The organism is Nocardioides imazamoxiresistens (genome assembly GCF_032378595.1).
GTDB lineage: Bacteria > Actinomycetota > Actinomycetes > Propionibacteriales > Nocardioidaceae > Nocardioides > Nocardioides imazamoxiresistens.
In genome coordinates this window covers 57,672-114,687 of record NZ_JAVYII010000009.1, presented here as the reverse complement: position 1 = coordinate 114,687, position 57,016 = coordinate 57,672, and the positions used below count along the sequence as shown (strand labels likewise).

The following is a 57,016-nucleotide window of genomic DNA, read 5'->3' as shown; positions in this document are numbered from 1 at the left end:
CGACGTCGGGGTTCGCCCCGGTCCCGTGGAAGATGATCGCCTTCCGCTGCGCCACGTGTGCCTCCGCAGGTGTCGAACGCCGCATGCGACCCGCTCGACGGTGGCGACCGGATCGCGATCTGTGGTGGTCGTTCTACCAGCCCGGACCCGTGCTCGAGAGCTTCCACGGCGCGCACCCCGGGAGTGAGCGGGGGTCGGGCTCGGCTAGGGTTCCACCGCGGTCGAGCAGGGGCCGTCCCGTGCTCGGACAGGTGGTCGACGTGACCTCGCCCCTCGGCCCTCCCGGTGCGCAGCCATCGGGCTCCCGCTTCTCGAGCCGCCTGCGCCCCGTCGCGGACGGCGATCCGGCGCTGCGGGCCGTCCTCGAGCGCACCCGTGCCCAGCTGGGCTCGCAGACTGCGACCGTCCTGCTGCTCGACGAGACGTCGGGCAAGCTGCACCCCGTCGCGGCCGTCGGGTTCGGGCGCCGGTGGCGCACGGCGTCGCTGGTCTCCATCGGCCAGGGGTTCGCGGGCCGGGTGGCGTCGACCCGGCGCCCGCTCAGCGTCGACCGCACCGGCGGCGACCCGGTCGTCAACCCCGTCCTGCGCGCGAGCCCCGTCGTCTCGCTCCTGGGTGTGCCGCTGCTCGACGGCGACCGGGTGGTCGGCGTGCTGCACGTCGGCTTCCACGACCGTCGCGCCTTCGACGCCGGCGAGGTGGCTCAGCTGGAGGAGGCCGGGGCCGAGCTGGTGCGCGCCCTGGCGGCCGGTGCGTTCCACGAGGCGCAGGCCGCGGCGCTGGCGCTGCAGCGCAGCCTGCTGCCGACGCTGCACGACGTCGACGGGCTCGAGCTCGCGGCGCGCTACCTGCCGGCGGACGGGGAGCTGGGCGGCGACTGGTACGACGTGATGGAGCTCCCCGACGACCGGGTCGGCATCGTGATGGGCGACGTGATGGGTCACGGGCTGCACGCGGCCGTGGTGATGGGCCGGCTGCGCAGCGCGCTGCGGGCGTACGCGCTCGACGACGAGGACCCCGCGGTCGTGCTGCACCGGCTCGACCGCATGCTCTGCCACTTCGAGGCGGGCACCACCGCGACGGTGCTCTACGTCGTGGCGCGCCCACCGTTCACGGAGCTCCGGTTCAGCTGCGCCGGCCACCTGGCGCCGGTGCGGGCGCGCACGGACGGCCACGTCCGTCGGGTCGACCTCGAGCCGGACGTCCTGCTCGGGATGGACCCGACCGCACCGCGCTCCTCCAGCACCCTCGCGCTGGCCCCCGGGGAGTCGCTGGCGATGTTCACCGACGGTCTGGTCGAGATGCGGCGCACCGGCGGGGTGGACCCCTACTGGGAGCAGCTGGAGCGCATCGAGCGGGGGTTCTCCGCCGCCGACCACCCCGAGCTGGCCTGCTCGCGGATCCTCACCGAGGCGGTCGGCGACGAGACCACCGACGACGACATCGCCCTGCTCGTGATGCGCCGCACGGCCGCCGGGTGAGGGGCCGGGCTCACAACGGCGCGACCCGGTGCGCCCACGGCGCGGCCTCCTCGACCTGCGCGGCGAGGCTGATCAGGAGCCCCTCGCCGCCGAGCGGCGCGACGAGCTGGACCCCGAGCGGCAGGCCGTCGGCGGTCCAGTGCAGCGGCAGCGAGATCGCCGGACGTCCCGTCACGTTGGCGAGCTGCGTGTAGGGCACCCAGCCGAGGTTCTTGTCGACCATGTCGTCGACGATCGGGGTGAGGCTGAGCAGCCGTGCGGTGCGGGTGCGCAGCAGCGCGTCGGCCGCGACCTTGAGCGGGCCCGGCAGGTCGAACTCGCCGACCTTCGGCGGCGGGGTGGCCAGGGTCGGGGTGAGCAGCAGGTCGTAGGACTCGAAGAACGTGGTCAGCCGCCGGGCGTGCTCGTGGCGGCGCTGGACGGCGTCGACGTAGGCCGGGCCGCTCGTCGCGTTGCCGAGCGCCGCCATGATCCGGGTGTCGCGCTCGAAGGCGTCGTCGCCGGCGCCGCTGGTGCGCTTCGCCTCCGCCACCTCCCAGGCGATGTAGACGAACCACGCGAGCAGGAACTCCCGCGCCAGCGCCGCGTCGTCGAAGGGGGCCTCGGGCAGCTCCTCGACGTGGTGGCCCAGGTCGGTGAGGGTGCGGACCGCCGACGCGACGGCCGCGTACGCCTCGGGGTGCGGGTCGGGCGTGATGGCGGAGGGCACGCGGACGCCGATCCGCAGCCGGCCGGGGTCGCGACCGACGGCTGCGGCGAACGGCCTGCCGGGCGTACCCGTCTCGAAGGGGCCCCACGGCTCCCCGCCGGCCATGACGTCGAGCAGGGCGGCGGTGTCGCGCACCGTGCGGGTGACGACGCCCTGCACGGCGGCACCGTGCATGAACTCCGAGGAGGCCGGCCCGAACGGGGTGAGGCCGCGGCCGGGCTTGAGCCCGACCAGGCCGCAGCAGGCGGCGGGGATCCGGGTCGAGCCGCCGCCGTCGTTGGCGCCCGCGGCCGGCACGATCCCGGCCGCCACCGCGGCGGCCGAGCCGCCCGAGGAGCCGCCGGGGGTGCGGGTCAGGTCCCACGGGTTGCGCGCCGGCCCCCAGACCTCGGACTCGCTGATCGCCTTGGCGCCGAACTCCGGCAGGTTGGTCTTGCCGAAGATCGCGAGCCCGGCGTCCTGCCAGCGCTGCACGACCGTCGACGTCTCGGCGACGGGCGTGGAGCGCAGGGCGCGCGAGCCCTGGGAGCTGGGCAGGCCAGCGATGTCCTGGGCCAGGTCCTTGACCAGGAACGGCACCCCGGCGAACGGACCCGTGCGCTCCGCGTCCGGCGCGCAGGGGACGTCGCGCACGACGGCGTTGATCCGCGGGTTGACCGCGTCCGCCCGGGCCCGGGCCAGCGCCAGCAGCTCGCCGGCCGAGACCTCCTTGTCGGCCACGAGCCGGGCCAGGCCGGTCGCGTCGTAGGTGCGGTACTCCTCGAAGTCCACGTGGTGCTCCGTCCGATCGAGCTCGCCGAGACCGTCGCCCGGACGGTACCGCTCGCGCCGCCCATTTCGGGGCGGCCTCTAGGAATGGGGCCATGCGCACGCTGATCGTCACCGCCCACGCCGACCCCGCGCCCGCCCCGGGCGAGCAGCCCCGCTCCGTCACCCACCGCACCGCCCGTCGCATCCAGGAGCTGCTCGGGGGCGCTGCGGAGGAGGCCCACCTCGCGCAGGAGGGCTTCGACCCGCGCTTCACGGCCGCCGACCGGGAGGCGTACCTCACTGGCGCCACCGCCGCGCCCGACGTCATCGCCGAGCAGCGGCGCCTCGACCGGGCCGACCATGTCGTGCTCGTCTTCCCGGTCTACTGGTGGTCGATGCCGGCGCTGCTCAAGGGCTGGGTCGACCGGGTCTTCGTGGCCGGCTGGGCCTTCGACATCGGCGACGACGACCGCGTGGTGCCGCGCCTCGACCGGCTCACGGCGCACCTCGTGCCGGTCTCGGGCACGCCGGCGGGATCGTTCGAGCGGCACGGGTACGCCCGTTCCTTCCGCACCCAGGTCGAGCACGGCGTCGTGGGCTACTGCGGCATGCGGTCCGGCGCGACCGCCTTCGTGCACGACTCCGAGTCCGCCGACGCCGCGGTCGTGGCCGCCGCGGTGGACGCGGCCGCCACGGCGGTCGCCGACGCGGTGCGCGGCGGTGGCATGCTCGCGAGGTGACCTCGACGCCCTCGTCCGCCCCTGCCGACTTCACGCCCCCGCCCGCCGACCTGACCCGTCCGACCCTTACGGGCTCGTTCGGGATGGCCGCCTCGACCCACTGGCTCGCCTCGGCGAGCGCGCAGTCGGTGCTCGAGCGGGGCGGCAACGCCTTCGACGCCGCCGTGTGCGCCGGCTTCGTCCTGCACGCGGTCGAGCCGCACCTGAACGGACCGGGCGGGGACCTCGTCGGCATCGTCGCCCCGGCGGGCGGGCAGCCGGTCGTGCTGTGCGGCCAGGGCCCGGCGCCGCGCGCGGCGACCATCGAGCGGTTCGCCGCGGAGGGGCTCGACGTCGTGCCCGGCAGCGGTGCGCTGGCCGCGGCCGTACCCCTCGGCGTCGACGCGCTGCTGCTCCTCCTCGAGACCCACGGCACCTGGGAGCTCGCCGACGTCCTCGCGCCCGCGATCCACTACCTGGAGCGCGGCCACGTCGCCGGGCCGCAGCTCGCGGCCGTGCTCGCGACGATGGCGCCGCACTTCGTCGAGCACTGGCCGGCCTCCGCCGAGACCTGGCTGCCCGGGGGCAGCGCGCCGCAGGCCGGCGAGCTGGTCCGCAACCCCGCGTACGCCGCCACCCTGCGCCGGCTGACCGCGCTCGGCGGCGACGACCGCGAGGCCCGGATCCGGGCCGCCCGCCACGAGCTGCGCGAGGGCTTCGTCGCCGAGGCGATCGTCGAGCACTGCGGACGCCCGCACCGCCACGCCACCGGCGGCGACCACGGCGGCCTGCTGACCCGCGAGGACCTCGCGAGCGGCGCCGCGAGCTTCGAGGACGCGCTCGGCGTGGACTTCCGGGGCGTGCGGGTGAGCAAGGCGCCGGCCTGGAGCCAGGGCCCGGTGCTCCTGCAGGCCCTCGCCGTCCTCGACTACTTCGCGGACGCCGACCTCGACCCCTCGACGGCGCGCGGCGTGCACACGGTCGCCGAGGTGCTGAAGCTGGTGCTGGCCGACCGGGACGCCTGGTACGGCGACGGCGCCGACCCCGAGGTCCTCGCCGTGCTGCTCTCGCCCGAGCACGCCCGGGCCCGGGCGCAGGAGGTGGGGGAGCGGGCGTCGCTGGAGCTGCGACCCAGCGCGGTGGCCGGGCGCGAGGCGTACCTGCCGGTCGCCGGCACGAGCGCCGTCGCCCCGGTCGGCGGCGCGACCGGTCGGGTCGTCGGCGTGGGTGAGCCGACCGTCGCCCGCAACGGCACCACCCGGGGCGACACCTGCCACGTCGACGTGGTCGATGCCGCCGGCAACCTGGTCTCCCTGACCCCGTCGGGCGGCTGGCTGCAGTCCTCGCCGACCGTCCCCGAGCTCGGCTACTGCCTCGGCACGCGCCTGCAGATGAGCTGGCTCGACCCCGCCAGCCCGTCGCGGCTCGAGCCCGGGCGGCGGCCCCGCACCACCCTGAGCCCCACCGTGCTCAGCGTCGACGGCGTGCCCGTCGGGGCCCTCGGCACGCCCGGCGGCGACCAGCAGGACCAGTGGCAGCTGCTCTACCTGCTGCGCACGATCGTCGGCGGGTACGCCCCGCAGGCCGCGATCGACGCCCCCGCGTTCCACACCACCGCCATGATCGGCTCGTTCTGGCCCCGCACCTGGGAGCCCGGTGGGCTCGTGGTCGAGGCGCGGCTCGGGGACGACGTGATCGCGGAGCTGCGGGAGCGCGGGCACGTCGTGACCGTCTCCGGCGACTGGACCCTGGGACGCCTCTCCACGACCGGGCGCGACCCGGGCACGGGCGTGTTGCACGCGGCGGCGAACCCCCGCGGGGCCCAGGGCTACGCGGTCGGCCGATGAACGCCGCCGCCGTGCCCCCCGCACCCGCCGCGCCCGCGGCCCGTGCCGACGGTCCGCGGGCCACGACGCGCACCTCCGTCGCGCTGCTGCTCGCCCTGACCTTCTCGACGGGCGTGGCCGACGCGGTCGGCTACCTGGGTCTCGACAAGGTCTTCACCGGCAACATGACCGGCAACGTCGTGATCCTCGGGATGGGCGCGGCCGGCGCCGACGACCTGCCCGTCCTCGGTCCGGTCTGCGCGCTGGTGGCCTTCATGGCCGGGGCCGTGCTCGGCGGGCGGCTCGTGCGGGGCCGCCCTGACGGGTGGGGGCGTCGCGTCAGCCTGCTGATGCTCCCCGTCGCAGCCGTCCTGGCCGCCTGCGCGGTGGCCGCGGCGCTGGTGCCCGACGTCGGGGAGGAGGGCGCCGCGACCGTCGCGGTGGCCGCCTCGGTCGCCGTCGCGATGGGGCTGCAGGCCGCCGTCGCCCGCCACGTCGCGGTCAAGGACCTCACCACCGTGGTCGTCACCTCGACCATCACGGGACTGGCCGCCGACTCGCCGCTCGGTGCGGCCGCCGACCAGCCGTGGGTACGCCGGGCGCTGGCCATCGTGCTGATCGCCGCGGGCGCGGCCGTCGGCGCGCTGCTGCTGCAGGCCGGACTGGCCTGGGGGCTCGGGGCCTCCGCCGTGCTGACGACGGTGGTCGCGCTGGTCGGCCTGCGCGCCAGCCGGGGCTGACGGTCCTCGCGAGGGGCGGGCCCGTCCATCGCGATGTCGGATGGTCCGGGCTCACGGATCGCTATTGGAAGTCCGGAGCGCGGCGGACCTAGCGTCTCCGGTGCCCGATCCGAGCGGCCCGCGGGCCGAGCACCAGGAGACGAGATGACCACCCACACCCCCACCGCGCCCTCCCCGGCGACCACTGCGGAGGACGTCTCCCACGAGGCCTCGTGGGAGGTCGCGTGGCACGGCTGGGCCGCGGAGCGCGACGAGACGATCACGGCGCCGCACGGTGTCGCGTCGGCCACCGGCACGCACTGGCTGGGTGCGGAGCCGACCGAGGTGCCCGGTCTCCCGGGCCGGTGGTGGGCCGAGGACGGGCAGGTGCGCGGCGAGACCGCCGACGTCCCGGTGCGCATCGCGCCCGGCGCCCGCCTCGCGCTCGGTGAGCGGGTGCTCACCGCTCTCGCGCCCGGGGGCGCGCTGGCCGTGCGGGTGCTCGACCCGGCCGCGCCGACGCGTACCTCCCTGACGGGTGTCGTGCGCCACGACCCCGACCCGGCGTGGGTGCTCACCGGCCGGTTCGTGCCGGCCGCCGCCGACGCCACCCTGCCGATCGAGCACGCCGACGGGCGCACCACCGACGACCCGGTCGTCGGCACGGTGGAGGTCGAGGTCGCCGGCAGCGCCGCGAGCCTCGTCGCGTTCGGTCGTCCGGGCGGGCTGCAGGTCACGTTCGGCGACGCCAGCAACGGCGACGGGCCCGAGGGCGCCGGCAGCGTCGGCTTCCGGTTCCTCTCCCTGCCCGAGCCCGCCGCCGACGGCACGGTGACGGTGGACCTCAACCGGGCGTACCTGCCGCCCTGCGTCTTCACCGACCACTACCTGTGCCCGCTGCCGCCGCCGCAGAACCGGCTGCCGGTGCGGGTGGCGGCGGGGGAGCGCTGGCCGACGTACGCCTGAGCCCGTAGGGTCGGCGGCGGTGGACGCACCTGCCGCTCGCGGCGTCGGCCATGGTGAACGCGTCGCGCACGACCCGCCCACGACCGACGTCCGACCTCGGCTGTCGCCGGCAACGCGAGCACCAGCGGTCCCCAGCCGAGAACCGGAGCAGTCGTGAGCCGTCCCAGCCTCCCCTCGTCCCTGCCGCTGACCGTGCGCGAGGTCAAGGACCTCGCCCGCTCCCTGCGCGGCGCCCTCGCCCCGCACGTACGCCTCGCCCACGGCCAGGCGCTCGACGTCCTCGCCCGCGCCGCCGGGCTGCCGGACTGGAACGCGCTGGCGGCCCGCTACGCCGGCCCCGGTCTGGGGGCGCCGATGCCGATCCTGCGCGTCTACGACAGCGGGCTCGCCCACCGCTTCTACGTCGACTGGCTCGGCTTCGACGTGGACTTCGTGCACCGCTACGACGCCGCCGCGCCGGCGTTCACCGGGATCAGCCGCGACCAGGTCGCGCTGGGGCTCAGCGAGCACCACGGCGACGGGACGCCGGGCAGCGTCGTGTGGATCCCGGTGCGCGAGCTGGCCGCCTACCGCGCCGCGCTGCTCGCCGACCCCGCCGCGCCCCTGCGACCGGGCATCGACCGCGACGCCCCCGGCGGCCCCACCATGAGCGTCCTCGACCCCTTCGGCAACGAGCTGCGCTTCTGCGAGCCCGACCTCTGAGGCCGGGCTTCTGAGGCCGGGCGTCGAGTTGCGGGTTGTGCCGCGGTTCGGGCGTCGAGTTGCGGGTTGTGTCGCGGGGTGTGGCTGGGGTGCGGATGGGTACGCGCGGGAGGGTGCGCAGGTGGTTTGACCTGCGGAAACGTTCTCCACAGATCGGTCCGCGACCCTGGTCCTCGAACGCACGTTCGGATAGAATCAGGGGTATAGATCGGGGGACCCAGCAGCACACCAGCAGCCCGTCACGGGCTGCGCTGCTGACTGTTGCGTCCGAGGCGATGCGGGCCCAACGCGCGGCCGAGGCGGCCGCGTTCTTCGCGGCTGCCGACTACGCCGATGCCCACCTCGACGTGGAGTGCGGCAGCTCGTCCAGCAACCCGGTGGTGGGTGACCCGATCGGCCCTTTGGGCATGTGGGTCGACGACGAGCAGGCCCTCGCGGCGGTGCCGGGTGGGGATCGGTGGCTGGCGTACGGCGGACCCGGCGCGCCGCTGGTGTCGGAGTTCGCTGTCCTGGAACTGGTGACCGCGATGGGTCTGTCGCAGGACGCCGGTCGCGCGCTGGTGGGTGATGCGGTCGAGGTCCGACACCGCCTCCCGCTGATCGCGGCCCGGGTCGCCGCGGGTGGGGTGCAGGTGTGGCGGGCCCGGCGGATCGCTCGCGCCACGCGGACCCTCACCTTGGAGGGTGCGGGGTTCGTGGACCGCAACCTCGCCCACGTCGCGCACTCCATCTCGGGGGCGGGGATCGACCGGCTCGTTGCCGAGGCGTCGGCACGGTTCGACCCCGAGACCACCGAAGCCGACCGTGCGGACGCGGACGCGGGCCGGTTCTTCACGATCGACTTCCGTGCCCGTGAGGCGCTCGGGGTGCACGGTCAGGTCGGCGGAACCGTGCCCGTGTCCGGTGAGCTGGACCTGGCCGACGCCCGTGACCTCGAGAAGGCCGTCGCCCGTGGTGCCGCGGAGCTGGCCGCACTCGGGTCGGGCGAGTCGCTCGACGTGCGCCGCTCCATCGCGGTCGGTGAGCTGGCCCGCAAGCAGACCGCACTCGACCTCACCGGCACAGACGACCGTGCGGAGGCCTCATCGGTGGCGGCGCGTCAGGTGGTGCTGCACGTCCACCTCTCTCAGGCGGCACTGTCGTCGATCGGGATCGACCCCCTCACCGGCGGCACCGGCATCGACCTGGCCACCGTCACCGCACCCGGCATCGCGCTGCGGACCGTGACCGCGGAGCAGGTCCGCGACTGGTGCCGCACCACCGACACGACCATCACCGTTAAGCCGGTGATCGACCTCAACGAGCGGATCGCGACCCCGAGCTACCGGATCCCCGAGCGGCTCGTCGAGCAGGTCCAGCTGCGCTACCCGACGTGTCGGTTCCCGTACTGCAACCGCCCAGCACGGGCCTCCGACCTCGACCACCGCGTCGAATGGGACGCCGACGGCCCAACAGCCAGCGACAACCTCGTCCCGCTGTGCCGGCTGCACCACCGCGCCAAGACGCACCCCTCACCGCTCGGCACCGACCCACGCGACCCACCCAACGGCCTCGGACACGATCACGAAGCTCGCTGGCGCTACCGCCCCACCCGCCCCGACGAACCACCCGACGGCTTCGTCTGGACCAGCCCACGAGGCCGCCGCTACCTCGTCACGCCAACCGGCACCATCCCGCTCGCATAGCAACCCAGACGCGCACGGCACCACCCGACATCACCCGGCACCACCCGACATCACCCGGCAGGCCCGCCGACACCACGTCGCCGGGCCTACCGGCACGCCCAGCCCCGCGCGTACCACCCCAGCCCCCGCCTTCGGGGTCGCGGCACGGAGCCTTCGACCGCACGACTGCGTGGCGGATCGTGGTCAGACGTGTGCTCAGCGATCCACCACACCACCCCAGCCCCCCGGGTCGCGGTATCTCCGATAGTCGACGACTACCGGAGGTACCGCGACTCCAGAGACCGGCGAGCGCGGCACGGAGCCTCCGCCACACCCCCTGCCCCGGGTGGGGGGAGAGCACGAGGCTCGACGCGATTCACGACCGCGCGGGCCGACGCCTCACGCCCGGGGCGTACGCCCGGTGACCAGGTACTGCGGCCGCGACTCGTGCCCCGGCGACATGCCGAAGCGGCGGTCGAGCTCGGCGACCGCGTCGAGGCGGGTGACGGTGACGTCGGTGAGGCCGGCGCCGGTGAAGAGGTCGCGGTACGCCTCGGCGTCGGCCGCCGTCGCCAGCGGCAGGTGGGCCTCGGCGTCGGCGTCGTAGGCCTCGACGAAGGCGTCGGGCCCGGCGGTCGACTCGACCTGGACCTGGCGGTCGAAGCCGCCCGGGTACCAGTTCGCGTCGACGCACACGACCGTGCCACCGGGGCGCAGCAGGCGCATCCACGCCCTCAGGGCGGTCGCGGGGTCGCGCAGCGTCCACAGCAGGTAGCGGCTCGTCACGACGTCGAGGTCCGTCCCCACGCCCTGCGGGTCCACCGCGTCGCCGCGCACGAAGGACGCGGCGGGGCGACCGGAGGCCCGTCGGCGCGCGGCGTCGGCGAGCGCCTCGGCGACCATGCCGGGCGAGCTGTCGAGACCGGTGACCTCGTGGCCCAGCTCGGCCAGGATGCTGGCGACGTACCCCGACCCCGTGCCCACGTCCAGCACCCGCACGGGCGCCGGCGGCAGCGCGCGGCCCCACACCTCGAGCCACAGCGCGTGGTCGTGCGGCGCGCGGTCGCCCGCGACCTGGCGGTGGTGGTACGCCTCCGCGCGGCCGCTCCAGTACTCGTCGAGGCGGGCCTGGATCCCGTCGGTCGCGACGTCGGTGAGGGTGGTCTCGGTGATGGTCATGCGGACTTCCTGACGTCGTGGGCGGCGGGGGAGCGGCGGAAGAGCAGGTGGATCTCGCCGTCGAGGTCGACACGGCGCACGCCGACCTCGTAGACGGGCTCGAGGACCTCGGGCACGAGGACCTCGTCGGGCGTGCCCTGCGCGACCACGCGGCCGCGCTGCAGCAGCACGAGGTGGTCGCAGTAGCGGGCGGCGAGGTTGAGGTCGTGCAGCACCACGACCACGCTGGCAGGCAGGTGCGCGACCAGGTCGAGCACCTCGTGCTGGTAGCGGATGTCGAGGTGGTTGGTCGGCTCGTCGAGCAGGAGGTGCTCCGCCTCCTGCGTGAGCGCGCGGGCGATCAGCACGCGCTGCTTCTCGCCGCCGGACAGGCCGGCGTACTCCCGCGGGGCCAGGTGCAGCGCGCCGACCCGCTCGAGCGCGGCCGTCGCGACGGCGAGGTCGGCGGCGCTCGGACGCGACGAGACGCCCTGGTGGGGCAGCCGGCCGAGCAGGACGAGGTCGGCGACCCGCATCGGCAGGTCGCCGCTGTGCTCCTGCACGACCACGGCCACCTGGCGCGCCAGCTCCTTGCGGCCGACCCGGTCGACGTCGACGCCGTCGATCTCGACGCTGCCGGTCACGGGGCGCAGGGAGCCGTAGAGCGTGCGCAGCAGCGTTGTCTTGCCGCTGCCGTTGGGCCCGACGAGACCGACGGTGCCGCCCGGCGGCACCCGGATGTCGACGCCGTCGACCACGACGACGTCGCCGTAGCGGTGGCCCAGGCCGCGTCCCTCGATCATCGGCCCGCACCGTCGACGGGCGTCTCGGCGAGGAACGCGATCAGCTGCTCCAGCCCGTCGACCGCCAGCGGCGTCGGCGGCTCGGCGAAGTTCAGCAGCAACGGCAGCATCGCGCCCGACTCGACAGCGCGCAGGGCACCGGCGCCCGGCAGCTCGGCGACCGCGTCGACGACGCCGGCGGCCTCCCCGTCGCTGTGCAGCACCAGGATCACGTCCGGGTCGCGCTCCACGATCTCCTCCGCGTTGACCTCGAAGACCCGGTCGGCGACGTCGCCGAACACGTTCTCGAGGCCCGCGGCCTCGAGCAGCGGCGCGGACATCGACCCGCGGCCGTACGCGTACGTCACGCCGCCACCGATGGTCGGGTAGAGGACCGCCGCGGTGCGCGCCTCGTCGGCGGGCACCGTCGCCTCCAGCGCCGCGACCCGCTCCTCCAGCTCGGCGACGTAGGCGTCGGCCTCGTCGGTGCGATCGAACACCTCCCCGTAGAGGCGGACCTGGTCGTAGAGGTCCTCGAAGCTCGCGTCGCCCTCGAGCGACCCGCAGAAGGCCGGCTCCTCGATCACCGGGATGTCGGAGGACGACAGCGTCTCGCGGCTCAGGTTCTCCGTCTCGCCGAGCACCAGGTCGGGGGTCTCCGCCACCACCTCCTCGCGCGAGATCTGCAGGTGGCCGCTGGCGTCGGTGCGGTCGGTCAGCAGGGGGATCTCCTCCAGCGCGGCCAGGGTCTCGTCGTCGTAGTACGCGCTGGGGTAGACGCCCGCCCGGGCCACGACGCGGTCCAGCACCCCGAGCTCGTGCAGCGTGGGCACGGCCGCGCTCTTCAGCATCACGACCCGCTCGGGCGCACCGTCGAGCTCGACGGTGCCGTCGCAGTTCTCCACCGAGATGGCGGCGTCCTGGCCGTCGGCGGCGCCGCAGGCGGCGAGGGGAAGCAGCAGGGCGACGGAGGTGGTCGCGACGGCGGTACGGCGGGCGGGGCGGCGGAGGCTCATCGGGATCCTTGTCGTCTGCGGGGTCGTCTGCGGGGTTCGGGAACGAGGGGACGGGCTCACGACGGCACCGCCTGGAAGCGGCGCACGAGGAGCAGGAGGAAGGGCGCGCCGACGAGCGCGGTGATGATCCCGATCGGGATCTCCTGCGGGGCCAGCACGGTGCGGGCCACGACGTCGGCCCAGACCAGCAGGATCGCGCCGAGCAGCGCCGCGACCGGCACGACGACGCGGTGGGCGCCGCCGACGAGCCGGCGGGCCAGGTGGGGGATGACCAGGCCGACGAACCCGATGCTCCCGGCCATCGCGACGAGCACCCCGACGACCAGCGAGACCAGCACCAGCAAGGTGGTGCGGAAGCGCTCGGGGTGCACGCCGAGGGTCAGGGCGGTCTCGTCGCCGACGACCAGCGCGTCGAGGCGCCGCCCGACGAGCACGAGGTACGCCATCGCTGCCGCGACCACCACGACGGCCACCGCGAGGGCGCCGTTCCAGGCCGCGAGGCCCAGCGAGCCGAGCAGCCAGAACATCACCGAGCGCGAGCCCTCGGCCGAGTCGGAGGCGAAGATGAGGAAGCTCGTGGCGGCGGAGAGGGCGTACCCGATCGCCACCCCGGCCATCAGCAGCCGCACGGAGGTGATCCGCCCGGAGCTGCGGGCGACCAGGAAGACCAGCAGGGAGGCCAGGAGCGCGCCGACGAAGGCGCTGCCCTGCAGGGCGTACTCGCCGAAGCCGGCGCCGAGGCCGAACAGGATCGCGCCCGCCGCGCCGCAGCTCGCCCCCGAGTTGATGCCGAGCACGTAGGGGTCGGCCAGGATGTTGCGCACCATCGCCTGCAGCACGACGCCGGCCATCGCGAGCCCGGCGCCGACGGCGGCGCCGAGCAGCACGCGCGGCGCGCGGATCTCCCAGATGATCGCGTCGTGACGACGCTCCCAGGTGACCTCGGCGGGGAGCCCGGTGAGGTGGTGCAGCAGGATCCGCGCGGAGTCGGCCGGCGAGACGGCGACGGGGCCGGCACCGACGCCGACGACGAGCGTCACCAGCAGCACGAGCGCCAGGCCGGTGGTCCACACGAACGCGCGGCGACGCTGCGAGGCGACGCCGAGCGGGTCGGGACCGGCGGGGGCGGCGGTGTCGACGACGGCGTGAAGGGCGGTCACGGGCGCGTCCCGGCCCTTCTTGCGAACAACATGCAACAACCATCTCATGGCGGGCCGCGGACTCACCCCTCCGGTCGGAGGGGCCCGCGCGGCCGCGCGGCGCCCGAGGCGACGCCGAGCAGCAGCAGTGCGCCGCCCGGCACGAGCACGGTCCACGGCGCGGTCTCCAGGTAGCGCAGCCCCTCGGCGAGCATCGCGCCCAGCTCGGCGGCGTCCGGGTCCGCGCCGAGGCCGATGAAGCTGAGGCCCGCGATCGCCACGGCGTTGAGGGGCAGCCGGGCCAGCGCGTGGAGCGCGAGCGGGCCGAGGACCCCCGGCAGGAAGTGCACCCGGGCGACGCGGAGCCGGGCGAGACCGAGGCGGGTGGCGGCGCCGACGTGGCCCGACCCGCGGCCCTCCACGACGAGCGCGCGGACGTGCACCGCGAGCGGCAGCCAGGCCACCGCGGCCGCGGCCACGCAGGCGCCCGTCAGGCCCGGGCCGATCACGGCGGCGACGACCAGCCCGACCACCGTGCTCGGGACCGTCACGAGCACGTCGAGCGCGCCGACCCGCAGGCGGCGGCACACGAGGCCGGCGCCGAGCGCGACGACGAACGCGGCGACGCTGACGACCAGGGCGAGGCCGACGGTCAGCACGGTCGCGTCGGCGACGCGGCCCCACAGGTCGTGGCCGACGGCGTCGGCGCCCAGCGGGTGGGCGGGGCCGGGGGAGGCCAGGCGCGCGGAGAGGTCGGAGGTACGCCCGTCGCGCGGCAGGCCCGAGACCACCACGAGGGCCAGCGTCCCGGCGGCCGCCAGCAGCACTCGCGGTGCGCCCCGACCCCCGGTCGTCGTGGCGGCCAGGTCGTCCCGGTCGCGGGCCCCGCCCAGCAGCAGCCGGTGCAGGAGGACCGCCACCCCGGCCCCGACCAGGCCCAGCCCGACGACCGCGAGCAGGCAGGCCTGCAGCACGGGCACGTCCTGGGTGAGGGCCGCCCGCACGGCGGTGGTGCCGACCCCGGGCACGGTGAAGACCTTCTCGACGGCCACGGCCGTGCCGAGCATCCCGATCCACACCACGGTGACCTGCCCGGCCCCGCGGGCGACGGCCCGACGTGCGAGCGCCGCGCCGATCGAGCGGGGCGCGACGCCGTTCGCCCGCCACGTCGTCACCCACTGCTCGGTCAGGGTCTGGTCGACGACCCCGGCGAGCAGCCGGGTCAGCAGTCCCGCCGCCGGGACCCCGAGGGCCAGGGCGGGCAGCACGACGCTGCTCCAGCCGTCCCACCCGGTGGGCGGCAGCAGCCGCAGGTGCACCGCGACGCCGACGACGAGGAGGCTGCCCACGATCACCTCCGGCAGCGCCGCCACGCCGACCGCGGCGATGCCGAGCGCGGGGCGTACCGGCTCGCCCGTGCGGGCCGCGCGCCGCACCGGCAGCGCCAGGGCCAGCGCGCACAGGACCAGGGCCACCAGCAGCGCCGCGGCGGCCAGCGTGGCGGAGGCGGCGACGGCCGGGGCGACCAGGTCGAGGACGGGCCGCCCGCTCACCCAGCTCTCGCCGAGGTCGCCGCGCAGCGCCGCCCCGAGCCACCGCAGCGCACCGGTGACCGGGTCGGGTGCGAGGTCCAGCTGCTCCTGCAGCGCGGCCACGGCCTCGGGGTCGCGGCCGCGGGCCCGGAAGCGCACCCGCAGCACCGTCTCGGCGGGGTCCTCGCCACGGAGCCAGGGGAGCGCGGCCACCACCAGCACGAGGCCGAGCACGGTCGCCGCCACCCGGGCCAGGGCGCTCACGGCGCGACCCCGGCGACCCCGGCGACCCGGGCCGACGCGGCCAGCATTGCGGCGAGATCGGGCGAGGGACCGGGGTCGGCCGCCCTGTCGGCCGCGGGGTCCAGCAGCACGGCGGCCGGCCCGTCGTCGACGACCACGCCGTTCGCGAGCACCACGACGCGTCGGGCCACGTGGCGCGCCGTGCGCAGGTCGTGGGTGGTCAGCACGAGCGTGGTGCCGCGGTCGTCGGCGTACGCCCGCAGCCCCGCGGCCAGCGCGGCGCGCAGCGGCACGTCGAGGGCGCTCAGCATCTCGTCGCCGAGGAGGACGCGGGGGTCGGCGGCCAGCGCCCGGGCGATCGCCACGCGCTGGCGCTGCCCGCCGGAGAGCGTGCCGGGGAGCCGGTCGGACCAGGCCGGGTCCAGGTGGGCGACATCGTTCAGCTCGGCGGTCGTGGGGGCGTCGGGCGCGAGCCGGCGGGCCTCGTCGAGGAGCTGCCCGACGGTGCGCCACGGCGTCAGCGAGCCGCCCGCGTCCTGGGGCACCGACTGCAGGAGGGGTGGGGAGACGCGGCGCCCGCGCGCGCGGGCCGCGAGGTCGCGGCCGCCGACCACGACCCGTCCCGCGACGGGCTGCTCGCGGCCCTCGGCCAGGCGCACGAGCGTCGACTTGCCCGCCCCGGAGGCGCCCAGCACGACCGTGTGCTCGCCGGGCCGCACCGCGACGGTGACGTCGCTGACGCCGGCGGGCGCGCGTCCCGGCCGGGGCCAGGTGCGGGTCACGCCGTCCCAGCGCAGCAGCCCGTCGACCCCGGCGCTCGCGGTCGCCGCGCCGACCCGGCCGACCCGGCCGGCCCGGCCGACCCGGCCGGCCCGGCCGACCCGGCCGGCCCGGCCGACCCGGTCCGGCGCGGCCGGAGAAGCGGGCGCGGGGACCACGAGACCGTCGTGCAGGTGCACGACGCGGTCGCACAGGCCGGCGGCCACGTCGGGGTCGTGCGTCACCAGCAGCAGCCCGGCCCCCCGGCGCTCGAGCGCGCGACGCACGGCGTCGACCACGGTCGCGGCCGTGACGGGGTCGAGGGCCGAGGTCGGCTCGTCGGCGACGAGGAGGTCCGGGCCGGCGAGCAGCGCCAGCGCCAGGGCCGCGCGCTGGCGCTGGCCGCCCGAGAGCAGGGTCGGGTGCCGGTCGGCCGTGGCGGCGTCCAGACCGAGCTCGTCGAGGACCTCGGCCACGGCGGCGCGGACGGCGGTGCGACCGCGGTGGGAGCGTCGTGCGGCCAGCGCGAGCTGGCGCCCGACCCGCACGTTGGGGTCGAGCGCGGTCGCGGACTCCTGGGCGAGCAGGCCCGAGCGCCCGGCCACCGTGACGGTGCCGCTGAGCCGCAGCCCGGCCGGCGCCGGGAGGCAGGCGAGCCGGGCGGTGAGGCTCTTGCCGGCCCCGGACGGACCCACCAGAGCGACCCGCTCGCCCGGAGCGACCTCCAGGTCGAGCGGGCCGAGCAGGCGGGTGCCGTCGGGGGTGGCGAGCCGGACGTCGCTCCAGCGCGCCAGCGCCTGCGTCCTCAGCGCTGCACGCTCGTGGTGTGCGTGACGACGGCGCGCTCGAACGGGTCGGCCGCGAGGTCGGTGACGCCCTCGAAGCCGAACTGGGTGGCGTCGTGCACGAGCGGCACCGCCCAGACGTCGGCGAGCACCTGCTGCTCGACCGCGACGGCGGCGGCCGCGCGCTCGTCGGGGTCGGCGAGGGTCTGGGCCGCCGCGAGCTCGGCGTCGAGGTCGGGGTCGCAGGAGCGGCTGAGGTTGTAGGTGCCCCCGCAGGAGAAGTCGGCCTGCAGGTAGCCGACCGGGTCGGCCGTGTCCTGGCCGTACGAGCGGCTCATGACGACGAGGTCGTAGGCGCCGTCGAGGTAGTCGGCCTCCATCTCGTCGTAGGGCCGGGCGACGACCTCGACCTCGAAGCCGGTGGCGCGCAGGGCGTCGGCGATCGCGGTGGCCATCTCGGGCAGCTCCGGTCGGTCGGTGAACGTGGCCAGCCGCAGCGGCCCGGCCTCCGCCACCGCGGCGGCGTCGGGGTACGCGGGCTCGTCCCGGTCCTGCGCCCACGCGGAGACCGCGGCGTTGAACAGCCCGCCGGCCGGCTCGGCACGCCCGGCGTAGATGGTGCCCGCGAGGTCGAGCTCGGCCACGGCCGCGCGCACCAGCTCGCGCTGGCCCGGGTCGGCGAGCACGGGGGAGGTCTGCGTGAGGTGCAGGCTGACGGTGCGTGGCAGCGGCACCGCCAGCAGCTGGTCGTCGTCGATCTGGTCGAGCTGCGCGGCGGGCAGCGCCTGCGCGAGGTCGACCTGCCCGGAGCGGAACGACTGCAGCCGTGCGCCCGCGTCGCCGACGAAGGTGACGTCGACACCGTCGAGCGCGGGCGTGCCCGCCCAGTAGTCCGGGTTCGCCTCGAGCGTCATGCTCGTGGACAGGTCGGTGTCGGTGATCTCGTACGGCCCGGTCCCGGTGCCCACCGGCGTCGGCCGGGCCGGGTCGGCGTACGCGTCGGGCGCGAGCACCACGAGCTCGGGCGAGGTCAGGCGCTGCACCAGGACCGGGTCGGGCTCCGCGGTCGCGACGAGCACGGCGCCGTCGCCGTCGGCCCGGGCGTCGATCGTGCCGCCCGCCAGCGCGCGGGGAGCGGGCTCGGCCGCGGCGGCCGCGTCGAGCGCGGCCACGACGGTCTCGACGGTCATCGGCGTGCCGTCGTGGAAGACGACGTCGTCGCGCAGCTCGAAGCGCCAGGTGGTCGGGTCGACCTGCTCCCAGCGGGTCGCCAGCGACGGCTCCGGCAGGCCGGCCGGGTCGAGCCGGACGAGGGTCTCGGTGGCGCCGGCGGCATAGGCGGTGGTGGCGTCGTCGGAGTACGGCGACAGCGCGGTGGTCGGTGTGAACGCGTACGCGAAGCGCAGCCGCGCCTCGTCGGATGCGTCGGTGGAGCCGGAGCCGCCGGGGGAGCAGGCGGTCAGGGCGGCCACGGCCACGAGCGCCAGGGCGCCGGCCGCGGTGGGGCGGGGGGAGCGGCGGGGGGTGCGGTGCGTCATCAGAGTCTCTTCCTCGGACAGCTGGTGAAGGCCGTCGCCACGAGGAGGAACGCGCACCCGGACCGCCACGGCGCACGCGCGCGTACCGCTGGTCCGACGTGTCGTGGAGCCCGCCCTCGAGGCATCCGACCACCCGCGAGCACGGCGCTGCGCGGGGTGCTGGCAGGTCTTCGGACTCGCGGGCGTACGCACCGGCTCGGGGGCCGGCGTGTCCCTACTGGCCGTCGCTTCCCAGGGCCTGTGGTCCCAGTGCTTCATGACGGCGGTCGTTCCCGCTCACCGCTGCGGGGCAGTCCCGGTCTCGCACCGGGTTCCCTCTTGCCTCGCCGCCGACCGGGTGCCGGGGCGAACCAGCGGCGCCACCCTAGCGCGTGGCCACCCGGCCGTCCTCGAGGTGCAGCACGCGGTCGGCCTCCGCGAGCACGACCGGGTCGTGCGACACGCAGACCACCGCGACCCCGCGCCCGGCCTCGTCGCGCACGGCGACCCGTATGGCGTCACCGCTGGCCCGGTCGAGCCCCGTCGTCGGTTCGTCCAGCAGCAGCAGGTCCGCGCCGCGCGCGAGGCCCTGGGCCAGCAGGGCCCGCTGCCGCTGACCGCCGGACAGGGAGGCGTACGGCTTGCGGGCGAGGTCCGCGACCCCCATCCGGCCCAGCGCCTCCTCCACGGCCGCGCGGGCCGTCGCGTCGAGGCGACGCCAGGGCCCGAGGCGGCCCCAGGCGCCGAGGGTCACGACGTCGCGCACCGTGATCGGCAGGCTGTCGGGCACGGCGGCCCGCTGGGGCACGAAGGCGGTCGCGGCGCCGGTGGAACGGGTGCCACCGGTCGGTACGCGGGTGCCCGCCAGCACCTCGAGGAGCGTCGACTTGCCCGCGCCGTTGGGCCCGGCGACCGCCAGCACCTCGCCCGCCCGGACGTCGACGTCGACGCCGCACAGGGCCGGGCGGAGGCCGAAGACGACGTGCACGTCGCGCAGTCGCGCGACGGTCGGCGCGACGTCGGGTGTGCGGGGGGAGGCGGCGGGGGCGTCGATCACCGGAGCACCGTAACTCAGTTTGATAATCATTCCCATTTCCGTCTAGCGTCCTCCGCCGTGACCTTCCTCCACGACGCGCTCCTCGAGCCGTTCTCGCTCGAGCTGCTCCAGCGCGCCCTGCTCGGCGGCAGCCTCGTCGCCGTCCTGTGCGGCGTCGTCGGCACCTGGGTGGTCGTGCGCGGCATGGCCTTCCTGGGGGAGGCGCTGGCGCACGGGATGCTCCCGGGCGTCGCGCTCGCCACCGTCCTCGGCTGGCCGGCGATGCTGGGCGGGGCGGTCAGCGCCGTCGCGATGAGCCTGGGCATCGGCGTCCTGCAGCGGCGCGGCCGGCTGTCCTACGACACCAGCATCGGCCTGCTGTTCGTCGCGATGCTCGCCCTCGGCGTCATCATCGTGTCGCACTCCGGCAGCTTCGCCACCGACGCGACCGCCATCCTCTTCGGCGACATCCTGGCGATCGCGCCGCTCGACCTCGTGCTCCTCGCCGGCGCCGCCGCCCTCGGGCTGCTCGTCGCCGCGCTGGCCCACCGCTCGCTCGTCGCGCTGGCCGTCGACCCGCGGATCGCGTCCGTGCTGGGCCTGGCGCCCCGCGTGGCCCAGGCGGCCCTGGTCGGCCTCGTCACGCTCGCCGTCGTCGCCTCCTACCAGGCCGTCGGCTCGCTGCTGGTCGTCGGTCTGCTGCTCGCGCCGGCCGTCGCGGCCCAGCACTGGACCGCGCGGATCCCCACGCGGATGGCCCTCGCCGCGGCGCTGGGCGTGCTGGCCGTCCTCGTCGGGCTGCTCGTCTCGTGGCACGCGGCGACCGCCGCCGGCGCGTCCGTGGCGGGCTCGGCCATCGCCATCGCGTGCGTCTCGTGGCTCCTGCGCTCGGCCCTCGACGGCATCCGCTCGTGGCGCCGACCCCACGAGCACCGGGGCGTGGTGCCGCCGAGCGCGACGACGCCCGAGCCGGTCGCCGCCACCGCCGAGCGGGCCGGCTCGCCGGCCTGAGCCGTCCTTCTCCCCGCCCCTCTTCCGCCCGCCCCCGACCGCACCGAAAGGACCTCCGTGCGCTCCCGCATCCCCAGCCTGGCCGTCGTCAGCGTCCTCGCCCTCACGCTGGCCGCCTGCTCCTCCGAGCCCGAGGAGGCGCAGGACGCCGCCGCCTCGGACGCCTCGGACACGGGCGGCGACGGCCACGGCGCCGTCGCCGGCGCCGCCGAGGTCTCCGAGCCGCAGCTCGGGCTGACCACCATCGCGCCGTCGGGCGCGGTCAGCCACCTCGACCTGCTCGACGAGAGCGTCACCGACCTCGGCGAGATCGGCGCGCCGACCGCGATGACCACCGACGGGCGCTACCTCTTCGCGCAGACCGACGCCGGTGTCGAGATCGTCGACAGCGGCCGGTGGACCTGGGACCACGTGGACCACTTCCACTACTACCGCGCCGACCCGCAGCTGCTGGGCGCCGTCGAGGGCGGCGGCACGGCCACGGTCGCGACCACGAACCTCTCCACGACCGGCGGCACCGGCCTGTTCTTCCCGGAATCCGGCGAGGCGGTGCTCCTCGACACCGAGCAGCTGTCGAAGGGCGAGATCGACGAGCGGTTCCGCCTCGACGTCGGCGCGCACGCCGGGCTGGTCGTGCCCGTCGGGTCCTTCGCGCTGGTCACGACCGGTGACGGCGAGGTGGATGCGTACACCTCCGACGGCGAGCCGACCGGCCTCACCGAGGCGTGCGTGGACCCGGCCGGCACGATCACCACCCGCGTCGGCGCGGTCCTCGGCTGCGCCGACGGCGCGCTCCTGGCCCACGTGCAGGACGAGGAGCTGGTCGTCGAGCGGGTCCCGTACCCCGACGGCACCACCGCGCCCGCGGCGAGCGACCTCGACAACCGCGAGGGCCGCCCCACCGTCGCGGCCCTGGCCGGGGAGGAGGGCATCTGGCTGCTCGACACCCGCGAGCGCTCGTGGACGCTGCTGCCCGCCCCCGAGCCGCTGGTGTCGGTGACGGCCGTCGACGACGCCGAGCAGCACCTGCTCGCGCTCACCGCGGACGGGCGCGTGCTCGTGATGGACGGCGAGGACGGTGCGGTGCTCGCCGAGACCGACCCGCTGGTCGCCACGTCGGTCGCCGGGGGCCGCGCGCCGGCGCTGCTGGCGGACCAGCAGCGGGCGTACCTGAGCGGGCCCGTCGAGCGGCGCCTGTTCGAGATCGACTTCGCCGACGGCGCCCGCGTCGCCCGCACCTTCGAGACCTTCGACGAGCCGGCGTTCACCGCCGAGACGGGACGCTGACGTGCGCCGCCCTGCCACTACCCGAGCCATCACCCGAGCCACCACCCTCGCTGCCGCGGCGCTCGTCGCCGCCGGCTCGCTGAGCGCCTGCGCGGTCGGCGGCTCCGACGACGGCCCCCTCGTCGTCGTCTCGACCAACATCCTGGGCGACGTCGTCGAGAACCTGGTCGGCGACGAGGTCGAGGTGATGACGCTGATGAAGCCGGACGCCGACCCGCACTCGTTCGAGATCTCGGCGCAGGAGGCGGCCCGGCTGCGCTCGGCCGACCTGGTGGTCTCGAACGGCCTCGGTCTGGAGGAGGGGCTGCAGCAGCACCTCGACGCCGCGGCCGACGAGGACGTGCCGACCTTCGTGGCGGGCGACGTGATCGAGGTCCTCGAGTACGCCGAGGGCGACGCGGCCGGCACCCCCGACTCCCACTTCTGGACCGACCCCGCCCGCGTCCTCGACGTCGTCGACGCGCTCGCCCCGGTGCTCGCGGACCTCGACGGCGTCGACGCCGGCGTGGTCGAGGAGCAGGCCGCCGACTACCGCGCCGAGGTGGAGCAGGTCGACGCCGAGATGACGGAGTCCTTCGCGTCCATCCCCGCCGAGCGTCGCGCCCTGGTCACCAACCACCACGTCTTCGGCTACCTCGCCGATCGCTTCGACTTCGAGGTCGTCGGCGCCGTGATCCCCGGCGGCACGACCCTGGCGGCGCCGTCCGCCTCCGACCTCGCCGACCTCGTCGGTGCCGTCGAGGAGACCGGCGTGCCCACCATCTTCGCCGAGTCGTCCTCGCCCGACCGGCTCGTCCAGGCGCTCGCCAGCGAGGCCGACGTCCACGTCGACGTCGTCGAGCTGTTCACCGAGTCGCTCACGGCACCCGACGGCGGTGCCCCCGACTACCTCACCATGATGCGCGTCAACACCGAGCGCATCACCGACGGCCTGTCCGCATGAGGGCCACCACCACCCACCAGAAGGAAGAGACCTTGCGCCACTCCCACCCCCTCCGCCTCAGCGTCACGGCGATCGCGCTCGGTGCGCTCACGACGCTGGCGGCCTGCTCCTCCGGCGAGGCCGACGAGAACGCCACGGACGTCGCCACGAGCGGCTCCACGAGCTCGCCGGCGTCGCCCGGCCCGCGCCTCGCCGTCGCCTACGAAGGCGGCATCCTCGTGCTCGACGGCGAGACCCTCGAGGTCGTCGGCGACTTCGACTCCGAGGAGTTCACCCGCCTCAACGCCGCCGGCGACGACCGCCACGTCATGGTCACCACCAGCGAGGGCTTCCAGGTCCTCGACACCGGCGCCGGCACCGAGGAGGGCGCCGCGCTGACCGACCTCGTCTTCGAGGCCGACACCGCCGGTCACGTCGTGCGCCACGGCGGCAAGACGGTGCTGTACGCCGACGGGACCAGCGACTCGACCATCTTCGAGACCGCCGACCTGACCGACGCGGTCGCCGCCGGCGAGCTGCCGGAGACCGAGACGGTCGAGGGCGTCGAGGCCCACCACGGCGTCTCCGTCGTGCTCGAGGACGGCACCTTCCTCACCACCGTCGGCAACGCCGACGGCCGCTCCGGCATCGAGGTCCGCGACGCCGCGGGCGAGGTCGTCGCCCAGAGCGACGAGTGCCCCGGCGTGCACGGCGAGGGCACCGCGCAGGGCGAGGCCGTCGTCTTCGGCTGCGAGGACGGCGCGCTCGTCTACCAGGACGGCGAGATCACCAAGCTCGACGCCCCGGACGAGCCCTACGGCCGCATGGGCAACGCCTACGTCAGCGAGACCAGCCCGCTCGTCGTCGGCGACTACAAGAACGACCCGGACGCCGAGGGCTACCTGCTGAACGCGGTGACGCTCATCGACACCGAGGCCGGGACCTACGAGGTCGTCGACCTGCCCGAGGGCGTGGGCTACACCTTCCGCGACGTCGTGCGCGGCCCCGGCGACCTCGCGTACCTCCTCGGCACCGACGGCGCCATCCACGTGATCGACCCCGCGACCGGCGAGCTGACCGACTCCTTCGAGGTCGTCGAGGCCTGGGAGGGCCCGGCCGAGTGGCAGGACCCGCACCCGGCCATCACCGTCGCCGGCGACGTCGCGTACGTGACCGAGCCCGCGAGCGACTCCGTGCACGCGGTCGACCTGACCACGGGCGAGGTGCTCGCCAGCACCGAGCTCGACGTGACGCCGAACGAGCTGGCGCCCGCCGCCGGCTGAGACCCGCCGGCACAGCCGCAGCGCCCGACCGCTCCTCCACCCGTCCGCGGGTGGGGGAGCGGTCGCGTCTTCCGCCGCCCAGCACACTGGCCGGAGGGACCGTGCGAAGGTCCCCGCCGCGACGAACCAGGAGGAACCGATGCCCGAGATGCCCTTCCCCGACGACCTGCGCGCGCTGCTGCACAAGCCGAACCCGGCGGTGGTCGCCACGCTGCGCAAGGACGGCGCCCCGGTGTCGGTGGCGACCTGGTACCTCCTCGAGGACGACGACCGGATCCTGCTGAGCATGGACAGCACGCGGGTCCGCCTGCAGCACCTGCGCCGCGACCCCCGGCTGTCGCTGACGGTCCTCGACGAGGCGTCGTGGTACGTCCACGTCTCCGTCGTCGGCCGCGCCGTCGAGCTGCGCGACGACGAGGGTCTCGAGGACATCAACCGGATCAGCCGGCACTACCGGGGCCAGGACTACCCCGACCAGGAGAGCCCGCGGGTCACCGCCGTGCTCGAGGTCGACCGCTGGCACGGCTGGAACAGCGGCAAGGGCGTCTCGGGGGAGCGCGTGGGCGACTGAGCGCCCGACCCCGCTCGACCCCGCGTGGACCGCGTCAGGCCCCGGCGCCCGCAGCGCCCACGACGCCGAGCAGGCGCAGCTTCTCGTGGGACTCGCTGCCCGGCTCGGCGGTGTAGACGAGCAGGTGGTGCGACTCGTCGGCGTCGAGGAGGACCTGGCAGGCCAGCTCGAGGCGGCCGACCACGGGGTGCTCGTAGCGCTTGAGCGGCCGGGGGCGGATCCCGACCTCGTGCTCCGCCCACCGTTCGCGGAACTCCTGGCTGCGCTCGAGGAGCAGGTCGGCGAGCCGGGCCGCGTGGGAGCCGGGGCCCCGGCGCGCGACCACCCCGCGCAGGCCGGAGGCGTACATGCGCGAGTAGAAGTGGTGGTCCTCGACCGGGTGCAGGTCCCGCGCGGCGGGATCGGTGAACCACCGGTAGCCGATGCTGCGCGCCGGCCCCGTGTACCGGGTCAGGTCACCCACGAGAGCGACCCCGAGCGGGGTCTGGCGCAGCGTCTCCCCGAGCTCGGTCACGACCTCGGCGGGGGTGTCGACGAGGCGGTCGAGGATGCGCAGCATGCCGGGGCCGACGTGGTCGCCGCTGGCGCCGCGCAGCGGCGGCCGGTGCCCGGCCAGGCGGAACAGGTGGTCGCGCTCGTCGTGGGTGAGGTGCAGGCCCTGCGCGATGGCCGCGACCATCTGCTCGGAGGGCTGGGGGCCGCGCTCCTGCTCGAGACGCGAGTAGTAGTCGGTCGACATGTGGCACAGCGCGGCCACCTCCTCGCGGCGCAGGCCGCGGGTGCGCCGGCGCACGCCCCGGGGCAGCCCGACGTCCTCGGGCTGCAGCGCCTCGCGACGTCGACGCAGGAAGCCGGCGAGACCGGGTCGGTCGATCATGCGCTCATGCTGCCCGCTCCGGGAGCCGTCATCCAGGGATCGACAGACCGTGGTCCGCGTCGTCCGGAGGTCGCAGGCTGGGGTCGTCCCCGGGAGCGGCCCGGGGACGACGACGGGCGAGCAGCCGGGCAGGAGCGCACAGTGGCACCGAGGACGTTCGAGGTGGCGGTCCCCGACCAGACGGGCAGGCGCGCCGTGGTGACGGGCGGCAGCGACGGCATCGGGCTGGGGATCGCGACGGCGCTGGCGCGGGCGGGGGCCGAGGTCGTCCTGCCCGTGCGCAACCGCGCGAAGGGGGAGGCCGCGGTCGCGCGGATCCGGGAGCAGGCGCCGAGCGCCACCGTCCGGCTCGAGGACCTCGACCTCGCCTCGCTGGCGTCGGTGGCCGCGCTGGGGGAGCGTCTCGTCACCGAGGGGCGCCCGCTCCACCTGCTCGTCAACAACGCCGGGCTGATGACGCCGCCCGAGCGCGGCACGACCGCCGACGGCTTCGAGCTGCAGCTCGGCACCAACCACCTGGGCCACTTCGCCCTGACCGCGGCGCTCCTGCCGCTGCTGCGGGAGGGACGCGGTCGCGTGACGTCGCAGACGAGCATCGCGGCCCGCAGCGGCAGCGTGCACTGGGACGACCTGCAGTGGACCGCCGACTACGACGGGATGGCGGCCTACCGGCAGTCCAAGATCGCCTGCGGCCTGTTCGCCGCCGAGCTCGCGCGCCGCAGCGCGGCGGGCGGGTGGGGCGTGACCAGCACGCTGGCCCACCCCGGCGTGGCGCCGACCAGCCTGCTGGCCGCGCGCTCGGAGGTGGGTCGCGCGGAGGACACCCGCGGGGTGCGGCTGATCCGCTGGCTCTCCGCGCGTGGCCTGACGGGTACGCCCGAGAGCGCGGCCCTGCCGGCCCTCCTGGCGGCGACCACCAGCGACCCGACCTCGCAGGGCGCCGTCGCGTTCTTCGGTCCGCAGGGCCCCGGACGCGTCGGCGGTCCGCCCGGACCGCAGCGGCTGTGGCGCCCGCTGCGCGACGACGCGGCCGCGGCCCGGCTGTGGGACGTGTCGGAGGAGCTGACGGGCGTGCGCCTCGGCTGACGCCGCGACGCCCGTGCGTACCCCTGCCACCGCCCCTTTGGGGTGAGGCGTCGGTTGTGAACGGTGTGCTTGACTCCGATCCATGCCAGCCCCCGTGCGGATCGGTCGGCGCACGATCCTGCGGGGCGGGGTCGCTGCGGGTGGTGCCGCGCTGGGCGCGGCAGCGCTGGGCGGGTGCGCCGGCCTCACGCGCCGGGTCTCCAGCACCAGCAGCGGCGGACGCGACCGCGTCACGATGCAGGTCTACGGCACCGACGTGGAGACCGAGGTGTACGCACGGCTGGGCGAGCAGTTCGCCGCCGAGCGCGGCGTCACCGTCGACCTCACCGTCGTGCCGTTCGCCGACTTCGCGACGGGCGTCGACGCGGGGCTGCTCTCGGGTACCGCGCCCGACGTCTTCCGGGTCGACTACCCGACGATGGGCCTGTACGCGGCGACCGGACAGCTGCTCGACGTCACCGACCCGCTGGCCGAGCTGGCGCAGGACGTGCGCCCGGCGCTGATGGAGGCGGTGACCTTCGGCGGCCGGCGCTACGGCATCCCCCAGCACGTCGACACCACCGCGCTGGTCTACCGCCCCGACGTCCTGCGCGACGCCGGCGTCACCTCGGTGCCCGACCGCCCCGAGGACGCCTGGTCGTGGGAGGAGTTCGGCGACGTCGCCGACCGCGTGCGCGACGCCGCGCCCGACGGCCGCTCGGCCTTCGCCGTCAACTGGCAGGCCGCCGGCGCGTTCCGGTGGCTGACCTGGCTGTTCATGGCCGGCGGCCACCTCTACGACGAGGAGCTCACCTCGGCCGCCCTCGACGACGACGCCGGGCGGCGCGCGCTGGAGTTCACGCGGTCGTTCTTCGAGAACGGGTGGGTGCCGGGCACGACGTCGACCAAGAGCCCCACCTACCCCGACGCGCAGTTCACCGCCGGGCGCCTGGGGATGCTCTTCGCGGGCAACTTCCTGGTGCCGGCCTTCGCGGAGACGATCGGCGACCGGTTCGAGTACGCGGTGACCTACCAGCCCCGCGACGAGCGGCGCGCCAGCGAGCTGGGTGGGAACGCGGTCGTCGCCACCCGCGACTCCGCCAACCCGGAGCTGGCGGCCGACCTGCTCGTCTACCTGTCCTCGCCGGAGGCGATGCAGCAGTTCTGCGAGGCCTCCGTGCTCCTGCCGACCCGCGAGTCGCTGGCGGCCGAGGACCTGGACTTCGCCGTGGGCGGCGACCTCATGGGCGTCTACGCCGACCAGGTGACGACCATCGAGGACCGCGACGTCGCCGACGTGACCACCCCGACGTTCGCCGAGGTCAACGTCGACCTGGCCAACGAGCTCGAGGAGTGCTTCCTCGGCGGTCGCTCCGCCGCGGCGACCCTGCGGGCCATCGCCGACCGCGTCGACGCGTCGGCGGCGCTCAACGACGGGGCGGCCTCGTGAGTGCCCCCGCGCTCGAGGAGCTGCCCGGCCCCGGCACCCCCGGCGCCGCGGCGCCCGAACCGCGCGGCTCGACGGGAGCACGCGGTCAGGCGCGGGTCGCCTGGGCGATGCTGGCGCCCAACCTGCTGCTGCTCGGCGTCTTCCTCGCCGGCCCGCTCGTGTGGGCGTTCCTCATGGCGTTCCAGGACAAGCGGTCCTTCGGCGGCGGCACGTGGAGCGGTCTCGACAACTTCGCGCGGCTGCTCGCCGACGACGTGTTCTGGCGCGCGCTGCTCAACACGGCGATCTTCACCGTCGCCACCGTGCCGGTCGGCGTGCTGATGGGCCTGGGGCTCGCGCTGCTGATGGACAAGGCGCTCCCGGGCCGCGGGCTGTTCCGGACCATCGTCTACCTGCCGATCGTGGTCAGCTCGCTGGTGACCTCGCTGGTCGGCCTGCTGCTCTTCGACGAGTCGGTCGGCATCGTCAACGGGGTGCTCGCCGACCTCGGGCTGGGGGCGGTGTCCTGGCAGTCCGACGGCGCGCTGGCGATGACCTCGGTCGTGGTGATGACGCTGTGGTCGCGCGTGGGGTTCTCGATGGTGGTCTACATCGCGGCCCTGCAGGACGTGGACCCGCAGGTGGTCGAGGCCGCCCGCGTCGACGGCGCCGGGCCGTGGCAGGTCACGCGTCGGGTGGTCGTGCCGCTGCTGCGCCCGACGACCTTCTTCCTGGTCCTGGTCAACCTGATCTGGTCCTTCCAGGTCTTCGACGTCGTCTACGTGATGACGAACGGCGGGCCCGGCTACTCCACGACGATGCTGGTCACCTACGCCTACGACGAGGGCTTCGGCCCGGCGCGCAACTTCGGCTACGGCGCGACCGTCGGCGTCGTGCTGTTCGTGATCACGGTGCTGCTGACGCTGCTGCAGCTGCGTCGCGGCACCCGGACGGAGGCCTGAGGTGTCGCGTCCGGTCCGCTTCCTCGTCTGCGTCCTGGTCTGCGCGGTGTTCGTGCTGCCGCTGGCGGCCATGGTCGTCATCGCCTTCACCCCGCGCGACGCGCTGCTCGACGACGGCGCCAGCCTGTGGTCGGGCCGGTGGACCCTCGACAACTTCCGCGGCCTCTTCGACCGGTTCCCGGTCGCCCGCTGGTTCGGCAACGCCCTGCTCGTCGCGGGTCTGACCACCCTGCTGTCGGTCGCGGTCAACCTGCTGGGCGGGTACGCCCTGGCGAAGCTGCGCTTCCGCGGCCGCGGGCTGGTGCTGCTCGTGGTGCTCGGCACGCTCGTGGTGCCGACGCAGGTGGTGATGATCCCGCAGTTCGAGCTCGTCGCGCGCCTGGGCCTGGTGGGGTTCTTCTGGGCGGTGATCCTGCCGTCGGCCTCGACGGCGCTGGGCCTCTTCCTGGCCCGCCAGTTCTTCGTCGGGTTCCCCGACGAGCTGGTCGAGGCGGCGCGGGTGGACGGGTGCAGCACGTTCGGTGCGTTCCGGCGGGTGGTGCTGCCGAACGCCCGGCCGCTGATCGCCGTGATGACGCTGCTGGCCTTCATGACGCAGTGGAACGACTTCCTCTGGCCGCTGATCACGCTGCGCGACCCCGACCTCTACACCCTCCCGGTCGCCCTGCGGCTGCTGCAGACCGCCTACGACAACGACTACGGCGGGATCATGGCCATGGCGCTGCTGTCGAGCCTGCCGCTGCTGGTCATGTTCGTCGTGCTGCAGCGCTACTTCGTGGCGGGACTGACCCGCTCGGGCATCCGGTGAGCGTCGCGGCACGCCGCGACCCGGCCGACCGGATGCTCTCGATCCGCACGATCTACCACGAGCCCGACGTCGAGAGCTGGCCGCGCGGGCGGGAGGTGCTCGAGCGGTTCCCCGACGCCGAGCGCGTGGTGGTGCCGAGCCACCAGGACATCCCCGGCCTCTACGGCAACGCCGGGTCCGTCGAGTCCTGGGTGCGCAACAAGCGCGAGGTCCTGGTGCTGGGGGAGAAGCGCAGCCTGCAGGCGCGGCCCAACGGCCGCTCGGCCGACTTCATCGCCCCCTCGACCTCCAACGGGTGCGCGATGGCGTGCAGCTACTGCTACGTCCCGCGCCGCAAGGGGTACGCCAACCCGGTCACCGTCTTCGTCAACATCGAGCGGATCCTCGGCTATCTCGAGCGGCACGCCGGGCGGCAGGGACCCAAGCCGGAGCCGAACCAGTGCGACCCCGTCGACTGGGTCTACGACCTCGGGGAGAACGGCGACTGCTCCGTCGACGCCCTGATCTCCGACAACGTGCGCGACCTCGTCGAGCTGTACGCCCGGCTGCCGCACGCGAAGGCCAGCTTCGCCACCAAGTTCGTCAACCGCGACCTGCTCGGGTGGGACCCGCGCGGCGGGACCCGGGTGCGCTTCTCCCTCATGCCCCGCCAGATGTCGCGCCGGCTCGACCTGCGCACCTCGCCGGTCGCGGAGCGCATCGCGGCCGTGGACGACCTCGTCGAGGCGGGCTACGAGGTCCACCTCAACTTCAGCCCCGTGGTGCTGCACGAGGGCTGGCACGACGAGTGGCGCGAGCTGCTCCGCGAGATCGCCGACGTGCTGGGCCCGGCCGCGAGGGCGCAGCTGGCCTGCGAGGTGATCATGCTGACCCACAACGCCGCGCTGCACGACGTGAACCTCGGGTGGCACCCGCGCGGCGAGGAGCTGCTGTGGCGCCCCGACCTGCAGGAGTCCAAGACCAGCCACAGCGGGCAGGAGAACGTCCGCTACCGCGCCCGGTGGAAGCGGCGCTGGCTCGACCAGCTGCTGGAGCTGATCGGGACCGAGCTGCCCGGCTGCCGGGTCCGGTACGCCTTCTGACCCCTCAGCCGGTGCTGCGCCGGGCCTGGCCCTCGGCCGGGAACCGCCCGGTGCGCACCAGCTGGTCGGCGAGGTCGCGGACCTTGGTGTTCGTCTCCTGCGAGGTGCGGGCCAGGGCGGCGAACGCCGCGTCGGCGGAGAGGTCGTAGCGGGCCATGATGAGTCCGGTGGCCTGGCCGATCAGGGTGCGGGAGTCGAGCGCGTCGTGCAGGTGCTCGAGGTCGCGGCTCGCGGCGAGGGCGACGCTGATGTGCACGGCGAAGGTGCCGAGGAGGTCGACGTCGTCGAGCGTGAAGGCGGACGGCTCGGCGCCGTAGACCTTGAGCGCACCGAGCACCTTGGCGCCCACCGACAGGGGGTGGCTGACGACGCTGCGCACGGCGAGCCGCTCGAGCGCGACGGGGGACCAGCGCGTCCAGCGGGTGTCGACGGCCAGGTCCTCGCAGTGGATGGTCGCGTCGCGGCGCATGGCCTCGTGGCAGGGGCCCTCCTCCAGCTCGTGCTGGAGGGTGTCGATCTCCTGCACGGCCTCGTGCGCGCCGGTCGCGCCGCCGGGCAGGAAGATGGCGGCGTCGGGGTCGGTGGAGGTGATGACGCTCTCGAACGCCGACCGGGTGAGCACCGAGACGGCGGCGATCTGGCAGCCGGCGACGAGGTGGCGGGCGGCGTCCGCCGCCACCTGCATGGTCTCCTGGCTGCCACGTTCGTTCTGCATGGCGAGGGCAGCGTCGGCCACGGCGCGACGCAGGGTGTCGGGGTCGTTCACGGGCACATCTTGCCGGAGGACCCGCACATCAGGCACACCCGTGCGGGCGGTGCCGCGGAGACGAGCGATGCCGGCGCCCCTGGGTCTGGAACGCCGGCATCTACGCCCGGTCCGACCCGGCGCCAGGCCGGAGGTCGCAGGTGCCCGGTATCCGCGCGCCGGGAGGTGCATGCGGCTCGGGACCGACCGGTCTCAGGCGGCGAGCCGCGTGCCGTCGCGGTGGTGCCCGGGCACGGCGTCGGCAGCGTCGGTCCCGGCCTCGGCCTCGGGCGCCGGGGCGGTCGGGAAGACCCACCGCTGGTAGGCCCAGAACCGGAAGAGCGTCCCGAGCCCCACGCCCACCAGGTTGGACGAGATGTTCTCGGCGAGCGGCGAGGTGAGCCCGAGGACGTACGTGCTCGTGGCCAGGCAGGCCAGGGCGATCAGCAGCGCGATGCCGTTAACGACGCCGAACAGCACGTACGCGGACCCCGCGCCGCGCCGGCCGCGGCCCTCGAAGGTCCACGACCGGTTGCCGACGAACGCCAGGCTCGTCGCGACGACGACGGCGATCGTCTTCGAGGTCAGCGGGCCGAGCTCGAGCAGGTGGCGGCACAGGTTGAAGGTGCCGACGTCCACGACGAACGCCAGGGCGCCGATGGTGCCGAAGCGTGCGAGCAGCCGGTGCCCGTGCCGCAGGCCGCGCGTCAGGTCGAGGCGGCGGGCCGCGTCGCCCCCGCTCACGCGGGCACCGCGGTCGCGTACACGACCAGGTTGTCGGAGTAGCCGCGCTCGGCGGAGTAGGTGCCGTCGCAGGTGATCAGTCGGAGCTGGGCGTCGGGCACGGGGCCGTACACCTCCTCGGTCGGGAAGTCGTCGCGCGGGAGGACCGCCGTGCGGTCCACCTCGAACGCGGTGGTCGTGCCGTCCTCGTGGTCGACCTCGACCCGGTCGCCGGGGCGGAGCCGGTCGAGGTCGGCGAAGACGGCGGGGCCGGTGGGGGAGTCGACGTGACCGGCGATGACGGCCGGGCCCCGGTCGCCCGGCGCGACCCCGTCCGCGAACCAGCCGGCGACCTGCCACTCGGGCGGCGCCTCCAGGGTGCCGTCGGGGAGCCGTCCGAGGGCGTCCAGCGAGGACTCGACGTCGAGCGAGGGCACGCGCACGCGGGTCGGCGGCGCCGTCCGCGAGGCGCCCTCGACGTCCAGGGTCGACCGGTCCCCCGGAGCGTCCGGGGACGCGGGGGCGCTGGAGGACCCCGCGGTGTCCCCGCCCTCCGCCGACGGGCCCGGCGCACCAGCGCAGGCGACGAGCGCGCCCAGGAGCAGTGCGACGGGTCCCGCGACCAGGGCCCGACGCAGCCGCGCCGGCGCCGGGCTCACGCGTCGCCCTCGGCCAGCGGCGCGCAGCCTCCGAGGGCGGGGTCGCCGAGCATCAGCGGCGCGAGGGCCGCCCAGGCGTCGCCGTAGTAGGTCGGGACCTCGTCGGCCAGCGCGACCGCGTCGCGGAGCGCGGTGGTGGCCCCGGCCGTGTCGCCGGCGGCCGCGAGACCGGCAGCCTGCGCGGTGGTCATCAGCGGCGAGCGGTCCGCCGTGGTCCCGCTGCCGCCGAGGTCGTAGATCGCCACCGTCTCGCCGGTGCCCAGCACGTCGACCAGGTCGGCGGCGATCTCGCGGTCGACGTCCTCGCACGACTCGGCGTGGCGCAGCAGCACGCGCGCGGCGTCGTAGCCGAACTGCACCGGCTGGCCGCCGGGTCCCTCGACGGGGTACGCCGTGCCGTCGTCCTGCACGTGGGCCCAGTCGGGCGGCAGCGCGGTGGCCTCGGTGAGCGACAGCAGCGCCGCTCGCGACCCCGCCTCGACGGCGGCCCAGCGCTCGTCGCCGGTCGCGTCGCCCAGCACGTCGGTCGTCGCCGGCGAGACGTAGCTGGCGTTGAACCAGAACGGGGCCGTGGTGGCCCACTCGCCGGCCACGACGGCCAGGCCTTCGGGCACCTCCACGGTGGCGTGGTCGAGCACCGCCTCGGCGAGGGCGACGCCGTCCTCGGTCCAGGCGGGCTCGTCGAAGCGCTCGCCGGCGAGCACGAGGGCCCGCGCCGCGTCGAGGTCGGCGTCCGTGGCCGCGGAGGGGTCCACGACCTCGCCGTCGGCCCAGCGCCAGCTCAGCAGCCCGTCGTCGCGGACGAGGTTGTCCCGCGTCCAGTCCCAGACCTCGCCGAAGGTCGAGCGGTCCCCGGCGCCGAGCGCGATGAGCAGGGCGTACGCCTGCCCCTCGCTGACGGTGTCGCCCCCCTGGTCGGTGCGCACCACGCGGCCGTCGTCGTCGACGTAGTCGTCGAGGAACTCCGCTGCCGCCGTGTCGCCGTCGACCTCCTCGACCAGCGGGGCGAACACCCCGCCGGGGCCGCCGGCGCTGCCGTCGTCGTCGTCGGAGCAGCCGGCCAGCAGGGTCCCGGCCAGCGCCAGCGAGACCAGCGGGGCGCCCGTGCGCACGGCTGCTCGGGCGCTCATCCGGTCTCCTCGAGGTGGCGGCGGGTCCGGGTGCGCAGCACGAGCGCGCCCCCGAGGGCCACGGCGAGCGCCGTGCCCGCGGCGGGCGCGAGGAGCGCGGACGCGTCCCCGCCGGCACCGGTGCCGGTGCCGGTCGGGGCGGCCAGACCGCCGGCGCCCGTGTCGACGCCGCCCTGCGGCATGGGCCCGCTGCCGGCGCTGTCCTGGATCGCCTGCAGCTCGAGGCCGCCGGCGTCGTCGCCCAGCACCAGGAGGGTGTACACGCCGCCCGCCTCCACGGGGATGCTGCTGGCCGGGGCGTCCACGTCGCCCGCGGTGACGTCGATGTCCCAGGTCTGGGCCTCGACCTCGGCGTAGCCGGTCGCCGAGCCGGTGGTCACCTCGTCGGCCAGCACCGGTCCGTCGACGACGGTCGCGGTGACGGGCTCCGAGGTGCTGGCCGCGGAGATCAGGCGCACCTTGGCCTTGTCGTCGGCGGGCGGCGTGAGGTCGTCGGTGACGACCTGCACCTGCGCCGGGCCGTCCTCACCCGTGGCGATCACGGTCGAGGCGGAGCCCGCGTCGACCTGCACGTTCGCCGTCACCATCGGCTGCGAGTCCGGCTGGTCCTCGGCGCGGATCGCGAGCGTGTAGAGACCCTGCGGCACGCGGAGGTAGTCGGTGACGTCGCTGAACGCGACACCGCGGATGGTCACCGGGTCGCCGCCGGAGAACGGCGTCAGGGTGACGTCGGCCTTCGGGGTGCCCGGGGAGAGGTGGCCCGCGCGCACCCATCCGGTGGTCTCGGCGGCCTCCGTGCCCGGGGCGTCGGTGCCCGGGGCGGTCGCGGGGACGGGGGTGGCGGGTGCGGCCTGGGCGCCGGGGGCGACCGCGAGGGCGGTGCAGCCGAGGGCCAGCGGCGCTCCGAGGCACACGGCGAGGCGTGTGGCGGAGGTGCGTCGGGAGGTCGTGCGGTCTGCTCGGGGGGTGGGCGTCGTCATCGTCGCTGCTCCTTCTCGGTGGTGCTGCCGGGTGGGGGACGTGCGGTCGCGGTCGGGTCGAGCGGGTGGGAGGTCGGGCGGGAGGTCGGCGGGTCGGCTCACTCCTGCGGCGGCTCCGGGAGCAGGGCCGACGGCCCGGCGACGGGGAAGCGCAGGGTGAGCGTGTCGTCGCCGCGCTCGACGTCCTGCAGGGCGTACGCCCCGACCTGGTCGCGCGCCTCGGCCACCACGGCGTCCCCGCCGGCGCCGTCGACAGCCTCGCCGTCGACGCCGTCGAGCTCGACGGTGCGGCCGGGCAGCTCGCTGCCCGCCTCGCCGGGGACGGTGGGGAAGTCGGCGACCGAGAGGGTGCGCTCGCCGGCCAGCTGGGCGAGCAGGGTCACCACGCGGCCGTCGACGTCGCCGGCCAGCAGCCGCTCGCGGGCCTCGTCGGACAGCGACACGGAGGGGTTGTCGGCGAGGAGCCGGGCCGCGGCCGTGCGGGCCTGCTCGTCGCCGTAGGCCCGGGCGTAGAAGTCGTCGGTGCCGTCGGGCAGGACCCGCAGCAGCTCGACGGCGTCGCCGCCCTCGCCGAACTCGGCGACGCGGATGCTGTTCTCGCGGGCCGCGTCGAGGGTCGGGGACGAGCCCGCGCCCTGCCGCATGCCCTCGGTGACGAGCACGTAGTCGTAGTCGGCCCAGCCGTTCGGCGTCAGGTCGGAGACGTCGGGGTCGGTGTCGGCCTTGTAGTACCAGACCACCTGCTCGCGCGGCAGGCCCGCGCGCACCAGGTCCACCCAGGCCGCGTCGTCGACCAGGATCCGGTCGTCCTCGTCCAGGTTGGTGGCCGCCCAGCTCTGCGCGTCGCGCAGCGGGGCGTCGAGGTCCGAGGTCCACAGGCCGCGCAGCTGCCCGGTCCACAGCGCCCCCGCCGCGACGACGGCGGCGAGCCCTGCGGCGACGACGACCGCGCCGAGGGAGCGACGCGGTCGGGAGGTCTCGCGGTCGCGCACCAGGCGTACGCCCGCCTGCGCCACGCCCGCGACCAGCAGCGCCGCGAACGGCAGCAGCGCGATGACGAACGGGACGGGCAGGTAGCCCGGCTTGAGCACGGTGAGCGTGAGCAGCAGGTATGCCGCCGCGTACGGCCGCAGGGCGCGCAGCGCGAGCGCGGCCAGAGCGGCCAGCAGGCCGGCGGTGAGCAGGACCGCGTCGAGCGTGAGCCAGGTGCGCACGGTCAGCCCCGCCTGCGTGCCGGCGTCCAGGACGCTGCCGCTGGCGTCGCGGGTGACGAGCTGGAAGGCGAGGCCGTCGACGAGGCTGACGCGGTCCTCACCCGGCACGAGCTCGCCCTTGACCAGCGCGAAGACGACGTAGCCCAGCCCGATCATGGTGAGCAGGGCGCCCGAGACCGACAGCGTGTAGCGCCGGGTGCTGGGGTGCGCGGTGCGCACCAGCTGCCAGACCAGGAACGGCAGGAGCAGCAGCGAGGTCTCCTTCGACAGCACGGCGACCCCGAAGCACACCGCCGCGCCGGTGAAGGCCATCAGCTGGTTGCGCCGGCTCAGGGCCAGCACGAACGCGGCGAGCACCCACGGTGTCGCGACGTTGTCGAGGTAGGCCGTCTTGGTGAACTGCACGGCCAGCGGGGACAGCGCGAAGAGAGCCACGGCGAGCCCAGCGGCGGGTCGGCCCAGCCCGAGCCGGCGCGCGAGCACCCACAACAGTGCGGCCGCGGCGACGGCGGCGACGACCATGGCCTCGCGGGCGGCGACGACCGCGATGTCGTGGCGGTCGAAGCCGCGGGTCAGCGCCGTCCACCCGGCGATCTGGATCCAGCCGAGCGGCGGGTGGTCGTACCAGTACGTGTAGTGGGCCAGCTCGCCGAGCCGCTCGACGGCGAAGGCCTGCGCGGCGTACGTCCCCTCGTCGTCGATGCGCTGGGGCGTGCCGCCCAGGTTGACCAGGCGGGCCGCCGCCGTCAGCGCCAACAGCGGGAGGAGCCAGGCCAGCGAGCGGCGTCGGTGTCGCAGCCCGTCGAGCGCACGTCGGCGCAGCGGCGGGCGGGCCGTGCCGCCGACCGGCGTCGCGTCGGCCGAGCCGGCCGAGTGGGAGGGGTCGGAGCCGTCCGCGGTGTCGCGGAGGCGTCCGACCTCGGGCGGGTCGAGCAGGGTGGTCATCAGGCAGCCTTCCGCGTGGTGGCGGGCACCGGCTCGGGCCGGTCGCCGTGGGGCGGGGTGAGCGGATCGATGTGGGCGCCGGTGTGCTCGGTCTTCTCCCAGGAACCGTCGCCGCGCAGCTCGCGCCACACGGCGCGCACGGCGGCCGCGGCGAGGAACACCTGGTAGGGGAACGTGCCGAGCACGAGGCGCACGTAGTCCCAGACCCGGATCCGGACCCGGTAGGTCCGGCCGAACTCGCCGAGCCCCGCGACCTCGACGGTGAGGGTGAGCAGCGTCGGCACGATGGGCAGGAACGTCAGCAGGGTGACGACGACGGGCACCTTCGCGAACAGCACCAGCGCCACGGAGACCGGGATCATCAGACCGGTGAAGGCCTGCAGGAACGGCATCGCCAGGGTGTAGCGGGCCAGGGCCCGCTGGCGGCGGGTCGGCAGGCGCTTCCACTCGCCCTTGCGCAGCACCTGCAGGAAGCCCTGGCTCCAGCGCGTGCGCTGCTTGAACAGCGAGGTCAGGCTGCCCGGGGTCTCCTCCCGGGTGACGACCCGCGGGTCGTACGCCACGGCCACCGTGGCGCCCTCGGTGGACAGGCGGACGCCCAGCTCGCAGTCCTCCGCCAGGCACTCGCCGTCCCAGCCCCCGGCGCCGCGCAGCAGCTCGGTGCGGACGAAGACGGTGTTGCCGCCCAGCGGGATGAAGCGGGCCTCGGCGTGGAAGTGCAGCCGGCTGCGGAACCAGAAGTAGTACTCCAGGCAGTTGCGCAGGGACCACCAGGCGCTCTGGACGTTCATCAGCTGCACGCCGCCCTGGACGAGGTCGGCGCCGGTCTCGGTGAACCGTGCGTCGACCAGGCGCAGCAGGTCGGGGTGCACCTCGTCCTCGGCGTCGAAGACCCCGACGACGTCGCCCGTGACCTCGGGAAGGGCGGTGTTCATCCCCTTGGGCTTGTTCTTGGGCACGCTGTGGTCGATCACGACCCGCACCAGGTCCGGGTGCCGCGCGGCGGCCGCGCGGGCCACGGCCTCGGTGCCCGGGTCGTCGTGGCCGATGATCACGATGATCTCGAAGTCGGGGTGGTCGGATGCCGCCAGACGGTCGAGGGTGTGACCGAGGACGGCCTCCTCGTGCCGGGCGGGCACCAGCAGCGAGATGCGGTGGCGGGGCTCGACGGGCGCGCGGGAGAAGCTCGTCGCGGCCAGCGAGTCGACGCTGCGCCAGGCGTGCAGCATCCACCACAGGGTGGTCGCGGCCACCACGGTGAGCAGCACCGAGATGGTCACCAGCGCCGTGATGCCGAGACCACCGACCCACGACAGCGACGACCCGTCGAGGTCGGGGCCCGGCGCGGACGGAGCCGGGACAGCGGGCGCCGGGTCGGGCACCGGCGCGTCCTGGCCGGGGGGCAGCAGCGGCGGGTCCTGCTCGGCGGCGTGGGCGGGCGCGGTCAGGACGGCGAGGGCGGCACCGAGCGCCGCCCCGATGGGCGCGGACCGGGTCAGGGCGCGGCGCGCCGCGCGGCGGTCACGGGAGCGATCAGGGGTGCGATCAGGGGTGCGGGCGGGCATGCGGGCGGGCATGGCGGGGCCTCCGGACGGCGGGGGTGGGACGCCGCTGCGCGGGCCGCGCGGGGCGCGGCCCGGACGGGACGTCGGTCGGGGCGGGTGTCGCTGCGGCTCAGCGGGGCGGGATGGCGACGACCGGCGAGGGCGGCACGACGACGCGGGCACGGCCGCGGCGGTGGACCCGGTCGCTGAGTCCCCAGCGGGTGACCTGGGCGACGGCCTCCCGGACGATGGCGCCCGACATCTTGCTGGTGCCGAGCTCGCGGTCCGAGAAGTCGATGGGCACCTCACGCACCCGCAGGCCGGCCTGCAGGACGCGGCGCGCCAGGTCCACCTGGAAGCAGTAGCCCTGGGACTGGACGCCCTCGAGGTCGAGGGAGCGCAGCGCGCTGGCACGGAAGGCGCGGTAGCCGCCGGTCGCGTCGCCGAGCGGCACGCGCAGCGCGCGACGCACGAAGGCGTTGCCGCCGCGCGAGAGCAGCCGCCGGTGGGGTGGCCAGTCGTGGACGCGTCCGCCGGGCACCCAGCGCGAGCCGAGCACGAGGTCGGCCTGCGGCAGCGCTGCCAGCAGGCGGCCCAGCTGCTCGGGGCGGTGGGAGCCGTCGGCGTCCATCTCCACCACGACGTCGTAGCCGTGATCGAGGGCCCAGGCGAACCCGGCGAGGTAGGCGGCGCCGAGGCCGTCCTTGCTGGCGCGGTGCAGCACGTGGACGCGACGGTCGGCGGCGGCGATCCGGTCGGCGAGGTCGCCGGTGCCGTCGGGGCTGCCGTCGTCGACGACGAGGACGTCCGGGCTCCCGGCGGCGGGGAGGGTGCGAGCGACGATCTCCGCGAGGTTCTCGATCTCGTTGTAAGTCGGGATGACGACGAGGATGCGGTGGAGCTCGTCGCCATCTTCGGCCGGGAGGTTGTCCACGGTCATGCAGGTGCTTCGTGGCGACCGGTCTAGACGGATGGGCGCCGACGGGAGGAAATGTGAACGATCCAGCGTGACCTGGCCCACGGCTCGCTCGGTACCCCCCCACCTCGAGGCGGGCGGCTCCCGTGTGCACCGGCGCGTGGACGGCCGCGTGGACCTCGGCGCTAGGCTCCCCGCGTGATCGACCCGTCCTTCGTCGCCCGGGCCGAGCCGGGCGAGGTCGTCCTGCACGGTGACCTCGAGGCGTACGACGTCGAGCCGCTGCTCGCGGTGCTGCGTCGCTGCAGCGACGACCACCGCGACGACCTGGTGCTCGACCTCGCCGCCGTCACCTACCTGCCCAGCCCCGTGCTCGGCGCCCTGGCGCGGCTGCGGGTCGCGGCCTCCCGCGGTGGGTGGGCGCTGACGCTCGTGGTGCGCGACGGCACCGTCGCGCAGCGGGCGCTGCACGTCAGCGGCCTCCCGTTCGAGACCGTCACCGAGGCGCCCGGGGCGCCCGGGGAGACCGACGCCGGGTCCGCCGACCGGGACGCCGACGACGTGCCCGCCGCCACGGCCCCGGCCGACGGCGGCTGGCGGGTCGTGCGGCCGCGCGCGATGGTCGACGTGCTGAGCGACGAGTCGCTCGCCGCCGACTGGGCGGACGTCGACCTGCCGCACGGGCCCGAGGCCGGGCCCCGGGCCCGGGCGACCCTGCGCGAGGTCTTCGGTGCCATGACGGGTCTGGCGGAGAGCTCGCTGCAGGACGTGCTGATCGTCGCCGGCGAGCTGGTCATCAACGCGGTGGACCACGGACGCCCGGGGCCGCTCGGCACGATCCGGCTGTCCTGGTTGCTGAACGACGGCCGGGTCTGCCTGCGCGTGACCGATGCGGGCTACGACCCCGGCTTCGCCGACGGGCTGCCGGGGGAGGCGGCCCCGGAGTCCGTGCGCGGTCGCGGGCTCTTCATGGTCGACGCCATCAGCGAGGACTGGTGCGTGCTGAGCGACCCGATCACCGAGACGACGCACGTCGCCGCCCGACTCGGGCGCGTGCGCGCGTGAGCACGGACGTCCCTGCGTGCACCTGGGAGGGGGCCAGCGCGGACCTGACGGCCCGCCTGACGGCGGTCGACTGGGCCGCCACGGCGCTCGGCGACCCGGGCGCATGGTCTCCCGCCCTGCAGGGCGCCGTCCGGACGGTGCTCGACACCCGCTTCCCGGCCGTCCTCCTGTGGGGCCCGGCGTTCACGCTCGTCTACAACGACAGCTACGTCGAGATGATCGGCGAGAAGCACCCGAGCGCGCTCGGACAGCCGGCGGCCGAGGTGTTCGTCGAGGCGTGGGACCACATCGGACCGCTGCTCGAGGGCGTACGCACGGGGCAGGGGGCGTGCTACTTCCAGGACGACCTGGTGCCGCTCGTGCGCCGGGGCTTCCTCGAGGAGTGCTACTTCACGTTCTCGTACTCCCCGGTGCGCAACGCCGAGGGTGAGATCGAGGGCGTCCTCGACATCGCCGCGGACACGACGGCCACGGTGATCGGCCAGCGTCGGGCGGAGGCGCTGACGCGGCTCTCGGACGTGCTCGCCAACGTCGAGACGCGCCAGGACCTGCGGCGGCTCTCGCTCTACCTGCTGCGCGACCTCGTGCGCGACCTCCCGGCCGTCGACATCCGGATCCCGGGCCTGCCCGAGGACGTGCCGATCGCGCACTCGGGCGCGCCGGAGCCCGAGCTGCCGAGCGCCGCGCCGGCCGCGGCCGAGGGCGCCTCCTTCTTCGTGGAGGGCACCGAGCAGGGGCAGGTGGTCTGGCAGCCGCTCAGCAGCTTCCCGCGACCCGGTCTGCCGATGCCGACGCTGGTGTGCCGCACGAGCGAGCAGCTCGCCTTCGACGCCGACTACCGCGGGTTCCTCCGGCTCGTCGCCGCCTCGCTGACGCAGGCGCTGACCCGCATCGACCTCCTCGAGGCGGAGCGCGACGCCGCGACCGCGCAGCGCGACATGTCGGTGGCCTTGCAGCGCGCGCTGCTGACGGCGCCGATGCAGCCCGACCACCTGCGGGTCGCGGTGCGGTACGCCCCCGCGACGGACATCGCGCAGATCGGCGGCGACTGGCACGACGCCTTCATGCAGCCCGACGGCGCCCTGCTCCTCGCGATCGGCGACGTCGCCGGGCACGACCTCGACGCCGCCGCGGCGATGGCGCAGATCCGCAACCTCGCGCGGGGCATCGCGGTCGCGACCGACGACGGACCGGCCCGCATCCTCGAGCACCTCGACCACGCCCTCGAGCTGCTGCACGTCGACGCGATGGCCACGGCGATCTTCGCGCGGATCGAGCAGACCCCGGAGCAGAAGGCCGCAGGCCTGCGCACCCTGCGCTGGTCGCGGGCCGGCCATCCACCGCCGGTCCTGCTGCACCCGGACGGCACGGCCGAGCTGCTGGAGGAGGGCGGCGAGACGATCCTCGGCGTCTTCGCCGACGTCGCCCGCACGGACTGCACGATCGAGCTGGGCCCGGAGACGACGGTGGTGCTCTACACCGACGGGCTGATCGAGCGCCGCGGCGTCCCGCTCGACGCGAGCCTGGAGTACCTGCGCTCGGAGGTCAGTGGTCTGCAGGACCTCGACCCCGAGCAGCTGTGCGACCACCTGCTGGCGCACTTCGCCTCGCCCGGCCAGGACGACGACATCGCCCTCATGGTGCTGCGCGCCCGCGCCGAGTGACGCAGGGGCCTCACCGGATCCGCGACGGGACGAAGGTCGGCGCGAGCCGGTAGCGGTGCTGCGGTGCGCTCGCCGTCGCGGAGCGCGGCGAGCTCGTGCGCCCGCGCGACTCGACCACGAGGCCGTGACGCTCGAGCTCGGCGAGCCCCGTCTGCACCGACCGGGGGGAGAAGCCGAGCTGGCGCGCGGTCCCGTGGTTGGTGAGTGCGGCGTCGGGGCGCTCGGCGGTCGCAGCGCCGACGGCCAGCAGCATCGCCAGCGCCGGCAGCCCGAGGCGTCGGTGCCAGCCGTCGGTCCAGAAGGACGTGGGCAGCCACAGGCAGCTCGCCGCCTCGTCGGTCCCCGGGGCGGGCCGCGCGTACGCGCCGCCGGCGTCCTCGCGGCGCGGCGAGACGACCACCCCGTGCGCGATCCGGCGCCGCTCCACGAGGCCGAGCAGCTCCAGGTCGTGCCACGCCGACGAGACGGCTCCGGGCGTACGCTCCGTGCCGTCGCCGCAGCTGAGGGCCACGGCCCAGTCCGCGCCGGTCAGCGGTTGCTCCTGCTGCTCGAGCCACGGCCACAGCGCCAGCAGCAGGAGGTACGCGTCCAGCGCGCGGCGCCTGCGCCCGCGCACGATCGTGCCCAGCACGCCGGGGGAGCCGGGGGCGTGCCCGGCGTGCCCGTCGGGCTCGAGGTGCCCGTCGAGGACGACGAACGACCGGCGCACCGGGGTCGACGCGAGACGATCGACCCAGGGCGCGGCACCCAGGGGGACGTGCGGCATGGGCGGACGGTAGGTCCGCCGCGACCGGTGCGGCCCGGACCTGCGGCGATCTTGCGCGAAGGCTGCGCCGGTGTGGCGGATCGGCCGGCGCGGGCCGTCCGTCAGCCCTGCCGCGGGTCTGTGACGCGGCCCCAGGACGACATCAGACGAGCGTCGTCGTGCCGGCCGCCAGGCCGATGCGGCGGATGGCGTCGACGACGCTCTGCAGGTGCTCGACGCTGTGCACCCGGAGGCGTGGGAGCCCGCCCGTCCCCGGTCAGTCGCTGCGTCGCGGCAGCGCCATCAGCTCCAGGTTGAGCCGACCGACGACGGCGTCGAGCGACTCGTCGCCGGCCTCGGCGAGCAGGCCGAGGGCCAGCTCGGCCACGAGCAGGGCGCCACCCGCGAGGTCACCCTCGGTGACGAGGTGGCGGGTGAGCTGACGGGCGCCCTCGACGTCGCCGCGTCCCCGGGCGGCGACGAGGGCGGCGACCTGCTGGGCCGAGCCGAGGAGTCCCTCGAGCTCGGCCTGGCGGGCGCTCACGCGATCAGCCCGGCCGTCTGCGAGCGGGCGCGTTCGAAGCGGGCTTGGACGTCGGCCCAGTTGGCGATGTTCCACCACTGCGCGACGAAGGTGGCCTTGTCGTTCTTGTAGTCGAGGTAGTAGGCGTGCTCCCACATGTCGAGCATCAGCAGCGGCACGAGGCAGCCCGGGAGGTTCGCCTGCTGGTCGTAGAGCTGCACGATGTGCAGCTTCCGGCCCAGGGTGTCCCACGCCAGGATGGACCAGCCGGAGCCCTGGATGCCGAGCGCGTTCGCCTGGAACTGGGCCCGGAACTTGTCGAAGCTGCCGAAGAACTCGTCGATGGCCTGGGCGAGCTCGCCGGTGGGCTTGTCGCCGCCGTCGGGGGACATGTTGGGCCAGAAGATCGAGTGGTTCAGGTGACCGCCGAGGTGGAACGACAGCGACTTCTCCAGTCCCGTGATGTGGGTGAACGTGTCGGTGTCGCGCGCCTCCGCGAGCTGCTCGATCGTCGTGTTGACGCCCTTGACGTAGGTCGCGTGGTGCTTGTCGTGGTGCAACTCCATGATCGCGCCCGAGATGTAGGGCTCCAGCGCCGCGAAGTCGTAGGGGAGGTCGGGCAGGACGTAGTCGGACAAGGTCGCTCCTCGGCGCTCGCTGCGGGACGGGCCGGTCGACCCGTGCGGATTGTTGCCATTAAAGCGTTATTGCAAAGTATTTGCAGCAAGGTCATGCTGGCGAGGTCGACGAGCGAGCGCGGAGGAGCGGCTGATGGTCTACGTGAGCAGGCGGATCGAGCGCCGCCGGAGGTGGGCGGAGCGCCGGCTGGCCCGCCTGCGACGGGTGCTCGTGAGGGCGCTCGACAGGACGAGCCACCGCTGACGCGGCGGCTACCCGGCCTCACCTCGTCGTCCACGATCCCTCCGGCGACCCGCGAGCGCGTGCAGGAACGTCTCGATGCGGGCCTGCCGACGCACTATCCGACGGGGGCCCGACCACCGTCGCTGCTGCGGTACGTCCACCGGGTCGCGGCTCATCGCCCGACCCACCGGTCGGCCCACCCCACGACGGCGCCCACCTCGGCGTCCTCGTCCTCCGCGAGCTCGGCGCGCAGGGCGGGGTGGCAGGCGGGGTTCGCCGCGACCCAGCCGCGTACGCGTGGGTCCTCATCATCCGCGAGCACACGCAGCACCCACTCGGGGGCGCGCGGGTTCCGGGCGACGCAGGCACGCACGGAGACGGCTGCGTCGCCCGTCAGCCTCTCGAGCACGTCAACGGGTGCGTGGCACGACAGCGCGGCGCTCTCGCGGATGGCCCGGTCGCGGTGCGCGGCGAGCAGCTGGACCCGCCGTACCTTCGACCCGGTCGCCGGGGGTGACGCAAAGGACGAGAGCGGGGGGCCGCTCCCGCCGCGGGATGCGGCGAGAGCGGCCCGGTGCTCCGGGCTGAGGAAGCCGATGCAGGACATCCGTCGCTCCTCAGCCCTGCCGGGCGTTGACCTCGTAGGAGGTGTTGATGGACTCGAAGAAGTTGACCAGCTGCAACGTGTCGTTGGCGGTGGCCATCCACTTCGCCGGGTTCGCGACGCCGTAGTGGGTCCCGAAGCCGAGCTCGTCGAGACGTCGGTCGGCGAGGTAGCGGACGTAGGTGTTGATGTAGTCCGCGTTGAGCCCGAGGATCCCGTTCGGGAGCAGGTCGCGGTTGTAGGCCTCCTCCATCTCGACCGCGTCCAGCACCATCTGCTTGATCTCGGCCGCGAACTCCTCCGTCGCGATCTCCGGGTTCTCCTCGAGCACGGTCAGGATCAGGTTGATGCCGAACTTCAGGTGCAGCGACTCGTCGCGCACGATCCAGTCGATCAGCGACCCGAAGTTCCGCAGCAGGTTCCGCTGCCGGAAGCTCAGGGCCACCATGAACCCGGAGTAGAACCAGATCCCCTCGAGGATGACGTTGTACGCGACGAGGTTGCGCACGAAGTCCTGCTTGCCCTCGACGGTGGAGATGTCGAGGGTCTGTTCGGTCATGCGCTTGATGAACCTGACCTCGAACTCCTCCTTGGCCGCCATCGAGGGGACGGTGACGTGCGAGGCGTACGCGGCCTCGCGGTCGATCGGGAAGGTCTCGAGGACGTACTCGAAGCTCATGCAGTGGTTGGCCTCCTCCCACATCTGCTTGGCGAGGTAGAGGTGACACTCGGCGGCGTTGACGTAGGGGTAGACGCCGAAGGCCAGCGCCTTGTTGACCAGCAGCTCGCTGGGGTTGAAGTAGCTCATCAGGAAGGTGAGCGCCCGTCGCTCGTCGTCGCTCATCCGCTCGAAGTCGGCGAGGTCCTCGCCGAGCTGCACCTCGTTGGGGAACCAGGTGTTCGCGACGGCCTGGTCGTACAGCTCCATGGCCCAGGGGTAGGTGACCGGCTTGAGCAGCAGACCTTCCTCGATGCCGGTGCCGAGGATGCCGCGGCGGCCCCGTGCGGCGCTCACTGGCACGACTCGCACTGCAGTCGCTCCTGCGGGTCGACCGGACAGGCCGCGTCGTCCACCACCTCGAGCTCCTGGACGTCGGCGGGCACGACCGGCGGCGCCGGCGCGGCGGGGACGGTCGAGGCGGTGACGGCTCCGAAGCCCCGGCGAGCGCCGGTGGTGGCGGGGGTGCGGGCCTCCGCCTTGTTGACCTTGACGGTGCTCTGCTCGGCGGTGTGGCGCGGCATCATGTGCAGGTAGTAGGTCGTCTTGACACCCATCCGCCAGGCCAGCGAGTACAGGTCGGCCATCGTCGCGACGCTGCGGTCAGCGAGGTAGATGTTGCGGCTGATCGCCTGGTCGATCCACTTCTGCGCCCGCGCGGCCACCTCGAGGTAGGCGCGACCGGGCAGCTGGAACGAGGTCTGGTAGATCTCGACCAGCTCGGCGGGCACGAGCCCCTCCCGCTCGGCCGCGACGGCGGAAAGGTCGCCCTGGTGGCGCAGGAGGTCCTCGCGCAGCGTCTCCCACAGACCGGCGGCGCGCAGGTCCTCGACCAGGTTGCGGTTGACCTCGAGGAACTTGCCGGAGCTCGTGGCGCGGCTGAAGATCTGGCTGAACTGCGGGTCGAGGCCCGGCGTGGTGCCGGCGACGAGGCCGATGGATGCGGTCGGTGCGATCGCCAGGAGCGTCGAGTTGCGGATCCCGCCGGCGACCTTGGCGCGCAGCGAGTCCCAGTCCAGGCGGCTGGTGCGGTCGACCTCGACCCGCACGCCCCGGTCGCGCTCGAGCAGGTCGAGGGAGTCGATCGGCACGAGGCCCTGGCTCCAGCGCGAACCCTCGAAGTGGGTGTACGCACCCCGCTCGCGCGCGAGGTCGGCCGAGGCGTCGATCGCGTGCCAGGACACGAACTCCATCAGCTGGTCGATGAGCTCGTACGCAGCGGGGGAGGCGTAGCTGTGCCCGAAGCGCTCCACGACGTCGGTGAAGCCCATGACGCCCAGGCCGAGAGCACGGTTGAGCTCGTTGGAGCGCTCCGACTCCGGCACCGAGCTGATCGTGATGTCGATGAGGTTGTCGAGCTGACGCACGGCCAGGCGCACCGACTCGGCCAGCCGCTCCCAGTCCACGCGCGCCGCCTGACGGCGACCGTCGACGTGCCGGGCCAGGTTGATCGAGGCCAGGTTGCACACGGACACGTTGTCCCGGTCCTGGGGCAGGCAGATCTCCGTGCAGAGGTTGGAGAGGTGGATCGTGCCGGTGTTCTGGTTGAGGGCACGGGTGTTGATGGTGTCCTTCCAGGTCAGCCACGGGTGCGAGGTCGACTGCAGCGAGGTCAGGATGGACTTGAACTGCTCGCGGGCACCGACCTTCCTGTGGCGCAGCTCGCCGGCCTCGGCCAGGGCGGCGTACTCGGCGTAACGCCGCGAGAACGCGCTGCCGGTGAGCTCGGAGAGGTCGGGCACGTCGGCGGGATCGAACAGGTACCACGGCAGGTCGGCGTCCACGCGCTTCATGAAGTCGTCGCTGATCCACACCGCGGTGTTGGCGGTCCGCGTGCGGCGGTACGGGTCCCCGGAGTTCTGCCGCAGGTCGAGGAACGCCGGGAAGTCGAGGTGCCAGTTCTCCATGTAGAAGCACAGCGCGCCGAACTTCTTGCCGCCGCGGCTGACCGCCCGCAGCGTCGAGTCGATCGTGTGCATGAAGGGGATCGGGCCGGTCGACGTGGTGTTGTTGGACCGGATGTGGGATCCCTCGGCGCGGAGCTTGGTGACCGACAGCCCGATCCCGCCGGTGCCCTTGGTGAGCCACATGACGTCGCGCACCGACTTGGCGATGTGCTCGATCTCGTCCTCCATCTGCATCACGAAGCAGTTGGAGAGCTGGCTGTAGGAGGTGCCCGCGTTCACCAGCGTCGAGCCGGCCGCGAGGTACTCGAGGCGCGACATCTTGTCGTAGAAGCGGATCGCCGCGGCGGTCGGATCGTCCTCGTTCAACGACAGGCCCATGGCCACCCGCATCCAGAAGAACTGGGGCATCTCCAGCGGACGTCCGTCGGGCGCCACGATCATGTAGCGGGTGCGCATCGTCTGCACCCCGACGTAGCGCAGCAGGTCGTCGCGATCCGGGTCGAGCGCCGCGCCGAGGCGTTCGAGGTCGAACAGCCGGCCGAGTCGTGCGTCGAGCAGGTCCAGCTCCACGCCGCGGACCACGAAGGCCACGAACGCCTCGCCGCCGAACGCGCGCACCTCGTCGCGGGTCACGCCCTCGCCGAAGATCGCCTTGTAGAGGCTCTTGACGAGCAGTCGCGAGGCGATCGTGTCGTAGGCCGGGTCGTCCTTCACGTTCTGCAGCGCGACCTGCACGACCGCCTCGTCCAGCTGCTCGCTGGTGATGCCGTCGAAGAGCGTGATCTCGAGCTCCGAGCGCAGCTGGGTCGCGCGGGCGACCTCGTGGTCGAGACCCGCTGCGGCCTCCTCGATGGAGCGCGCGATCTCGTACCCGTCGTAGGCGGCGCGGGTGCCGTCCCTCTTGACCACCGTGATCTCGGTGGACCTGCCGGTGCTCTCGTCGTGATGTGTTGCCATGTGGCGTCTCCCACCCTCGTGTACGGACGTCGGGGAGCGTCCGCGAGAGGGGAGGCACGGGAGGTCGGAACCGTCGGCAGGCAGGGCGGCCAGATGCCACCCGACCTGCCGGTCTCGATCCTCCGACCCTCCCTCGGGGTCGCGGACCCTCGCCCCTCGGGGGCGAGGCACTGGCAGGTCTTCGGACTCGTGGGCGTCGCGCTCGGCCTACTGTCCGTCGCTTCCCAGGCCCGTCGGGCCCAGTGCTGTGTGACGGAGGTCGTTCCCACTCACCGCTGCGGGGCAGTTCCGGTCTCCCACCGGATTCCCTCTTGCGACGACCCGCCTGGAGGACGGGTCGAACCAGCTGCAAGCGGCACCATATACGGTGAATGACGCCGATGTAAGTCCCACATCTTGTGGTTCACGCCAAGTGGGAGCGGGTCCTCCGTCGACGGCAACGGGAGCGACTGTCGCCGGTCGTCGCGAACCGCTAGCATGCTCGCGCCAGTCAAGCCCGAGAGGGCCAGGGAATCCGGTGTGAGTCCGGAGCTGACGCGCAGCGGTGTGGGTGACGGCGGGGCACGAGGCCACTGGAGTGATCCGGGAAGGCGTCCCGTTCGGTGGAACCCGAGTCCGAAGACCTGCTGGTTCCGTGGCCGTCCGTGTCGCGCGATCATCGTCGGGCCCCGCGATCCGGGTCTGCGGTCGAGAAGGTCGTTCATGACTCGTTCCCTGTCCCCACGCGCCCTCCTGGCGCCGTCACCGGCTCGCCGGCAGACGACCCAGTGCCTGCGCGTCCTCGCCGTCACGTTCCTCGTCGCCGGCGGCCTCGCCGGCTGCAGCTCGGACACCGGCGGCTCCGACGCCGGCGATGCGGAGCCGTACGAGGCCCCCGTCGTCGTCGTGAACTGCGACCGCGAGGTCCGTGTCGAGGCGCCCGTCGAGCGCGCGGTCGCCGTCAACCAACCCGCCGTCGAGCTGCTCCTGGCCCTCGGGCTCGGTGACCGCATCGCGTCGTACGCGATGAGCGACGACGACGTCCTCCCGGAGCTCGAGGAGGAGCGAGAGGGCGTCGAGGCCTTCGACACCGAGTTCCCGTCGTTCGAGACGGTCCTCGACGTCGAGCCCGATCTCGTCTACACCACGTTCGACTACACCTTCACCGACGAGGGTATCGCCGGTCGGGACCGCTTCGAGGAGCTCGGCGTGCCGACGTACCAGTCGCCGAGCGAGTGCAGTGGTCAGGAGGCCGAGCAGACCCGCGCGCTGACCCTCGAGGACCAGTGGGCCGAGATCGAGGAGGTCGCGACCCTCTTCGGCGTCCGGGAGCGGGGAGACGAGCTGGTCTCCGAGCTGAGCGCCCGTGCCGAGGAGGCGACCGTGGACCTGGGCGCGGAGAACGTGACCATGGCCTGGTGGTACGCCGCCACTCCAGCGCCCTACATGGCCGGCTGCTGCGGGGCGCCCGGCCTGATGACGCGGGCCGTGGGTGCGACGAACGCCTTCGAGGACGCCGAGCAGTACTGGCCCGAGATCGGTTGGGAGAGCGTCCTCGAGCGCGACCCCACCGTGCTGGTGCTGGCCGACCTGGGCCGTGGGGGTGACGGCGACAGCGCGGCGGAGAAGATCGAGTTCCTCGAGTCGGACCCCGTCGCGAGTCGGCTGACGGCGGTGCAGGAGCAGCGTTACATCGTTCTGGACGGCACCACCATGGACCCCTCAATCCGCAACGTGACGGGCATCGAGCAGCTGGCGCAGGGCCTGCGCGACCTGGGCCTGGTCGAGTGAACCCGGCCGAGCTGCACGACCGCTCGGACCTGCGCGGGCTCCTGCGGCGCTGGGACGATCAACAGGCCGCCTACATCGCCGCTCGGGAGCAGCGCTTCGCGGCGATGCTCGACGCCCTCGCCCTGCAGGTGGAGGCCTCGACCGGCTCCGGGTTCCGCGTGGTCGACCTCGCCTGCGGCCCGGGCTCGTTGACCGTCCGGGTGCTCGATCGTTTCCCGCGAGCACGCGTGGTGGGCATCGATCTCGACCCGGCGCTCCTGGCCGTGGCCCACGCCGGCACGGCGACGTACGGAGACCGGGTCGCTCTGCTCGACGCCGATGTCGCCGACGACGCATGGGTCGAGGCGGCCTCCGCTCGTCTCGGGGGTCGTCCGCACGCGGTCGTCTCGACCACTGCTCTGCACTGGCTCTCACCGGACGAGCTGGTGCGGGCCTACGGCACGGCGCACACGGCACTGCCGACCGGCGGTCTCCTGCTCGACGGGGACCACCTCCGCTACGACTCCCGCACGCCGCACCTCCGACGATGGGCGGCGTTGCACGACGAGCGCACCCAGGCGGCGGCCTTCGAAGAAGGCGCCGAGGCGTGGGACGCATGGTGGGCGGCGCTCGAGCAGCTTCCGGGCATGAAGGACCTGGTGGAGGAGCGACACCGGCGCTTCGCGGGCCGCGCTCCGTCGGCCTCGACGGCGGTCGACTTCCGGCTCGCGACGCTCGCCCAGGCGGGTTTCGAGGAGTCCGGCACGTTGTGGCAGCTGTTCGACGACTTCGTCGTCTACGGCGTCGCCTGAGCGCAGGGGTCGACGTGCCGCAGCCAGGAGCAGGGATCGGGTCGGGGCGCCGGCCCGGTCCCGGGCGCGCGGTCACCGCGCGCGAGCTCCTGTTCTGGTCGGCGGGCCCGGCGCTGCTGCTGGTCTCGGTGGCCGTGGCCATCACGATCGGGCCCGCCGATCTGGCCGTCGGCGAGGTGGTCGCCGTCGTTCGTGACCGGCTGGGCGGAGCCGACGCGGGACTGTCGCGGATCCGTGAGGGCATCGTGTGGGAGCTGCGACTGCCACGCAGCCTGCTCGCCGCCGCCTGCGGCGCCGGTCTCGGGGTGTCCGGGGTCGTGCTGCAGTCGCTGCTGCGCAACGCCCTCGCGGATCCCTACGTGCTGGGCATCTCGTCGGGAGCCTCCACGGGCGCCGTGCTCGTCGTCGTCCTCGGTCTCGGCGCCGGCTCGGTGGGGTTGTCCGGAGGCGCGTTCGTCGGTGCCGTCGTCGCGTTCGGTCTCGTGGCGATGCTCGGCTACGCCGCCGGGGGTTCGCCAGACCGCCTGATCCTGGCCGGTGTGGCAGGGACGCAGCTGTTTGCGGCCCTGACCTCCTTCGTCGTCCTCACCTCGGCTGATCCGGAGAAGACCAGGGGCGTGCTGTTCTGGTTGCTCGGCTCCCTCGGCGGCGCTCGATGGGACGACGTCGTCTTCGTCGGAGCTGTCGTGAGCCTCGCAACGGCACTGTGCTGGGCGGGGGCGCGCGTGATGGACGCCTTCACCTTCGGGGAGGAAGCGGCGGCTTCGCTGGGGGTGGCGGTCGTCCGCTCGCGGCTCGCTCTGCTCCTGCTGACGGCCGCCATGACCGCGGCCGTGGTCGCCGCGGCGGGAGCCATCGGGTTCGTGGGGCTCGTCCTGCCCCACGCAGCCCGCGCCGTCGTCGGCCCGGGCCATCGACGGCTGCTCCCGGCGACCGCGCTGGCGGGTGCGGTCCTGCTGGTGTGGGTGGACGCCCTCGCCCGCGTCGTGATCGCGCCGCAGGAGCTCCCCGTCGGTGTCGTCACGGCGCTCGTCGGCGTCCCTGCCTTCGCAGTGATCCTGTGGCGCAGGAGGCGTCGGTGAGCCTGAACGCCCACGGGGTCTCCTGGCACGCGGGTGCGGGTCCCGTGGTCGACGGCGTCACCCTCGACGTCGAACCGGGACAGACCCTGGGGCTGCTCGGACCGAACGGATCGGGCAAGTCCTCGCTCCTGCGTCTGCTGGCCGGCGTCCGGCGCACCAGCTCCGGCGTCGTGCGCCTCGACGAGCGACCGTTGTCGGCATGGCCGTCGCGCACCCTCGCCCGGCGTCTGGCCACCATGGGCCAGCACGCCCAGACCGACGTGGACGTCACGGTCGCCGATGTCGTGGCGCTGGGCCGGGTACCGCATCAGGGTGCATGGCGCCCGACGAGCGCCGCCGACCGTGCGGCCGTCGACGCCGCCTGCGCGGCTGCCGGCATCGGGCACCTGCGCGGACGGACCTGGCGCACGCTGTCCGGCGGTGAGCAGCAACGGACCCAGCTGGCGCGAGCCCTCGCCCAGGAGCCGACGGAGCTCCTCCTCGACGAGCCCACGAACCACCTCGACATCAGCCACCAGCTCGAGCTGCTCGCCCTGGTCCGTGCTCTGCCGGTGACCACGGTCGTCGCACTGCACGACCTCAACCTGGCGGCCCAGTTCTGCGACAGCGTCGCCGTGCTCGTCGAAGGACGGCTCCGTGCGCACGGTCCGACGACGAGCGTGCTGACCGAGGCGCTGATCGCCGAGGTCTACGACGTGCGCTCCGTCGTGGGTCACGATCCGGCCACCGGTCGGCCGTGGGTGCGGTTCCTGCCGCCCGGCTGATGCCGGCCGCGGCCAGGCGGGCGTGGACGCAGCATCGCCCGTCGCCGATGGCATCGTGCGTGGGTCGGACCCCCGGGTGCGGACGGGCTGGCCTGTAGGCCGGGTTCTGTCCTCGGGCCCGTCGCCGGGCACCGATGTGCGGCCATCCATCTAGGGCCGCCGTTGCCGACGACCTCGTGCAGTCCACCCGCGTGCTCGGGCGGGCAGCCCTCGAACGCACGCGCGTCCGTGTCTCGCGACACGGACTTCTCGACCTTGCTCCAGGTGGGGTTTACCGAGCCGTTCCGGTCGCCCGGAACGCTGGTGGTCTCTTGCACCACCGTTTCACCCTTGCCGCCCGGCCGGAGCCGGGAGGCGGTCTGTTCTCTGTGGCACTGTCCCGCGGGTCACCCCGGGTGGGCGTTACCCACCACCTCGCCCTGTGGAGCCCGGACCTTCCTCGACCCCTCCCCGGCACGCCGTGGAGGAGGCCGCGGCCGCCCGGCCAGCCCATCCGCAGGGGTCAGGATAGGGGAATGGGGGCCGGTCGGCGCACGTTGCACCCGACGGAGCGAGAGGAGCCCCCGTGATGGACGAGCAGGACCGCCGGATCGACCTCGGGACGGAGCTGGAGCTGCAGGCTCCCGCCCTGGTCTTCCCGAGCCAGGCGCAGGACCCGTCGGGTGCGCACCGGGCGGCCTACGACCTGCTGGCCCGCCGCGCGCCGAGGGAGGCGCTGGAGCTGGTCGAGCCCGCGCTGGAGCTGGACCCGGGCAACTACGGCCTGCGCAGCCTGCGGGCGTGGGCCTACCTCCTGCGCGCCCAGCTGCAGCGCGCCGAGGCGCAGCTGCGCGAGCTCGTCGAGGAGAACCCCAGCGACGACTGGGCGCGCCACGCGCTGGCGCGCAGCCTCGAGCGGCAGTCGAAGTTCGCCGACGCGCTGCCGCACGCCCGGCTGGCCGCCGCGATGACGGCCGACCCCGAGCACGAGTCGACGGTGCTGCGCGTCGAGCGGCGCCTGGCGGAGTCCACGGGCCACCTGGGCGACCTCGTCTGAGGCCCGCGGGCTAGCGTCCTCGCGTGCACGTCAAGATCTGCGGCCTCGACACCCCCGAGCACGCCCGCGTCGCCGTGGACGCCGGCGCCGACGCGGTCGGCGTCGTCGTCTGCGAGCGCAGCCCCCGCCACCGCACCGTCGCGGAGGCGGCGGCGGTCCTCGCGGTCGTGCCCGACGGGGTGGACGGGGTGCTGGTGGTCGCGGACCTGCCGGTGCTCGAGGCCGTGGACGTGGCGCGCACGATCGGCGCCGACGTGCTGCAGCTGCACGGGGCGTACACCCGCGAGGACCTCGCCGTCGCCGTGGCCGCCCACCCCCGCGTGTGGCGCGCGGCCACCCCGGCCGACGCGACCGCGGACCCGAGCGCGACGACCGTGGGGGCCTGGGGCGAGGAGGTGCTGCTGCTCGACGCGCCGGTGCCCGGGTCGGGTCGGCGGTGGGACCTCGCCGCCCTGGAGGGCCGGCGTCCCGAGGGTCGCTGGCTGCTGGCCGGCGGCCTCGGGCCCGACGACGTGGCCGACGCCGTGCGGGTCGCGCGCCCCTGGGGCGTCGACGTCTCCAGCGGCGTCGAGTCGGTCCGCGGCGTGAAGGACCCCGAGCGGATCCGGGCGTTCGTCGCGAACGTCAGGCGAGCCGGGTGACCTCGACCTCGACGAACATCCGCGAGGTGCGCGCGCCGGCGAAGATGCCGCTGAGCGGGCGTACGTCGGCGTAGTCGCGCCCCGCGGCGATCACCACGTGCCGGTCCCCGATGGGCTCGTCGTTGGTGAGGTCGAAGGCGTGCCAGCCCTCGTCCCACCACTCGACCCACGCGTGGGACTCCCCGGCCACGGTCGCGCCGACCTCGGGGTCGGGCGAGGGGTGCAGGTAGCCGGAGACGTAGCGCGCCGGGATCCCCAGCGTCCGCAGCCCGCCGATGGTCAGGTGGGCCATGTCCTGGCACACCCCGCTGCGCTGCTCCCACGCGAGGGCGGCGCTGCTGGTCACCTCGGTCGACCCGGGGCGGTAGGCCACGTCGGCGTGGACGAGGGCGCACACCCCGCGGGCGGCCTCGCCGGGCGTCGCGGCGTCGGCGCCGACCTCGCGCACCCGCGCGGCGAAGTCCTCCGGCGGCGCGACGAGCTCGGGCAGCACGAGGTACTCCGTGTGCACGTCGGCCACCTCGGGCGCCGCCAGGTCGGCCCAGGCCAGCGACGGCGCGGGCAGGGGCGCACGGTGCGTGTGCACCGTCGCGTGCGCCTGCACCGTGAGCGCGTCGTGCGGGTCGAGGACCTCGAAGGACGTCACCTGGGTGCCGAAGTAGTCGCGGTACGTGTGCGTCCACGGGGTCGGCGAGACGTCGAGGCGGGTGTGCACGACGATCTGCTCGGCCGACGTCTGCGGGGTCAGGCGCGCCTCGTTGTAGGAGGTCACGGCCTTGCCGTCGTACTCGTAGCCCGTCGTGTGGCTGATCCGCAGCTGCATGCTCACAGGTTTCCCCCTCCGTGCCACTCGGTCGCCTCGGCGCCGGCGAAGTAGCGCCGCGTGACCGCGTCGGTCGCCGCCGCGCAGGTGTACTGCAGCCGCTCCATCTCGGCCGGCAGGTTGGCCACGACGTCGGACAGCGAGCGGTACTCCAGGTCCGCGCGCGTGCGGCCCAGCAGGCGCTGCGCGTCGTTGCCGAAGCCGGCGCGCGAGCCGCCGGACTCCAGGTTGTCGAGGCACTGCTCCGCCCGGCTGATCGAGTGCACGATCGAGCGGGGGAAGAGCCGGTCCAGGAGCAGGAACTCCGCCGCGCCGCGGTCGGTCTCGAGGCCGCGGTAGGTGCGCAGGAACGCCTCGTACGCTCCGCACGCGCGCAGCGTGGTGGTCCACGCGGAGGCGGCGCTGGAGCTGGTCAGGGCCGCGGTCGCGACCAGCCGGGCGGTCATGTCGGCGCGCTCGATGCTGCGGCCCAGCACGAGGAACTGGTAGCCCTCGTCGCGGGTCATGGTGGCCTCGGCGGTGCCGTTGACCAGAGCCGCGCGGTCGCGCACCCACCCGAACACGGCCGGGGGCCGCAGGCTGCGGAACCGACCCGACGGCAGGGCCCGCCACGTCGTGTTGACCGCCTCCCACATCGGCTCCGAGAGCGTCTCGCGGGCCCGGCGGGCGGACTCGCGGGCCGCGCCGAGCGCGGAGGCGATCGAGGCGGGTGCCTGGGCGTCGTACGCCAGCAGCTCCAGGATCGTCTGCCGGTTCACCTCGGTGTCCTCGTCGTGGGGCACGCCCATGATCGAGAGCAGGGTGCGACAGGTCGCGGTCTCGTCGACGGTCGGGTCCTCGAGCATCAGCTGGGTCTGCACGTCGAGGATGCGGGCGGTGTCCTCCGCGCGCTCGACGTAGCGGCCGATCCAGAACATGGACTCCGCGATGCGGCTCAGCACGGTGCGTCTCCCCGGTCGTCGCTCTGGTCGTCCCGCTGGTCGTCCCGCTGGTCGTCCCTGTCCTGCTGCTGCTGTTGTTCCTGCTCCACCAGCACGGGGACCGGTTGGGTCGCCGGGCCCGCCGTGACCGGGGCGCTGGTCGAGGTGACCTGGCGCTGCACCTGCGCGCGGCGCTGGCCGCCGCCGGGGCCCGCGAGCACCCACGTGTCCTTGGAGCCGCCGCCGCGCGAGGAGTTCACGATCAGCTCGCCCTCGGCGAGCGCCACCCGGGTCAGGCCGCCCGGCAGCACCCACACGCGCTGGCCGTCGTTGACGGCGAACGGGCGCAGGTCGACGTGGCGCGGCGCCATCCGGCCGCCGATGTAGGTCGGCACGGTCGAGAGCTGGACGACCGGTTGCGCGATCCAGGCCCGCGGGTCCTGGAGCACCTTCGCGCGCAGCTCCTCGAGCTCCGCAGCGCTGGCGCGG

At 74.5% G+C, this 57,016-nt stretch carries 53 protein-coding genes, 1 other RNA gene and 3 riboswitches (2 of these 57 only partly in view); of the genes, 25 read left to right on the top strand and 29 right to left on the bottom strand.

Annotated elements, in window-relative coordinates; all coding sequences use genetic code 11:
* On the bottom strand, positions 1-55 hold the 5' end (the start) of the coding sequence (locus RDV89_RS18050; protein ID WP_315735326.1) for an RBBP9/YdeN family alpha/beta hydrolase. The gene continues 485 nt to the left of window position 1, outside the view; only the first 55 of its 540 coding nucleotides appear in the window; its start codon is at positions 53-55; the stop codon falls past the left edge of the window.
* Between the two features lie 184 nt (positions 56-239).
* On the opposite strand from RDV89_RS18050, the gene RDV89_RS18045 reads away from it, so the two are divergent.
* Positions 240-1,481 carry a PP2C family protein-serine/threonine phosphatase gene (locus tag RDV89_RS18045; protein ID WP_315735324.1) on the top strand — a complete coding sequence of 414 codons (1,242 nt, stop codon included), beginning with the start codon at positions 240-242 and terminating at the stop codon, positions 1,479-1,481.
* A gap of 10 nt (positions 1,482-1,491) precedes the next feature.
* On the opposite strand, the gene RDV89_RS18040 is transcribed toward RDV89_RS18045, so the two are convergent.
* Positions 1,492-2,961 (bottom strand): amidase, encoded by a 1,470-nt coding sequence (locus tag RDV89_RS18040; RefSeq protein WP_315735322.1) that lies wholly within the window; start codon positions 2,959-2,961, stop codon positions 1,492-1,494.
* A 92-nt stretch (positions 2,962-3,053) separates the two neighbouring features.
* Between RDV89_RS18040 and RDV89_RS18035 the strand changes: the two genes are divergently transcribed.
* The 6 genes from RDV89_RS18035 to RDV89_RS18010 all read left to right on the top strand — a co-directional run bounded on the left by RDV89_RS18035 (position 3,054) and on the right by RDV89_RS18010 (position 9,557).
* On the top strand, positions 3,054-3,680 hold the full coding sequence (locus RDV89_RS18035) for an NAD(P)H-dependent oxidoreductase (protein ID WP_315735321.1): 627 nt from the start codon (positions 3,054-3,056) through the stop codon (positions 3,678-3,680).
* Positions 3,677-5,506, top strand: coding sequence for a gamma-glutamyltransferase family protein (locus RDV89_RS18030; protein WP_315735319.1), 1,830 nt, complete (start codon positions 3,677-3,679; stop codon positions 5,504-5,506). Before RDV89_RS18035 ends, RDV89_RS18030 begins: the two co-directional genes overlap by 4 nt.
* Positions 5,503-6,225 carry a DUF1275 family protein gene (locus RDV89_RS18025; RefSeq protein WP_315735317.1) on the top strand — a complete coding sequence of 241 codons (723 nt, stop codon included), beginning with the start codon at positions 5,503-5,505 and terminating at the stop codon, positions 6,223-6,225. Before RDV89_RS18030 ends, RDV89_RS18025 begins: the two co-directional genes overlap by 4 nt.
* Before the next feature lie 144 nt (positions 6,226-6,369).
* Positions 6,370-7,170 carry a DUF1684 domain-containing protein gene (locus tag RDV89_RS18020; RefSeq protein ID WP_315735315.1) on the top strand — a complete coding sequence of 267 codons (801 nt, stop codon included), beginning with the start codon at positions 6,370-6,372 and terminating at the stop codon, positions 7,168-7,170.
* A 153-nt stretch (positions 7,171-7,323) separates the two neighbouring features.
* Entirely contained in the window at positions 7,324-7,872 is a 549-nt protein-coding gene (locus tag RDV89_RS18015) for a glyoxalase superfamily protein (RefSeq protein WP_315735313.1), read from the top strand.
* A gap of 275 nt (positions 7,873-8,147) precedes the next feature.
* Positions 8,148-9,557: an HNH endonuclease signature motif containing protein gene (locus RDV89_RS18010; RefSeq protein WP_315735311.1), complete on the top strand. Its 1,410-nt coding sequence runs from the start codon at positions 8,148-8,150 to the stop codon at positions 9,555-9,557.
* A 378-nt stretch (positions 9,558-9,935) separates the two neighbouring features.
* Here the strand turns inward: RDV89_RS18010 and RDV89_RS18005 are convergent, their stop codons facing one another.
* From RDV89_RS18005 to aztA, 8 genes are all read right to left on the bottom strand, one after another.
* Entirely contained in the window at positions 9,936-10,715 is a 780-nt protein-coding gene (locus RDV89_RS18005; RefSeq protein ID WP_315735309.1) for a class I SAM-dependent methyltransferase, read from the bottom strand.
* The gene (locus tag RDV89_RS18000) at positions 10,712-11,497 is read right to left on the bottom strand and encodes an ABC transporter ATP-binding protein (RefSeq protein WP_315735307.1); all 786 of its coding nucleotides are present in this window, start codon (positions 11,495-11,497) and stop codon (positions 10,712-10,714) included. The genes RDV89_RS18005 and RDV89_RS18000 overlap by 4 nt, the downstream gene beginning before the upstream one ends.
* Positions 11,494-12,492, bottom strand: coding sequence for an ABC transporter substrate-binding protein (locus tag RDV89_RS17995; RefSeq protein ID WP_315735299.1), 999 nt, complete (start codon positions 12,490-12,492; stop codon positions 11,494-11,496). Before RDV89_RS17995 ends, RDV89_RS18000 begins: the two co-directional genes overlap by 4 nt.
* Positions 12,493-12,548: 56 nt before the next feature.
* Complete coding sequence (locus RDV89_RS17990; protein ID WP_315735297.1) at positions 12,549-13,652, bottom strand: FecCD family ABC transporter permease; 1,104 nt, start codon at positions 13,650-13,652, stop codon at positions 12,549-12,551.
* A 62-nt stretch (positions 13,653-13,714) separates the two neighbouring features.
* Entirely contained in the window at positions 13,715-15,427 is a 1,713-nt protein-coding gene (locus RDV89_RS17985; RefSeq protein WP_315735295.1) for an ABC transporter permease subunit, read from the bottom strand.
* The gene (locus tag RDV89_RS17980) at positions 15,424-16,893 is read right to left on the bottom strand and encodes an ABC transporter ATP-binding protein (protein WP_315735468.1); all 1,470 of its coding nucleotides are present in this window, start codon (positions 16,891-16,893) and stop codon (positions 15,424-15,426) included. Before RDV89_RS17980 ends, RDV89_RS17985 begins: the two co-directional genes overlap by 4 nt.
* A 77-nt stretch (positions 16,894-16,970) precedes the next feature.
* Entirely contained in the window at positions 16,971-18,488 is a 1,518-nt protein-coding gene (locus RDV89_RS17975; RefSeq protein WP_315735293.1) for an ABC transporter substrate-binding protein, read from the bottom strand.
* A gap of 158 nt (positions 18,489-18,646) precedes the next feature.
* Positions 18,647-18,843, bottom strand: a riboswitch (cobalamin riboswitch).
* 9 nt (positions 18,844-18,852) lie between these two features.
* A complete protein-coding gene (gene aztA, locus RDV89_RS17970) occupies positions 18,853-19,524 on the bottom strand; it encodes a zinc ABC transporter ATP-binding protein AztA (protein ID WP_315735291.1) in 672 nt (223 codons plus the stop codon).
* Between the two features lie 57 nt (positions 19,525-19,581).
* Between aztA and aztB the strand changes: the two genes are divergently transcribed.
* The 5 genes from aztB to RDV89_RS17945 all read left to right on the top strand — a co-directional run bounded on the left by aztB (position 19,582) and on the right by RDV89_RS17945 (position 24,577).
* Positions 19,582-20,514 carry a zinc ABC transporter permease AztB gene (gene aztB, locus RDV89_RS17965; RefSeq protein ID WP_315735289.1) on the top strand — a complete coding sequence of 311 codons (933 nt, stop codon included), beginning with the start codon at positions 19,582-19,584 and terminating at the stop codon, positions 20,512-20,514.
* A 57-nt stretch (positions 20,515-20,571) separates the two neighbouring features.
* Positions 20,572-21,801, top strand: coding sequence for an ABC transporter (locus tag RDV89_RS17960; RefSeq protein ID WP_315735287.1), 1,230 nt, complete (start codon positions 20,572-20,574; stop codon positions 21,799-21,801).
* Between the two features lies 1 nt (position 21,802).
* Positions 21,803-22,744 carry a zinc ABC transporter substrate-binding protein AztC gene (gene aztC, locus RDV89_RS17955; protein WP_315735285.1) on the top strand — a complete coding sequence of 314 codons (942 nt, stop codon included), beginning with the start codon at positions 21,803-21,805 and terminating at the stop codon, positions 22,742-22,744.
* Entirely contained in the window at positions 22,741-24,006 is a 1,266-nt protein-coding gene (aztD, locus tag RDV89_RS17950) for a zinc metallochaperone AztD (protein ID WP_315735283.1), read from the top strand. The genes aztC and aztD overlap by 4 nt, the downstream gene beginning before the upstream one ends.
* A 139-nt stretch (positions 24,007-24,145) precedes the next feature.
* Positions 24,146-24,577 (top strand): PPOX class F420-dependent oxidoreductase, encoded by a 432-nt coding sequence (locus RDV89_RS17945; RefSeq protein WP_315735281.1) that lies wholly within the window; start codon positions 24,146-24,148, stop codon positions 24,575-24,577.
* Positions 24,578-24,611: 34 nt separating this feature from the next.
* Here the strand turns inward: RDV89_RS17945 and RDV89_RS17940 are convergent, their stop codons facing one another.
* Positions 24,612-25,454 (bottom strand): helix-turn-helix transcriptional regulator, encoded by an 843-nt coding sequence (locus tag RDV89_RS17940; RefSeq protein ID WP_315735279.1) that lies wholly within the window; start codon positions 25,452-25,454, stop codon positions 24,612-24,614.
* 141 nt (positions 25,455-25,595) lie between these two features.
* On the opposite strand from RDV89_RS17940, the gene RDV89_RS17935 reads away from it, so the two are divergent.
* From RDV89_RS17935 to RDV89_RS17915, 5 genes are all read left to right on the top strand, one after another.
* Positions 25,596-26,540, top strand: coding sequence for an SDR family oxidoreductase (locus RDV89_RS17935; RefSeq protein ID WP_315735277.1), 945 nt, complete (start codon positions 25,596-25,598; stop codon positions 26,538-26,540).
* Between the two features lie 82 nt (positions 26,541-26,622).
* Positions 26,623-27,969 carry an ABC transporter substrate-binding protein gene (locus tag RDV89_RS17930; RefSeq protein ID WP_315735275.1) on the top strand — a complete coding sequence of 449 codons (1,347 nt, stop codon included), beginning with the start codon at positions 26,623-26,625 and terminating at the stop codon, positions 27,967-27,969.
* Positions 27,966-28,910: a carbohydrate ABC transporter permease gene (locus tag RDV89_RS17925; protein WP_315735273.1), complete on the top strand. Its 945-nt coding sequence runs from the start codon at positions 27,966-27,968 to the stop codon at positions 28,908-28,910. Before RDV89_RS17930 ends, RDV89_RS17925 begins: the two co-directional genes overlap by 4 nt.
* Position 28,911: 1 nt before the next feature.
* Positions 28,912-29,718, top strand: a complete 807-nt coding sequence (locus tag RDV89_RS17920; protein WP_315735271.1) for a carbohydrate ABC transporter permease — start codon at positions 28,912-28,914, stop codon at positions 29,716-29,718.
* Entirely contained in the window at positions 29,715-30,800 is a 1,086-nt protein-coding gene (locus tag RDV89_RS17915) for a spore photoproduct lyase family protein (RefSeq protein ID WP_315735269.1), read from the top strand. Before RDV89_RS17920 ends, RDV89_RS17915 begins: the two co-directional genes overlap by 4 nt.
* A 4-nt stretch (positions 30,801-30,804) precedes the next feature.
* On the opposite strand, the gene RDV89_RS17910 is transcribed toward RDV89_RS17915, so the two are convergent.
* The 8 genes from RDV89_RS17910 to RDV89_RS17875 all read right to left on the bottom strand — a co-directional run bounded on the left by RDV89_RS17910 (position 30,805) and on the right by RDV89_RS17875 (position 39,680).
* Entirely contained in the window at positions 30,805-31,566 is a 762-nt protein-coding gene (locus RDV89_RS17910; RefSeq protein WP_315735267.1) for a GAF and ANTAR domain-containing protein, read from the bottom strand.
* 192 nt (positions 31,567-31,758) lie between these two features.
* Positions 31,759-32,289 carry a GtrA family protein gene (locus RDV89_RS17905; RefSeq protein WP_315735265.1) on the bottom strand — a complete coding sequence of 177 codons (531 nt, stop codon included), beginning with the start codon at positions 32,287-32,289 and terminating at the stop codon, positions 31,759-31,761.
* Positions 32,286-32,927, bottom strand: a complete 642-nt coding sequence (locus RDV89_RS17900) for a class F sortase (RefSeq protein ID WP_315735263.1) — start codon at positions 32,925-32,927, stop codon at positions 32,286-32,288. Before RDV89_RS17900 ends, RDV89_RS17905 begins: the two co-directional genes overlap by 4 nt.
* Entirely contained in the window at positions 32,924-34,057 is a 1,134-nt protein-coding gene (locus RDV89_RS17895) for a glycosyl hydrolase family 8 (RefSeq protein WP_315735261.1), read from the bottom strand. Before RDV89_RS17895 ends, RDV89_RS17900 begins: the two co-directional genes overlap by 4 nt.
* Entirely contained in the window at positions 34,054-35,037 is a 984-nt protein-coding gene (locus RDV89_RS17890) for a DUF4397 domain-containing protein (protein ID WP_315735259.1), read from the bottom strand. Before RDV89_RS17890 ends, RDV89_RS17895 begins: the two co-directional genes overlap by 4 nt.
* A gap of 98 nt (positions 35,038-35,135) precedes the next feature.
* Positions 35,136-37,196 carry an ArnT family glycosyltransferase gene (locus RDV89_RS17885; protein WP_315735258.1) on the bottom strand — a complete coding sequence of 687 codons (2,061 nt, stop codon included), beginning with the start codon at positions 37,194-37,196 and terminating at the stop codon, positions 35,136-35,138.
* Positions 37,196-38,773: a glycosyltransferase family 2 protein gene (locus RDV89_RS17880; RefSeq protein WP_315735255.1), complete on the bottom strand. Its 1,578-nt coding sequence runs from the start codon at positions 38,771-38,773 to the stop codon at positions 37,196-37,198. Before RDV89_RS17880 ends, RDV89_RS17885 begins: the two co-directional genes overlap by 1 nt.
* A 97-nt stretch (positions 38,774-38,870) precedes the next feature.
* Entirely contained in the window at positions 38,871-39,680 is an 810-nt protein-coding gene (locus RDV89_RS17875; protein WP_315735253.1) for a polyprenol monophosphomannose synthase, read from the bottom strand.
* A gap of 174 nt (positions 39,681-39,854) precedes the next feature.
* On the opposite strand from RDV89_RS17875, the gene RDV89_RS17870 reads away from it, so the two are divergent.
* A complete protein-coding gene (locus RDV89_RS17870) occupies positions 39,855-40,721 on the top strand; it encodes an ATP-binding protein (protein WP_315735251.1) in 867 nt (288 codons plus the stop codon).
* On the top strand, positions 40,718-42,385 hold the full coding sequence (locus tag RDV89_RS17865; protein ID WP_315735249.1) for a SpoIIE family protein phosphatase: 1,668 nt from the start codon (positions 40,718-40,720) through the stop codon (positions 42,383-42,385). Before RDV89_RS17870 ends, RDV89_RS17865 begins: the two co-directional genes overlap by 4 nt.
* Positions 42,386-42,395: 10 nt before the next feature.
* Here RDV89_RS17865 and RDV89_RS17860 read toward each other — a convergent pair whose 3' ends face one another.
* From RDV89_RS17860 to RDV89_RS17835, 6 genes are all read right to left on the bottom strand, one after another.
* Positions 42,396-43,151, bottom strand: a complete 756-nt coding sequence (locus RDV89_RS17860; RefSeq protein WP_315735247.1) for a hypothetical protein — start codon at positions 43,149-43,151, stop codon at positions 42,396-42,398.
* A 256-nt stretch (positions 43,152-43,407) separates the two neighbouring features.
* The gene (locus RDV89_RS17855) at positions 43,408-43,674 is read right to left on the bottom strand and encodes a hypothetical protein (RefSeq protein WP_315735245.1); all 267 of its coding nucleotides are present in this window, start codon (positions 43,672-43,674) and stop codon (positions 43,408-43,410) included.
* Positions 43,671-44,291: a superoxide dismutase gene (locus RDV89_RS17850; RefSeq protein WP_315735243.1), complete on the bottom strand. Its 621-nt coding sequence runs from the start codon at positions 44,289-44,291 to the stop codon at positions 43,671-43,673. The genes RDV89_RS17855 and RDV89_RS17850 overlap by 4 nt, the downstream gene beginning before the upstream one ends.
* 395 nt (positions 44,292-44,686) lie before the next feature.
* The gene (locus RDV89_RS17845) at positions 44,687-45,121 is read right to left on the bottom strand and encodes a variant leucine-rich repeat-containing protein (RefSeq protein WP_315735241.1); all 435 of its coding nucleotides are present in this window, start codon (positions 45,119-45,121) and stop codon (positions 44,687-44,689) included.
* Positions 45,122-45,131: 10 nt separating this feature from the next.
* Positions 45,132-46,106, bottom strand: coding sequence for a ribonucleotide-diphosphate reductase subunit beta (locus RDV89_RS17840; protein WP_315735466.1), 975 nt, complete (start codon positions 46,104-46,106; stop codon positions 45,132-45,134).
* Positions 46,107-46,129: 23 nt separating this feature from the next.
* A complete protein-coding gene (locus RDV89_RS17835) occupies positions 46,130-48,700 on the bottom strand; it encodes a ribonucleoside-diphosphate reductase subunit alpha (RefSeq protein WP_315735239.1) in 2,571 nt (856 codons plus the stop codon).
* A gap of 155 nt (positions 48,701-48,855) precedes the next feature.
* Positions 48,856-49,062, bottom strand: a riboswitch (cobalamin riboswitch).
* Positions 49,063-49,173: 111 nt separating this feature from the next.
* Positions 49,174-49,345: riboswitch (cobalamin riboswitch) on the top strand.
* Positions 49,346-49,402: 57 nt separating this feature from the next.
* On the opposite strand from RDV89_RS17835, the gene RDV89_RS17830 reads away from it, so the two are divergent.
* From RDV89_RS17830 to RDV89_RS17815, 4 genes are read left to right on the top strand one after another with little or no spacing between them, the layout of a single operon-like run.
* Positions 49,403-50,470, top strand: coding sequence for an ABC transporter substrate-binding protein (locus RDV89_RS17830; RefSeq protein ID WP_315735237.1), 1,068 nt, complete (start codon positions 49,403-49,405; stop codon positions 50,468-50,470).
* Entirely contained in the window at positions 50,467-51,261 is a 795-nt protein-coding gene (locus RDV89_RS17825) for a class I SAM-dependent methyltransferase (protein ID WP_315735235.1), read from the top strand. The genes RDV89_RS17830 and RDV89_RS17825 overlap by 4 nt, the downstream gene beginning before the upstream one ends.
* Positions 51,262-51,275: 14 nt before the next feature.
* Positions 51,276-52,343 (top strand): FecCD family ABC transporter permease, encoded by a 1,068-nt coding sequence (locus RDV89_RS17820; protein WP_315735233.1) that lies wholly within the window; start codon positions 51,276-51,278, stop codon positions 52,341-52,343.
* A complete protein-coding gene (locus tag RDV89_RS17815; protein WP_315735231.1) occupies positions 52,340-53,107 on the top strand; it encodes an ABC transporter ATP-binding protein in 768 nt (255 codons plus the stop codon). Before RDV89_RS17820 ends, RDV89_RS17815 begins: the two co-directional genes overlap by 4 nt.
* 79 nt (positions 53,108-53,186) lie before the next feature.
* Here RDV89_RS17815 and rnpB read toward each other — a convergent pair.
* Positions 53,187-53,599, bottom strand: an RNA gene (gene rnpB / locus RDV89_RS17810) — RNase P RNA component class A.
* A gap of 76 nt (positions 53,600-53,675) precedes the next feature.
* Between rnpB and RDV89_RS17805 the strand changes: the two genes are divergently transcribed.
* Together RDV89_RS17805 and RDV89_RS17800 are read left to right on the top strand one after the other, a co-directional pair.
* The gene (locus RDV89_RS17805) at positions 53,676-54,143 is read left to right on the top strand and encodes a tetratricopeptide repeat protein (RefSeq protein WP_315735229.1); all 468 of its coding nucleotides are present in this window, start codon (positions 53,676-53,678) and stop codon (positions 54,141-54,143) included.
* Between the two features lie 23 nt (positions 54,144-54,166).
* A complete protein-coding gene (locus tag RDV89_RS17800; RefSeq protein WP_315735227.1) occupies positions 54,167-54,784 on the top strand; it encodes a phosphoribosylanthranilate isomerase in 618 nt (205 codons plus the stop codon).
* On the opposite strand, the gene RDV89_RS17795 is transcribed toward RDV89_RS17800, so the two are convergent.
* The 3 genes in view from RDV89_RS17795 to RDV89_RS17785 are tightly spaced (at most 2 nt apart) and all read right to left on the bottom strand, a layout consistent with a single transcriptional unit that may run on beyond the window.
* Positions 54,768-55,607, bottom strand: coding sequence for a transglutaminase family protein (locus RDV89_RS17795; RefSeq protein WP_315735464.1), 840 nt, complete (start codon positions 55,605-55,607; stop codon positions 54,768-54,770). The genes RDV89_RS17800 and RDV89_RS17795 overlap by 17 nt on opposite strands.
* A 2-nt stretch (positions 55,608-55,609) precedes the next feature.
* Positions 55,610-56,548, bottom strand: a complete 939-nt coding sequence (locus RDV89_RS17790; protein WP_315735225.1) for an alpha-E domain-containing protein — start codon at positions 56,546-56,548, stop codon at positions 55,610-55,612.
* Positions 56,542-57,016 carry the end of a circularly permuted type 2 ATP-grasp protein gene (locus RDV89_RS17785; RefSeq protein WP_315735223.1) on the bottom strand. It continues 1,151 nt past the right edge of the window, so 475 of the gene's 1,626 nt are visible here — the last part of the coding sequence; its start codon lies beyond the right edge, outside the window; the stop codon is at positions 56,542-56,544. The genes RDV89_RS17790 and RDV89_RS17785 overlap by 7 nt, the downstream gene beginning before the upstream one ends.

Coding starts and splice junctions, on each gene's coding strand:
- RDV89_RS17995 (WP_315735299.1), bottom strand. CDS start 12,492: ATGAGCCTCCGCCGCCCCGCCCGCCGTACCGCCGTCGCGACCACCTCC.
- RDV89_RS17845 (WP_315735241.1), bottom strand. CDS start 45,121: ATGTCCTGCATCGGCTTCCTCAGCCCGGAGCACCGGGCCGCTCTCGCC.
- RDV89_RS18010 (WP_315735311.1), top strand. CDS start 8,148: ATGCGGGCCCAACGCGCGGCCGAGGCGGCCGCGTTCTTCGCGGCTGCC.
- RDV89_RS17885 (WP_315735258.1), bottom strand. CDS start 37,196: ATGACCACCCTGCTCGACCCGCCCGAGGTCGGACGCCTCCGCGACACC.
- RDV89_RS18000 (WP_315735307.1), bottom strand. CDS start 11,497: ATGATCGAGGGACGCGGCCTGGGCCACCGCTACGGCGACGTCGTCGTG.
- RDV89_RS17835 (WP_315735239.1), bottom strand. CDS start 48,700: ATGGCAACACATCACGACGAGAGCACCGGCAGGTCCACCGAGATCACG.
- RDV89_RS17930 (WP_315735275.1), top strand. CDS start 26,623: ATGCCAGCCCCCGTGCGGATCGGTCGGCGCACGATCCTGCGGGGCGGG.
- RDV89_RS18025 (WP_315735317.1), top strand. CDS start 5,503: ATGAACGCCGCCGCCGTGCCCCCCGCACCCGCCGCGCCCGCGGCCCGT.
- RDV89_RS17795 (WP_315735464.1), bottom strand. CDS start 55,607: ATGCAGCTGCGGATCAGCCACACGACGGGCTACGAGTACGACGGCAAG.
- RDV89_RS17880 (WP_315735255.1), bottom strand. CDS start 38,773: ATGCCCGCCCGCATGCCCGCCCGCACCCCTGATCGCACCCCTGATCGC.
- RDV89_RS17945 (WP_315735281.1), top strand. CDS start 24,146: ATGCCCGAGATGCCCTTCCCCGACGACCTGCGCGCGCTGCTGCACAAG.
- RDV89_RS17975 (WP_315735293.1), bottom strand. CDS start 18,488: ATGACGCACCGCACCCCCCGCCGCTCCCCCCGCCCCACCGCGGCCGGC.
- RDV89_RS17860 (WP_315735247.1), bottom strand. CDS start 43,151: ATGCCGCACGTCCCCCTGGGTGCCGCGCCCTGGGTCGATCGTCTCGCG.
- aztD (WP_315735283.1), top strand. CDS start 22,741: ATGAGGGCCACCACCACCCACCAGAAGGAAGAGACCTTGCGCCACTCC.
- RDV89_RS18005 (WP_315735309.1), bottom strand. CDS start 10,715: ATGACCATCACCGAGACCACCCTCACCGACGTCGCGACCGACGGGATC.
- RDV89_RS17805 (WP_315735229.1), top strand. CDS start 53,676: ATGGACGAGCAGGACCGCCGGATCGACCTCGGGACGGAGCTGGAGCTG.
- RDV89_RS17830 (WP_315735237.1), top strand. CDS start 49,403: ATGACTCGTTCCCTGTCCCCACGCGCCCTCCTGGCGCCGTCACCGGCT.
- RDV89_RS17895 (WP_315735261.1), bottom strand. CDS start 34,057: ATGAGCGCCCGAGCAGCCGTGCGCACGGGCGCCCCGCTGGTCTCGCTG.
- RDV89_RS18035 (WP_315735321.1), top strand. CDS start 3,054: ATGCGCACGCTGATCGTCACCGCCCACGCCGACCCCGCGCCCGCCCCG.
- RDV89_RS18020 (WP_315735315.1), top strand. CDS start 6,370: ATGACCACCCACACCCCCACCGCGCCCTCCCCGGCGACCACTGCGGAG.
- RDV89_RS17890 (WP_315735259.1), bottom strand. CDS start 35,037: ATGACGACGCCCACCCCCCGAGCAGACCGCACGACCTCCCGACGCACC.
- RDV89_RS17940 (WP_315735279.1), bottom strand. CDS start 25,454: ATGATCGACCGACCCGGTCTCGCCGGCTTCCTGCGTCGACGTCGCGAG.
- RDV89_RS17875 (WP_315735253.1), bottom strand. CDS start 39,680: ATGACCGTGGACAACCTCCCGGCCGAAGATGGCGACGAGCTCCACCGC.